Annotated in this window: 53 protein-coding genes (2 of these 53 cut by a window edge); 26 read left to right on the forward strand and 27 right to left on the reverse strand. The window is 52.4% G+C overall.

Annotation, left to right across the window (positions count from 1 at the left end):
- Positions 1-707: the 5' portion of a 3-oxoacyl-[acyl-carrier-protein] synthase III C-terminal domain-containing protein gene (locus NXT09_RS16890; RefSeq protein ID WP_205551981.1), read on the reverse strand. 307 nt of this gene lie to the left of the window's left edge; 707 of the gene's 1,014 nt are visible here — the first part of the coding sequence; its start codon is at positions 705-707; its stop codon lies off the left edge, out of view.
- 201 nt (positions 708-908) lie between these two features.
- Here NXT09_RS16890 and NXT09_RS16895 point away from each other — a divergent pair, with 201 nt between their 5' ends.
- On the forward strand, positions 909-1,250 hold the full coding sequence (locus tag NXT09_RS16895) for a GlpM family protein (protein WP_095701160.1): 342 nt from the start codon (positions 909-911) through the stop codon (positions 1,248-1,250).
- Between the two features lie 126 nt (positions 1,251-1,376).
- On the opposite strand, the gene NXT09_RS16900 is transcribed toward NXT09_RS16895, so the two are convergent.
- The 3 genes from NXT09_RS16900 to NXT09_RS16910 all read right to left on the reverse strand — a co-directional run bounded on the left by NXT09_RS16900 (position 1,377) and on the right by NXT09_RS16910 (position 3,461).
- On the reverse strand, positions 1,377-1,781 hold the full coding sequence (locus NXT09_RS16900; RefSeq protein ID WP_268580639.1) for a hypothetical protein: 405 nt from the start codon (positions 1,779-1,781) through the stop codon (positions 1,377-1,379).
- Complete coding sequence (locus NXT09_RS16905; RefSeq protein ID WP_268580640.1) at positions 1,778-2,707, reverse strand: zinc dependent phospholipase C family protein; 930 nt, start codon at positions 2,705-2,707, stop codon at positions 1,778-1,780. Before NXT09_RS16905 ends, NXT09_RS16900 begins: the two co-directional genes overlap by 4 nt.
- 364 nt (positions 2,708-3,071) lie before the next feature.
- Positions 3,072-3,461 (reverse strand): rhodanese-like domain-containing protein, encoded by a 390-nt coding sequence (locus NXT09_RS16910; protein WP_268580641.1) that lies wholly within the window; start codon positions 3,459-3,461, stop codon positions 3,072-3,074.
- Between the two features lie 119 nt (positions 3,462-3,580).
- Between NXT09_RS16910 and ftrA the strand changes: the two genes are divergently transcribed.
- The 3 genes from ftrA (at position 3,581) to NXT09_RS16925 (ending at position 6,860) form a co-directional block, all read left to right on the forward strand.
- A complete protein-coding gene (gene ftrA / locus NXT09_RS16915; RefSeq protein ID WP_268580642.1) occupies positions 3,581-4,576 on the forward strand; it encodes a transcriptional regulator FtrA in 996 nt (331 codons plus the stop codon).
- A 4-nt stretch (positions 4,577-4,580) separates the two neighbouring features.
- Positions 4,581-5,783, forward strand: coding sequence for a pectinesterase PemB (gene pemB, locus NXT09_RS16920; RefSeq protein WP_268580643.1), 1,203 nt, complete (start codon positions 4,581-4,583; stop codon positions 5,781-5,783).
- 348 nt (positions 5,784-6,131) lie between these two features.
- Positions 6,132-6,860, forward strand: a complete 729-nt coding sequence (locus NXT09_RS16925) for a helix-turn-helix transcriptional regulator (RefSeq protein WP_205551975.1) — start codon at positions 6,132-6,134, stop codon at positions 6,858-6,860.
- Here the strand turns inward: NXT09_RS16925 and carI are convergent.
- Both carI and argG read right to left on the reverse strand, forming a co-directional pair.
- A complete protein-coding gene (gene carI, locus NXT09_RS16930) occupies positions 6,844-7,494 on the reverse strand; it encodes an acyl-homoserine-lactone synthase CarI (RefSeq protein ID WP_010300609.1) in 651 nt (216 codons plus the stop codon). The two genes, NXT09_RS16925 and carI, sit on opposite strands and share 17 nt — an antisense overlap.
- A 269-nt stretch (positions 7,495-7,763) precedes the next feature.
- Entirely contained in the window at positions 7,764-9,110 is a 1,347-nt protein-coding gene (gene argG / locus NXT09_RS16935; protein WP_268580644.1) for an argininosuccinate synthase, read from the reverse strand.
- Positions 9,111-9,522: 412 nt separating this feature from the next.
- Between argG and NXT09_RS16940 the strand changes: the two genes are divergently transcribed.
- Positions 9,523-10,098 (forward strand): DJ-1/PfpI family protein, encoded by a 576-nt coding sequence (locus NXT09_RS16940; RefSeq protein ID WP_010284196.1) that lies wholly within the window; start codon positions 9,523-9,525, stop codon positions 10,096-10,098.
- Positions 10,099-10,181: 83 nt separating this feature from the next.
- Here NXT09_RS16940 and xylR read toward each other — a convergent pair whose 3' ends face one another.
- From xylR to xylF, 4 genes are all read right to left on the reverse strand, one after another.
- Positions 10,182-11,360 carry a D-xylose utilization transcriptional activator XylR gene (xylR, locus tag NXT09_RS16945; RefSeq protein ID WP_039533072.1) on the reverse strand — a complete coding sequence of 393 codons (1,179 nt, stop codon included), beginning with the start codon at positions 11,358-11,360 and terminating at the stop codon, positions 10,182-10,184.
- A gap of 136 nt (positions 11,361-11,496) precedes the next feature.
- The gene (gene xylH, locus NXT09_RS16950) at positions 11,497-12,627 is read right to left on the reverse strand and encodes a xylose ABC transporter permease XylH (protein WP_240355999.1); all 1,131 of its coding nucleotides are present in this window, start codon (positions 12,625-12,627) and stop codon (positions 11,497-11,499) included.
- Between the two features lie 28 nt (positions 12,628-12,655).
- Positions 12,656-14,197 carry a xylose ABC transporter ATP-binding protein gene (locus NXT09_RS16955; protein ID WP_268580699.1) on the reverse strand — a complete coding sequence of 514 codons (1,542 nt, stop codon included), beginning with the start codon at positions 14,195-14,197 and terminating at the stop codon, positions 12,656-12,658.
- Between the two features lie 134 nt (positions 14,198-14,331).
- Positions 14,332-15,327, reverse strand: coding sequence for a D-xylose ABC transporter substrate-binding protein (gene xylF, locus NXT09_RS16960; protein WP_268580700.1), 996 nt, complete (start codon positions 15,325-15,327; stop codon positions 14,332-14,334).
- 352 nt (positions 15,328-15,679) lie between these two features.
- Here xylF and xylA point away from each other — a divergent pair, with 352 nt between their 5' ends.
- Both xylA and xylB read left to right on the forward strand, forming a co-directional pair.
- Complete coding sequence (gene xylA / locus NXT09_RS16965; RefSeq protein ID WP_268580645.1) at positions 15,680-16,999, forward strand: xylose isomerase; 1,320 nt, start codon at positions 15,680-15,682, stop codon at positions 16,997-16,999.
- Positions 17,000-17,071: 72 nt separating this feature from the next.
- Positions 17,072-18,529, forward strand: coding sequence for a xylulokinase (gene xylB / locus NXT09_RS16970; protein ID WP_268580646.1), 1,458 nt, complete (start codon positions 17,072-17,074; stop codon positions 18,527-18,529).
- 29 nt (positions 18,530-18,558) lie between these two features.
- Here xylB and NXT09_RS16975 read toward each other — a convergent pair whose 3' ends face one another.
- A complete protein-coding gene (locus NXT09_RS16975; RefSeq protein WP_268580647.1) occupies positions 18,559-19,551 on the reverse strand; it encodes an acyltransferase in 993 nt (330 codons plus the stop codon).
- Positions 19,552-19,771: 220 nt separating this feature from the next.
- Complete coding sequence (exaC, locus tag NXT09_RS16980; protein ID WP_268580648.1) at positions 19,772-21,307, reverse strand: acetaldehyde dehydrogenase ExaC; 1,536 nt, start codon at positions 21,305-21,307, stop codon at positions 19,772-19,774.
- Between the two features lie 220 nt (positions 21,308-21,527).
- Here exaC and fdhD point away from each other — a divergent pair, with 220 nt between their 5' ends.
- The 3 genes from fdhD (at position 21,528) to NXT09_RS16995 (ending at position 25,413) form a co-directional block, all read left to right on the forward strand.
- Complete coding sequence (gene fdhD / locus NXT09_RS16985; RefSeq protein WP_268580649.1) at positions 21,528-22,361, forward strand: formate dehydrogenase accessory sulfurtransferase FdhD; 834 nt, start codon at positions 21,528-21,530, stop codon at positions 22,359-22,361.
- A 235-nt stretch (positions 22,362-22,596) separates the two neighbouring features.
- Positions 22,597-23,223, forward strand: coding sequence for a superoxide dismutase [Mn] (gene sodA, locus NXT09_RS16990; RefSeq protein WP_095993198.1), 627 nt, complete (start codon positions 22,597-22,599; stop codon positions 23,221-23,223).
- 297 nt (positions 23,224-23,520) lie between these two features.
- Complete coding sequence (locus tag NXT09_RS16995; protein ID WP_205551959.1) at positions 23,521-25,413, forward strand: methyl-accepting chemotaxis protein; 1,893 nt, start codon at positions 23,521-23,523, stop codon at positions 25,411-25,413.
- 97 nt (positions 25,414-25,510) lie between these two features.
- Here NXT09_RS16995 and NXT09_RS17000 read toward each other — a convergent pair whose 3' ends face one another.
- The 8 genes from NXT09_RS17000 to NXT09_RS17035 form a co-directional block, all read right to left on the reverse strand.
- Complete coding sequence (locus NXT09_RS17000; RefSeq protein WP_039279892.1) at positions 25,511-25,873, reverse strand: YibL family ribosome-associated protein; 363 nt, start codon at positions 25,871-25,873, stop codon at positions 25,511-25,513.
- Positions 25,874-26,090: 217 nt separating this feature from the next.
- On the reverse strand, positions 26,091-26,657 hold the full coding sequence (locus NXT09_RS17005) for an MltR family transcriptional regulator (protein WP_141210017.1): 567 nt from the start codon (positions 26,655-26,657) through the stop codon (positions 26,091-26,093).
- 117 nt (positions 26,658-26,774) lie between these two features.
- Complete coding sequence (locus NXT09_RS17010; protein WP_268580650.1) at positions 26,775-27,923, reverse strand: mannitol-1-phosphate 5-dehydrogenase; 1,149 nt, start codon at positions 27,921-27,923, stop codon at positions 26,775-26,777.
- Positions 27,924-27,984: 61 nt separating this feature from the next.
- Positions 27,985-29,892, reverse strand: a complete 1,908-nt coding sequence (locus NXT09_RS17015; RefSeq protein ID WP_268580651.1) for a PTS mannitol transporter subunit IICBA — start codon at positions 29,890-29,892, stop codon at positions 27,985-27,987.
- A gap of 436 nt (positions 29,893-30,328) precedes the next feature.
- Positions 30,329-31,045: a DUF3053 domain-containing protein gene (locus tag NXT09_RS17020; RefSeq protein WP_370690964.1), complete on the reverse strand. Its 717-nt coding sequence runs from the start codon at positions 31,043-31,045 to the stop codon at positions 30,329-30,331.
- Positions 31,046-31,330: 285 nt separating this feature from the next.
- The gene (gene glyS, locus NXT09_RS17025) at positions 31,331-33,400 is read right to left on the reverse strand and encodes a glycine--tRNA ligase subunit beta (protein ID WP_268580652.1); all 2,070 of its coding nucleotides are present in this window, start codon (positions 33,398-33,400) and stop codon (positions 31,331-31,333) included.
- Between the two features lie 9 nt (positions 33,401-33,409).
- Complete coding sequence (gene glyQ, locus NXT09_RS17030; protein WP_010296573.1) at positions 33,410-34,324, reverse strand: glycine--tRNA ligase subunit alpha; 915 nt, start codon at positions 34,322-34,324, stop codon at positions 33,410-33,412.
- Positions 34,325-34,451: 127 nt separating this feature from the next.
- Positions 34,452-35,258: a sulfite exporter TauE/SafE family protein gene (locus NXT09_RS17035; protein WP_268580653.1), complete on the reverse strand. Its 807-nt coding sequence runs from the start codon at positions 35,256-35,258 to the stop codon at positions 34,452-34,454.
- Positions 35,259-35,554: 296 nt separating this feature from the next.
- On the opposite strand from NXT09_RS17035, the gene NXT09_RS17040 reads away from it, so the two are divergent.
- Together NXT09_RS17040 and NXT09_RS17045 are read left to right on the forward strand one after the other, a co-directional pair.
- Positions 35,555-36,118, forward strand: coding sequence for a DNA-3-methyladenine glycosylase I (locus NXT09_RS17040; RefSeq protein ID WP_075278515.1), 564 nt, complete (start codon positions 35,555-35,557; stop codon positions 36,116-36,118).
- Entirely contained in the window at positions 36,115-36,588 is a 474-nt protein-coding gene (locus tag NXT09_RS17045) for an N-acetyltransferase (protein ID WP_268580654.1), read from the forward strand. The genes NXT09_RS17040 and NXT09_RS17045 overlap by 4 nt, the downstream gene beginning before the upstream one ends.
- A gap of 20 nt (positions 36,589-36,608) precedes the next feature.
- Here the strand turns inward: NXT09_RS17045 and NXT09_RS17050 are convergent, their stop codons facing one another.
- Entirely contained in the window at positions 36,609-38,570 is a 1,962-nt protein-coding gene (locus NXT09_RS17050) for a methyl-accepting chemotaxis protein (RefSeq protein WP_268580655.1), read from the reverse strand.
- Between the two features lie 340 nt (positions 38,571-38,910).
- Between NXT09_RS17050 and ghrB the strand changes: the two genes are divergently transcribed.
- A complete protein-coding gene (ghrB, locus tag NXT09_RS17055; RefSeq protein ID WP_268580702.1) occupies positions 38,911-39,873 on the forward strand; it encodes a glyoxylate/hydroxypyruvate reductase GhrB in 963 nt (320 codons plus the stop codon).
- A gap of 117 nt (positions 39,874-39,990) precedes the next feature.
- Here the strand turns inward: ghrB and NXT09_RS17060 are convergent, their stop codons facing one another.
- Positions 39,991-41,193, reverse strand: a complete 1,203-nt coding sequence (locus NXT09_RS17060) for a serine hydrolase domain-containing protein (RefSeq protein ID WP_205551940.1) — start codon at positions 41,191-41,193, stop codon at positions 39,991-39,993.
- Positions 41,194-41,512: 319 nt separating this feature from the next.
- On the opposite strand from NXT09_RS17060, the gene NXT09_RS17065 reads away from it, so the two are divergent.
- From NXT09_RS17065 to NXT09_RS17090, 6 genes are all read left to right on the forward strand, one after another.
- Positions 41,513-43,150, forward strand: coding sequence for a TIGR04028 family ABC transporter substrate-binding protein (locus NXT09_RS17065; RefSeq protein WP_268580656.1), 1,638 nt, complete (start codon positions 41,513-41,515; stop codon positions 43,148-43,150).
- 27 nt (positions 43,151-43,177) lie between these two features.
- Positions 43,178-44,122 carry an ABC transporter permease gene (locus tag NXT09_RS17070; RefSeq protein WP_268580657.1) on the forward strand — a complete coding sequence of 315 codons (945 nt, stop codon included), beginning with the start codon at positions 43,178-43,180 and terminating at the stop codon, positions 44,120-44,122.
- Positions 44,119-44,979 (forward strand): ABC transporter permease, encoded by an 861-nt coding sequence (locus tag NXT09_RS17075; RefSeq protein WP_014913680.1) that lies wholly within the window; start codon positions 44,119-44,121, stop codon positions 44,977-44,979. The genes NXT09_RS17070 and NXT09_RS17075 overlap by 4 nt, the downstream gene beginning before the upstream one ends.
- A complete protein-coding gene (locus NXT09_RS17080) occupies positions 44,976-46,664 on the forward strand; it encodes a dipeptide ABC transporter ATP-binding protein (protein WP_268580658.1) in 1,689 nt (562 codons plus the stop codon). Before NXT09_RS17075 ends, NXT09_RS17080 begins: the two co-directional genes overlap by 4 nt.
- An 80-nt stretch (positions 46,665-46,744) precedes the next feature.
- Positions 46,745-47,779, forward strand: coding sequence for a putative FMN-dependent luciferase-like monooxygenase (locus NXT09_RS17085; RefSeq protein ID WP_249683791.1), 1,035 nt, complete (start codon positions 46,745-46,747; stop codon positions 47,777-47,779).
- Entirely contained in the window at positions 47,776-48,909 is a 1,134-nt protein-coding gene (locus tag NXT09_RS17090) for an alkylhydroperoxidase domain protein (RefSeq protein WP_268580659.1), read from the forward strand. Before NXT09_RS17085 ends, NXT09_RS17090 begins: the two co-directional genes overlap by 4 nt.
- A 55-nt stretch (positions 48,910-48,964) precedes the next feature.
- On the opposite strand, the gene NXT09_RS17095 is transcribed toward NXT09_RS17090, so the two are convergent.
- Positions 48,965-49,474, reverse strand: a complete 510-nt coding sequence (locus NXT09_RS17095) for a phenolic acid decarboxylase (RefSeq protein ID WP_268580660.1) — start codon at positions 49,472-49,474, stop codon at positions 48,965-48,967.
- Positions 49,475-49,576: 102 nt separating this feature from the next.
- Here NXT09_RS17095 and NXT09_RS17100 point away from each other — a divergent pair, with 102 nt between their 5' ends.
- The 4 genes from NXT09_RS17100 to NXT09_RS17115 all read left to right on the forward strand — a co-directional run bounded on the left by NXT09_RS17100 (position 49,577) and on the right by NXT09_RS17115 (position 52,274).
- Positions 49,577-50,449 carry a LysR family transcriptional regulator gene (locus NXT09_RS17100; protein WP_268580661.1) on the forward strand — a complete coding sequence of 291 codons (873 nt, stop codon included), beginning with the start codon at positions 49,577-49,579 and terminating at the stop codon, positions 50,447-50,449.
- Between the two features lie 162 nt (positions 50,450-50,611).
- A complete protein-coding gene (locus NXT09_RS17105; RefSeq protein WP_268580662.1) occupies positions 50,612-50,938 on the forward strand; it encodes a helix-turn-helix domain-containing protein in 327 nt (108 codons plus the stop codon).
- Entirely contained in the window at positions 50,923-51,237 is a 315-nt protein-coding gene (locus NXT09_RS17110; protein ID WP_268580663.1) for a HipA N-terminal domain-containing protein, read from the forward strand. The genes NXT09_RS17105 and NXT09_RS17110 overlap by 16 nt, the downstream gene beginning before the upstream one ends.
- Positions 51,234-52,274 carry a type II toxin-antitoxin system HipA family toxin gene (locus NXT09_RS17115; RefSeq protein WP_268580664.1) on the forward strand — a complete coding sequence of 347 codons (1,041 nt, stop codon included), beginning with the start codon at positions 51,234-51,236 and terminating at the stop codon, positions 52,272-52,274. The genes NXT09_RS17110 and NXT09_RS17115 overlap by 4 nt, the downstream gene beginning before the upstream one ends.
- Positions 52,275-52,333: 59 nt before the next feature.
- On the opposite strand, the gene NXT09_RS17120 is transcribed toward NXT09_RS17115, so the two are convergent.
- Positions 52,334-52,957: a LysE family translocator gene (locus NXT09_RS17120; RefSeq protein ID WP_240584102.1), complete on the reverse strand. Its 624-nt coding sequence runs from the start codon at positions 52,955-52,957 to the stop codon at positions 52,334-52,336.
- Between the two features lie 266 nt (positions 52,958-53,223).
- Here NXT09_RS17120 and dsbG point away from each other — a divergent pair, with 266 nt between their 5' ends.
- Positions 53,224-53,979: a thiol:disulfide interchange protein DsbG gene (gene dsbG / locus NXT09_RS17125; protein WP_240584103.1), complete on the forward strand. Its 756-nt coding sequence runs from the start codon at positions 53,224-53,226 to the stop codon at positions 53,977-53,979.
- Between the two features lie 33 nt (positions 53,980-54,012).
- Here dsbG and NXT09_RS17130 read toward each other — a convergent pair whose 3' ends face one another.
- A complete protein-coding gene (locus NXT09_RS17130) occupies positions 54,013-54,918 on the reverse strand; it encodes a siderophore-interacting protein (protein ID WP_268580665.1) in 906 nt (301 codons plus the stop codon).
- Between the two features lie 254 nt (positions 54,919-55,172).
- Between NXT09_RS17130 and NXT09_RS17135 the strand changes: the two genes are divergently transcribed.
- Positions 55,173-55,424 (forward strand): type II toxin-antitoxin system Phd/YefM family antitoxin, encoded by a 252-nt coding sequence (locus tag NXT09_RS17135; protein WP_205551919.1) that lies wholly within the window; start codon positions 55,173-55,175, stop codon positions 55,422-55,424.
- The gene (locus NXT09_RS17140) at positions 55,421-55,708 is read left to right on the forward strand and encodes a type II toxin-antitoxin system RelE family toxin (RefSeq protein WP_268580666.1); all 288 of its coding nucleotides are present in this window, start codon (positions 55,421-55,423) and stop codon (positions 55,706-55,708) included. The genes NXT09_RS17135 and NXT09_RS17140 overlap by 4 nt, the downstream gene beginning before the upstream one ends.
- Positions 55,709-55,810: 102 nt before the next feature.
- Here the strand turns inward: NXT09_RS17140 and gorA are convergent, their stop codons facing one another.
- Both gorA and NXT09_RS17150 read right to left on the reverse strand, forming a co-directional pair.
- The gene (gene gorA / locus NXT09_RS17145; protein ID WP_268580667.1) at positions 55,811-57,163 is read right to left on the reverse strand and encodes a glutathione-disulfide reductase; all 1,353 of its coding nucleotides are present in this window, start codon (positions 57,161-57,163) and stop codon (positions 55,811-55,813) included.
- Positions 57,164-57,291: 128 nt separating this feature from the next.
- Positions 57,292-57,671: the final stretch of a 23S rRNA (adenine(2030)-N(6))-methyltransferase RlmJ gene (locus NXT09_RS17150; protein WP_039316638.1), read on the reverse strand. 463 nt of this gene lie beyond the right edge of the window; only the last 380 of its 843 coding nucleotides appear in the window; its start codon lies off the right edge, out of view — the gene reads right to left on this strand; it ends in the stop codon at positions 57,292-57,294.

Consider the following 57,671-nt stretch of genomic DNA (forward strand, 5'->3'; position numbering starts at 1 on the left):
GCCTGCCTGAATAGCCGTTTTCCCTGCATATGGAACAGAAAATCATGCAGCTCCATCCCCGCACGCGGGTTACGCAAGGTGCCACCAGCGCGGATCTGGCACAGTTCGTTACCCTTCGGGTAGGTTTCCAGCAGACACGCCGCAATACCGCTGCGCCCATCGCCACGTTCGACAATGGCACACGCAGCACCATCGCCAAAAATCAGCGACGATTCTTCGTCATCCCAATCGATACCGCGCGAAGCCAGTTCGGTAGAGACGATGGCAATACGTCGATAAGCTCCAGTATTTAACAGCCCGGCCGCCACCTGAAGCGCGGAAATAAAGCTGACGCAGCTGCTGTTAATATCGAAACAGGCCGTCCCTTTTGGCAGGGACGACGCTTTTAATAAGTGGCTGGCGCTATAAGGCAGCGCCTGAATCGGAATCGCGGAAGCAAACAGTAGCAGATCGATGGACGCTGGCGGAATAACGCCCCGCGCCAGCGCGTCATTTAACGCCGCAACACCGAGTTCCGCCTGGCTAGCATGATTATCCGCATGGTGGCGATAAATAATGCCTGAACGGCTTTCGACATATCCAGCGGGTTTATTGAGCCGCACATCTAATTCAGCCGACGTCACCCGCTGCGTGGGAAGCGCGCTGCCGGTAGAAATAATCTTGAGTGGAATCAATCCCTGAGTAAATGCATGACTTTGCGTCTTCAACTTCAATCCTTTCTAGATTTATTATCGTTTTACCCGTACTGAGCAGGCTATCACGTACGGTATTTATTCATTCTGTCGCTAAGAATAACGAAATCACCACAAATTGAAATCTTAAGCTGTGCGGTAGCACTATTCCATCCCGACACTTTTTCGCTATTCTCTGTGCATTCGCGATGCTTAATTAAGCCAGAATTTATACTTATGTCATTGTTTATCAAATCGGTTATTGGCGCGCTGATCGTATTGCTCATCAGCGTACTGGCGAAAAGCCGAAACTATTATATTGCCGGGCTGGTGCCGCTATTTCCCACGTTTGCGCTGATCGCACATTATATCGTTGGCACCGAACGTGGACTGGAAGCGCTGCGCGCCACCATCCTGTTTGGCATCTGGTCCGTTATTCCTTATCTGGTTTATCTCATCTCACTTTATTACTTTACCGCGTGGATGAAATTGCCACAGGCGCTGTTTGCAGCGGTCGTGTGTTGGAGTGTATCAGCGGCTCTGCTGGTCAAAATCTGGACGTGGTATCAGGGGAATTAGGTGTAAAACAGCAAACGGAAAAAAATTTCTGATGTGTCCAATCACTCTCGCAATAGAGAAAGAACCCGGCGTATCCGGGTTCAATATGTTGGCATTTCTATTGTATCAGACTCATAGCGATCAAGATTAACGGCATACTTGCGCCATATCGATAGTGTAGTTACAGCCGGGATTGGCCTTCTCCTGCCAGTGATGTTTATCCATTTTTGCGGTACATCCCGCATCTTCTAATAAGGCCTGACGACCATCTGCGCTGCATACCAATATTAGCGAATGCCCTTCTACAGACTTTGCCTTCATTTTATAGTCCTTAAAAGGGGCAAGAAGCGCTGGATCATGAGCTGTTGCAGCGACCAGAAGCGGGTTGTCAGTCGCGGAATCAGGATTGCCATAACGAGTTTCTGCTTCAACGGATGCGCTTAATTTTGTTAGGGCAGACGACAGCGGGTACATCGTCTCTTGTTGATTCGCTGAACTAAAAGAGCAGCATCCTGCCAAAAATAAAACACTTGCGAGGGTGATATATCTCATGCAACCTCCTCCCAATAAACTAATTCATTCGTGTTCACATCTCGCCCCGTATCAAGGTTCCAATGGCCAAAGAATGACAATGCGTCTACATCAGACTTTTCAACTGATTCAGCAACTAACCGCCATGCCTCAACGACATGAGTTATCGCGAGATCAAAAACATCATCGTAGTTTTTCCTCCCTCTTGGCGTTGCGATATTTGTCAGAAACTGCTGATCCAATTCCGCGACAGCGGGGTAGGTTAAACCAAGATTTACCGCAATATGACGCGCCAGCGGCATCAACTTGTTGCCTTCTTCAGCAATCTTGTCGACCATAAACAAGAACCGTGAATTCCATTTATTAATATCGGGCTTATTGCTAGAAAACGCCTGAGCGTAAGTTTGCTGCAAAGCAGATTCCCATAGCTTTTTTATCGTTTCATTAAGCTGTCCATCCTGCGAACATCCTCTAATCCCAGAATTAAGATGTTCAGAAAGCCCTACTTCGCCCAAATTTAATCTTTGAAAAATATAGGCATCCTGATTCATCTCACAGATACGATGTTCACGTTTATTCTGAGCATAAGGACCAACAATTTTTTCCACAACAGGATGAATCGTCATGTCAGTCACCACGTGAGCGACATAGCCCAGCAACCACGCTAGCGCCTTTTCTTTCTCAGCACCCTGTAACCCCATCACACCTTTAGCAAGAGACTGAACCACATCCCCTGTCTTTTCATAGTGCATCATATCGGCCCATTCTGCGGCACCAGAATCCGCAATAGCCAGATAAGGGTAATCAGGGCTAACCGAACCTAATTCACAGAAACGAAGATATCTCTTTAATACGAGGATACCGCTTTGAGGTACCTTTCCTTTCTCCAACCGCTTTGTTTCAACTGCAAAATTAACAACTGCGAGATGTGCATATGCTCCAGCCATGAAGTTCACCTTTAGCGTGGTATAACACGATTATTAATAGTCACTTACTAAAACATGAAGGAAATAAGAGCTGTACCGTTGAACAAAGTCGGCCTGAAAAATGAATCATGAAGGCTCAATAAAAAACCGTGGTAATTATTTGATAGATAATATTATTTCAATACGTAGATCGCGTAACCATACTACCAGTAGAAATGAGTGCCTCTATTCTGTTTGGCAAAATCTGTGAACAATGCCAGATATAAAGATGACACCAGCATCAACGCTACAGCATCAAACATGTCTGGTAACTTATCTGGACGTGGTATCAGGGGAATTAGGTGTTGGCAGAAGGGATGGCCCCCTCTGCTATAGGCAGGTGAGATTAGGCGAAGGCGAAGCCTTCATCTTCCCATCCCGTGATTCCCCCTATCATAATTTTTACCGGGCGACCGAGTTGCGCCAGCTTTAATGCCGCCTGATCTGCGCCATTGCAGTGTGGTCCCGCGCAATAGACGACAAACCGCGTGTCATCAGGCCACTCGGCCATACGCTCAGGTGTGATTTCACGGTGCGGAAGGTGAATCGCTCCCGGTATATGGCGCGCGCTAAAGTGCTTCGCCGATCCCACCACATGCAATAACACAAAGTCCTGCTGAGTGTCAGAGAGCGATCCCGCCACATCCGCACAGTCTGTTTCAACGGACAGGCGACGTGAAAAATGGGATAGGGCGATATCAGAAGCAGCAAAGGGATATTCAGTCACGTAACTCATCGATTTTTCTCACTGATTGGAATGAGGCTCGACTATAAAACGGATACATAAAGGCTGGCAGATGGCATTATTGCCATATATCGTCAATATCATGACAAGTTATTGAGGTGAGGAAATCGATGTTCAATCCGCTTGTTGTCGTACTCGCTTATGATGGCTTGTGTACATTCGAATTTGGTATCGCTGTTGAAGTCTTCGGCCTTCCTCGCCCCGAAATGGGGGAACATTGGTATCAGTTTGCCGTTGCGGGTTTAGACCGTGGCGCGATGCGGGCAACGGGTGGTATCCATGTAGTTGCCGATGGTGGCCTTGAGCTGTTAACACAGGCAGGGACGATTATCATTCCCGGCTGGAAAGGCAATGATGTGCCCGTCCCCACACATCTGGTCGATGCATTACGCCAGGCACATCAGCAGGGTGCCAGGCTGCTCTCTATCTGTTCTGGCGTTTTTGTCCTCGCGGCGACAGGTCTGCTTTCCGGGCGACGCGCCACGACGCATTGGCGCTACAGCGACACGTTAAAAATGCAATATCCTGATATCAACATCGAGCCAGACGTGCTTTATATCGATGAGGGAACGATTCTTACGTCCGCCGGGAGTGCGGCGGGTATCGATCTGGGGCTGCATCTCATCCGTCGGGATTACGGCAGCAAAGCGGCCAATCAAGTAGCTCGCCGATTGGTGGTCGCACCGCATCGTGATGGCGGGCAAGCGCAGTATATTGAAAAAGCGGTACCTGTAGACTACGAACGCTCGCGACTCGGGCCGCTTATCGATCATGTTCGAGCCAACCTCGCGGAAGAGTATTCCGTTACGAAGCTGGCAGCAATTTCCTGTATGAGCCCACGCACGTTCCTTCGCCGTTTTTCTGCCGCTACGGGTACGACGCCAGCGCGCTGGCTACTGGCCGAACGGCTGAATACCGCACGCGATTTACTGGAAAATACGCGCTTATCGATCGAGAAAATCGCCGAAACGGTAGGATTCGGTACCGCAGCCTCGTTACGCCACCATTTTCGCCAGCAGCTCGATCTCACGCCTTCAACCTATCGGTTGCGCTTCGGGCAGAGAGCCGATGATATCCCTGAGAATCTTGCCGCTAAGAGAGGATAAGATCATGACAAAAACGACGTACCCCGGCACGGTTTATCGCCCCATTCTCTCCGCGCAGGAAGCCGAACGCTTCACGCTCCCACACTATTTCACGCTACGTGGACACGATGATCAGACAGAGGCTGACATCTGGCAGCCCGCACCGATTGAGGTCGATCCAGCGACGCCCTGGGTTGTCGGGCCACAGGTGGGGGTGGATGGCGCAACGCACGCCCATGTTCAACAGGCGGTGAACGCCGCGCTGCGGGCGCAACAGGATCGGGCGCGGATTGAGATTAAACTGCTGCCAGGCACCTATACCGGCACTGTCTACATCCCTGCCGATGCCCCACCGCTCACGCTATGTGGGGTGGGAGAACAACCGGATGACGTAGTGATTCAACTCGCGCTGGATTCGATGTTTTCACCCGCGATCTATCGGGAAACGGTAAATTCGCACGGTGAATATCAGCCCGGCGATCCTGCCTGGTATCTGTACGATCTCTGTGCATCAAAACAAAACGCGACGATTGATACCATTTGTTCCGCCGTGGTCTGGTCACAGAGCGACAATTTCCAGATGAAGAACCTGACAGTGGTGAATACCTTGCTGGATTCAGTGGATAGTCGTGCACATCAGGCCGTTGCGCTGCGCACCGACGGCGACAAGGTACAGCTTGAAAAGGTCCGCCTCATCGGTCGTCAGGATACGTTTTTCGTCAACACCAGCAACCTTCAGAATGAGTACGTCACGGACCGCTACAGCCGAGCCTACATTAAAGACAGCTACATTGAGGGCGATGTCGATTACGTTTTTGGGCGCGCAACTGCGGTATTCGAACGCGTCCACTTTCATACAGTTTCCAGCCGTGGGGCGAAAGATATTCACGTCTTCGCGCCTGACAGCATGCCGTGGGTGCAATACGGTTTTCTGGCAGTGGCGTGTCGTTTCACGGGAGACGAAGGCTTCAGCGGAGGAAAAAAGGCCAAACTGGGGCGCGCCTGGGATCAGGGAGCAAGGCAGACGGGATATCAGCCGGGCCAGACGGCAAACGGCCAGTTAGTGATTCGTGACAGCACGATTGACGCCAGCTATGACAGAAAACAGCCGTGGGGCTCGGCGGCAACCACCGCACGGCCCTTTGCGGGTAACGCGAATTCCGGCCGCAATCTCGACGATGTGCATTTCAATCGGCTGTGGGAATTCCACAATATCGACGAGACGTGAGGTACAGCGAAAGGGATAACAATATAAAAGGTGAGTGTTATTCGCGAAAGAGTCGCACTGATGGAATTAATTAACCTGAACCGCTGGCGGCCTGTAAACAATACAGGCCATAGAAAAGTAAAAGAATCTTATTATATTACTGATAAATCTCGCTTAATTCGCATTCCCTGATGTTAGCCAGTCATCACGCTTATCCAGAGCGTTATTTATTTTTTTTACTTCACGCCCTTAGCATTGTCGTTCGATTGTATGTTTTTTCACTCCCCCATAACAATTAGACTTAGGTACAGGTGTAGGTATATACTTTTCCGTTACACGGATGTTGATTCTTCAGACTGAGGTCATGAGATGTCGCCATTATTCTCCAGTAGCGAAATAATAAGCAGAGTAATCAAATGCCATTTTAATGAAAACCTGGATCACTACGATGGCATCAAATTCTCATTTATGGTTCTGAATAAGAAAAACCCCTCTGAAATGATCATTATTTCCAGTTATCCCGATGAATGGGTTAATCTCTACAAAGAAAATAAATACCAGCACATTGATCCTGTTGTTCTTGCTTCATTTAATAAAATATCGCCTTTCTCTTGGGAGAAAAGTCTGGTTATTAATACACGACTACAGCTTGCCAAGATATTTGATCTCTCTAAAAAATATAATATTATCAATGGATATACTTTTGTCCTTCACGATCATGGCGATAATTTAGCGATGCTATCTATTATCGTGGACAGCTCCTATCCCGATGATGTTGAAACATTCATTGAAGAGAAGAAAGACACCTTTCAGATGCTATTAATTGATGCATATGAAAAAATCATCTCCCTTTGCAGAGAGATGATTGAAAATAAAAAACAATTAAATAATAAAGAAATATTCTCTCAACGAGAAAATGAAATCCTTTACTGGGCCAGTATGGGTAAAACCTATCTGGAAGTCGCTATTATTCTCGGTATCAAAACCAGTACGGTAAAATTTCATATCGGCAACGTTGTGAAAAAACTGGGCGTCCTGAATGCCAAGCATGCTATCAGGCTCGGCGTTGAGTTACAGCTCATCAAGCCTGTGCAATAGCGGCAGGTACCCGTAGAGGCCACTGCTTCAATTCATTGCTCATAAATGTCCCGCTGCGGTTAATACGACGAGCCAACGCTTCCTGATTCTCATCATCAACCGGAAGAAAAACCAAATAAACTCTTTCTTCCTTTTCTGACAAACCTTGTTCGACCACGCGAATTCCCCAGCCAGATCGTTTTAATATCGTCAGCATAGGGTGGCTCACTATCGTATATATTCCATCATAGCCTTTGTCCCTTGAGTAATTAATCATCGAAAGAAACAACATCGAACTAATTGGGTATTCATTGCCGAGAATATCTTTCGCTCGTGATTTATCGACAAAGAACCGACTAGATTCCAGGTAATTCCCTTCAGGGATGTTTATCTCCTTGAAGTAAGGAAAAAACGTCCCGGTAATCATGTTAGGGTATTTTGTTTCAATAAATCTCAAACTACAGATAACGGTGTTATCTTTGATGCCAAAAAGATAAGTCGTGTTATTATTATCATACTGATCAAATTCCATTCCATCAGTACATTGCACGGCCCAATTCAGTCGATCTTTAAACGTCTCTTTTCTGAGGGTAAATAGCTCTTCTGATTTCGTTTCTGACAACAAGGTGTGATTTACATCAAATATCTCTAACATTTTTCCTCCATTGAAAAGTTAATACATAACCTCAAAAAACGATACGCCATCCCACAGATCCTTCGCCTTCAGATTATTATCTTGGCTGATTATTTATAGGTATTCTGTCCCTTTCCACGGCGGTTGTACAGATGCAACCTGCATTGTCAGCAAGAGTTCATACACAAAAAGACAACGCGAGAAGAACCAATATAAACATATGATAAACGGATAAAAAAAATCCGGAAGCGCGAGACGATTCCGGATTTTTATATTATTCAATCTGGGCGTTATTTCTCTGTTTTATCCTGCAGTTGCCCTACCTGCGGCAGACCCGTGCTGGCGGAGGAAGAGAGCAAGCCCGTTTCAACATAATTAAACAGTTTTTCACGCGTGTCGGTGATATCCAGATTGCGCATGGTCAGCTGGCCGATACGGTCATCTGGCGAGAAGACCGAGTCGCCTTTCTCCATGGTCAGACGTTCTGGCTTATAGGTCAGATTATCAGACACGGTATTCATGATGGAGTAATCATTGCCACGACGCAGCTCCAGCGTCACTTCACCGGTGATGGCGCTGGCGATCCAACGCTGAGAAGAATCACGCAGCATCAGTGCCTGAGAATCGAACCAGCGTCCCTGATACAGAAAACGACCCAGCTGACGGCCATTGGCGTGGTATTGCTCGATGGTGTCTTCGTTGTGGATACCGGTAACCAGACGCTCATAGGCAATGTGCAGCAGTGCCATTCCCGGCGCTTCATAGATGCCGCGGCTTTTCGCTTCGATGATACGGTTTTCGATCTGATCGCTCATGCCCAGACCGTGACGACCGCCGATGCGGTTTGCTTCCAGCATCAGTTCCACGTCATCGGCAAAGGTCTTGCCGTTCAGCGCAACTGGGTGACCGCGTTCAAAACGGATGGTCACTTCTTCTGCTGCCACTTTGACGTTCTCGTCCCAGAACTTCACGCCCATAATCGGGTTAACGATTTTGACGCTGGAATTCAGGAATTCCAGATCCTTCGCTTCATGCGTCGCACCCAGAATGTTGGAATCGGTGGAATAGGCTTTCTCGGCCGACATTTTATAGCCGAACCCTGCCTGTGACATAAACTCGGACATCTCCTGACGGCCACCCAGCTCATCAATGAAATCGGTATCCAGCCACGGCTTGTAAATCTTCAGTTCAGCATTGGTCAGCAGGCCGTAACGATAGAAACGCTCAATATCGTTGCCTTTATAGGTGCTGCCGTCACCCCAGATGTTTACGCCGTCTTCTTTCATTGCAGCAACCAGCATCGTACCGGTAACCGCACGGCCCAGCGGCGTGGTGTTGAAATAGGTCACGCCCGCCGTCGTGTTGTGGAATGCGCCACACTGAATCGCAGCGATACCTTCAGCAACCAGTTGCTTACGGCAATCGATCAGGCGAGCATTTTCTGCGCCGTATTCCATAGCCCGACGTGGGATTTCCTCGTAGTCATCCTCGTCTGGCTGCCCTAGGTTCGCGGTATACGCATAAGGAACCGCGCCTTTTTGACGCATCCAAAGCAGTGCAGCGCTGGTATCCAGACCACCCGAGAACGCAATACCAATACGCTGACCAACCGGAAGATGCTTGAGAATCGTTGTCATATATATAATCCCTGCTCGAAAGATCTCTGGATATAAGCTGAGTCGCCCACACCATTATGTTACGCCATACATTCATGAGCGCTCGGGCCCTGTGCACATCCTGCATCAAACGGGCCGGTCGATGACCAACATCGACACACTCACAAATGCATATTTATGCAAAATAAGTGAGTGATAATTTAAACATCTTTTTGGCGGGACAGGAAGAGAAGAGTCATACTTTCATGCAAAAAAATTCGTGGCCAATTCACGACCAAGTTAGCAAGTATAGCGCTATCTTCTCTTCAGGCTAAGCAGCAAAAATCGTTTACGCGACCCACCCGACATTAATAAAACATCGTTTCATTTTGGCGATATTTCTTTGCTATTCTCTTGCGGTTAACACCTTCCCTTGCATATTGCTGGAGATGCTATGTCTAAGAAAGTCGCCGTTCTGCTGGCTCCTGGGTTTGAAGAAGCAGAAGCGATTATGGTGATTGATGTACTGCACCGTATGAAGATAGAAGTCACCATGCTGTCATGCTATGACAGACTGGAGCTGCACAGTTATCACAATATTCGCATGTTTGCCGATGCTCTGCTGGAAAGAAATCAGGACACGCTGTTTGATGCCGTAGTCATTCCTGGCGGCCCACAGGGAACGGTAAATCTGGCCGCAAACCCGATGGTCGTCGAGTTTATTCGTCGCCACGACGACGCGGGAAAACTGATTTGCCCACTGTGCTCCGCAGCCGCCCGCGTGCTGGGGGGTAACAAACTGCTGAAAGGCCGCCGTTACGTTTGCTCCGGGAATTTATGGCAGGACGTGACCGATGGCGTTTATGTTGACGAGAAAGTCGTGGAAGACGGCAATCTGATCAGCGGCAAAGGGCTGGGAGTCACATTCGATTTTGCCTTTACCCTCGCCAGCCGTCTGACCGGTGACAAAGAAAACGCCAACTTCCAGGTTGAGCACATCGATTACGATTACTGGCGCGTGCCAGCGTAACCGTTCAACAGCCTAATGATAAGGCGCGCACCCTCGCGCCTTCCTGTGTGACCTTCCAGCATGACCTTCTTTTATAGATAACCTTAATAACCTTCCCCATAACGCTCGCGATACTCTTTCGGCGTGATGTCATACCCTTTCTTAAAGACGGCATAGAAATAGGGCAGCGAAGGGTAGCCGCACATCAACGAGATCTCACCAATCGAGAGCGAGGTCGATATCAACAGGTTACGCGCCCGATCCAGCTTCTCCTCATGAATCATGCCGTGAATAGTCTGGCCGACTTCGTCTTTGAAGCGTTTTTCCAGATTCGAGCGGGAAATTCCTACCGCATCCAACACCTGCTCAACCTTAATCCCTTTACAGGCGTGATAGCGGATAAAGTGCATCGCCTGAATCACAGCAGGATCGTGCACAGAGCGATAATCCGTTGAGCGACGTTCAACCACTCGAACCGGCGGCACCAAAATACGCTGTAGCGGCACATCAGCCTGATTCAACAGCAGTTGATGCAGCAGTTTCGCCGCGCGATACCCCATTTGGCGCGTGCCCTGCGCTACCGACGAGAGCGCAACGCGAGAAAGGTAGCGGATCAGATCTTCGTTATCGATCCCGATGACGCACAGCTTTTCCGGTACGGCAATATTCAGGTGTTCGCAGACCTGCAACAGATGGCGCGCGCGGGAATCCGTCACCGCAATAATCCCCGTCTGCGGCGGTAACCCCTGCACCCAGTCCGCCAGCCGATTTTGCGCGTATTGCCAGTTATCCGGCGAGGTTTCCATTCCCTGATACACCACACCCTGATACTTTTCTGCCGCAACCAGCTGCCGGAAAGCATGCTCCCGTTCCTGCGCCCAGCCTTTCCCACCCGATGCAGGCAGGCCATAAAAAGCAAAGCGATTTAGCCCTTTCTCTTTGAGGTGCATAAACGCGCTTTCCACCAGTGCATAATTATCTGTCGCGATATAATGCACGGGCGGATAATCCTCGGGCTGATGGTAAGAACCGCCCACACCCACCAGCGGAACATTCACATCCTGTAGTAGCCGCTTGATCTCGCCATCGTCAAAATCGGCAATCACGCCGTCGCCCAGCCATTCTTTGATGTTATCAATGCGGCACCGGAAATCCTCTTCAATGAAGATGTCCCAGTCACACTGAGAAGCCTGTAAATACTCGCCAACCCCTTCAACCACCTGACGGTCATACACTTTGTTAGCGTTGAACAGCAGCGTGATGCGATAGCGTTTTTCAAACATGGCAGTCGGCGCTCATTAATCGCAAGTTCCTTGAATAAAGTCTTCTTCCTTGAATAGCACAGCGCCCCAAGAGGCCAAAATAATTTGCTGATTATTGCGAGCCGCCACGTATTTCCTTCGCAGACTCGACGTCGCGTCATACACGCCGCTTTGTTGCGGTATCCATCCACACCGCCAACAGCAGGATTCCGCCTTTAACGACGTATTGCCAGAACGTCGGCACATCCAGCATGCTCATCCCGTTATCCAACGACGCCATGATAAATGCCCCCATCACCGCGCCCGCGACGCTACCAATGCCGCCCGCCAGACTGGTGCCGCCAATCACGCAGGCGGCAATCGCATCCAGCTCGGCAATGTTCCCGGCGGATGGCGATCCCGCCCCCAATCGTGAACTGAGAATCAACCCAGCAACCGCGACCATCAGGCCGTTAATCGCGAACACCGCCATTTTGGTGCGCTCGACATTCACGCCCGATAGGCGGGCAGCATCGATATTCCCGCCCACGGCATAGATACGGCGGCCAAATGCGGTTCGCGTCGCCAGAAAAATACCGCCCAGCATCAACAGCGTCAGCACCAGAACCGGCGTTGGCACACCACGATAGTCATTCAGCAGATAAATCGCGCCCAACACCACCAGTGCCGTAAATGTCTGACGGCCAATATCGCCTGCGGGTGGATTTACCGGTAACCCTAATCGGGCGCGGCTGCTGCGCCGACGCCACTGCCAGGCAATAAACACCATTAGTCCGATGGCACCGAACATAAAACCCATGCTGGAAGGCAGATAGCTCTGCCCAATCTGCGACATTGCCTCGCTGGTCGGGGAAACCGTGGTCCCGTTGGTGATGCCGATCAGAATGCCGCGAAAAGCCAGCATCCCCGCCAGCGTCACGATAAACGAAGGGACTTTCCGGTAGGCCACCCACCAGCCATTCCACGCGCCAAGCAATAATCCCAGCGCGAGCGTCACAACGATCGTCAACGGCAAGGGCCAGCCAAACCAGACATCAAAAATCGCCGCCGCACCGCCCAATAACCCCATCATCGAACCGACCGACAGATCGATTTCAGCGGAGATAATGACGAACACCATACCGACCGCCAGAATGCCGGTAATCGCCGTTTGCCTCAGCAGGTTAGAAAGATTACGCGCGCTGAGATACGCCCCGTCGGTCATATAGGTGAAAAAGAGCATGATGGCGATGATGGCCGCAATCATCACGTAGACCTGAAGATTGATGCTTTTCAACCGTTGCAGCATCGAGGCAGAGCCAGCGACATGTTGTTGTTCAGACTGCGATGTTTTCAGCACGATGTTCACTCCTCAATGCAGCTTCCATAACCTGTTCCTGAGTTAAATCACGATTGATCAAATCCGCTTTGATCTGCCCCTGATGCATCACCAATACCCGATCGCTCAACCCTAGTACTTCGGGCAATTCAGAAGAAATGACAATGACGGCAATGTGCTGTTTTACCAGCGCATTAATGAGCTTATAAATTTCGTATTTAGCACCGATGTCGATACCGCGCGTGGGTTCATCGAGAATCAGAATGCGGGGATTCAACAGCAGACATTTCGCCAGCACCGCTTTTTGCTGGTTGCCACCGCTTAACCGGGCAATCGCCAGCTCCGGGCTGGAGGTTTTCACTTTCAGGTTCGCTAGCGACTGCCGGATGATGTCCTGCTCACGGGCATCATCCAGCATGGAAAACGATCCTGTGAATTGGTCGAGTGCCGCCAGCGTCATGTTCTGCGCTACGCTCATCACCGGGACGATGCCGTCCTTCTTACGATCCTCCGGCACCATCGCAATGCCTTGTGCCATTGCCTGTTGGCAATTACTGATGGTCACTGGCTTACCGTCAATAAAGATGTCGCCCTGCCAATGGCCGTGATAGGCACCAAACAGGCACTGCACCGTCTCCGTACGCCCTGACCCAACCAGCCCAGCAATGCCGAGAATTTCCCCCCGGTGCAGAGCGAACGAGACATCATCCACCCGGCGAATATGGCGATTCACTGGGTGCCAGGCGGTCAGGTGTTCTACGCGTAGCACTTCTTCTCCAATGACATGCGGTTCATTGGGATAAAGTTCCGTCAGTTCACGCCCTACCATCATGGCGATGATCTGGTCCTCGCTCAGCTCGGCAGCCGCACGCGTACCAATCGGCTTCCCGTCACGAATCACGCAAATCACATCGGAAATGGCTTTAACTTCGTTGAGCTTGTGCGAGATATAGATGCAGGCGATACCGTGATCGCGCAGATCCTGAATGATCTCCAGCAGGATTGCGGTTTCCCGCTCGGTCAATGAGGCCGTTGGCTCATCCAGCACCAGCAGACGCACCTGCTTGTTCAGCGCTTTAGCAATTTCAACCAGTTGCTGCTGACCTAATCCAAGCTCACCCACTTTGGTATTCGGGTCGACGGCCAGCTTGACCTGCTCCAGCATGCGCTGGCAGCGGAGGTACATATTGTCGTAATCCATCACACCAAAACGCGTCCACTCGTTGCCCAAAAAGAGGTTCTCCAGCACCGTCATCTCTTTCACCAGCGCCAGCTCCTGATGAATGATCGCGATACCCTTTTGCTCCGTATCGCGAATATGGTTAGCGCGTAGCTCGTCACCAGAGAACACGATCTGCCCGTCATAGCTGCCATACGGGTAAATGCCACACAGCACCTTCATTAAGGTGGATTTCCCTGAGCCATTCTCGCCACACAGCGACAACACCTGACCCGCGTCCAGCATCAGGCTAACGTTGTCCACGGCTTTCACCGCGCCAAACGCCTTGGTGATGTTTTTCATTTCCAACAGATGCGGCATCATGGCCTCCGTGATTCAGGTGTCTCAGGCCTCGCCTGCGACAGTGGCGAGCCACAACGTTATGTCGTGGCTCGGTAACCTTCTTTCCTACATCCTGAAACTCGAATTACTTGGAGTATTGGCAGTGGAGTGCGTTAATACACGTCCGCTTTTTTGTGGAAGCCATCGGCAATGACGGTGGAATCGATATTGGATTTATCGACGGGAATCGGGGTCAGTAAGAAGGAAGGAATGTCTTTCAACCCATTGTTTAATTTGGCGTTGGATTCCGGAGCCTTATCAGAACCGAGTGCCACGGCGATATCTGCGGCGTCTTTCGCCAGCTTGCTGAGCGGTTTATAGACCGTCATGGTTTGCGTGCCTGCCACAATGCGTTTGATTGCAGCCAGATCGGCATCCTGACCGGAAATCGCCACTTTCCCTGCCAATCCCTGCGCGGCAAGCGCCTGAATCGCTCCGCCTGCCGTGGCATCGTTCGATGCCACAACAGCATCAATCTTATTGCTGTTCGCCGTTAGCGCATTTTCCATAATTTTCAGCGCATTCTCTGGTAGCCAGGCATCAACCCACTGATCGCCGACCACTTTTATTTTCCCACTCTCGATCAACGGCGTGAGCACTTTCATTTGCCCCTGGCGAAACAGCTTCGCATTATTATCGACCGGAGAGCCGCCCATTAAGAAATAGTTCCCGCCAGGCACTTTATCGACGAGATATTTCGCCTGCAGTTCTCCAACCTTCTCATTATCAAATGAAATATAAAAATCCACGTCCGCATTATTAATCATGCGATCGTAAGCCAGCACCTTTATTCCCTCACGTTTTGCTTCCGCAATAACATTACCAAGTACCTGACCGTTATAAGGAATAATCACTAATACATCGACACCGCGATTGATCATGTTTTCTATTTGAGAAATTTGCGTCGCTTCATTGCCGTTTGCTGATTGAACAAAAACATCAGCGCCCTGCTTTTTGGCTTGCTCAACAAAAAGATCGCGATCTTTCTGCCAGCGTTCGAGACGCAAGTCATCAATCGCCATACCTATTTTAACGTCCTTCGCGAATCCGGGCTGACAAGCAAGAATGAATACGGCACAAGCTGAGAGTAAAAAATGGTTAACTTTCATCATAGAGTACCTTTTTTATTTAAGATGCAGGGCCTAAGACTCCAATCGCCAGCAAAGTATTGTCGCTAAACATCCCTCCATCAATTACAGATTTTTATCCTCCAATTATGTTTTTTGGTTTAATTTCCGTTTTTTGATACGGGTCATATTTTATTGTCGAGCCACATTTTTATTTTGTTACCTATTGCGAAGCGCATTCAGAGTAAAACGCCGTTATTTTTGCGACACAGCGCACATTTAATAATTCTCTGAATTTCAGTGTGAAATAACGTAATTGAGGAAACATTCATCCACTCCGAAAATTAATCACATTCCCGTCTCTTCCGTCTGGGTGGTTTCTAAGGAGTTAACGATGCAAGCCTATTTTGAACAGATCGAAAAAGTCCGTTATGAAGGTAGCCAAAGCAACAATTCCTTCGCCTTTCGTCACTACAACCCCGATCAGGAAATACTCGGTAAACGTATGGCGGACCACTTGCGTTTTGCCGTCGCGTATTGGCACACGTTCTGCTGGAACGGCGCGGATATGTTCGGCGTCGGCTCTTTTGCCCGGCCGTGGCAGCAGTCAGGCGACGCGCTGGAGCTGGCGAAGCGCAAGGCAGATATCGCATTCGAATTTTTTCAAAAGCTCAGCGTGCCTTACTACTGCTTTCATGACGTCGATGTTGCGCCGGAAGGGAACTCACTGAAAGAGTATCTGCATAACTTTGCGGTCATTACTGATGTACTGGCGGAAAAACAACAGGATAGCGGTGTGAAGCTGCTGTGGGGCACTGCCAACTGCTTCACCCATCCCCGCTACGGCGCAGGCGCGGCCACCAATCCTGACCCAGACGTCTTTGCCTGGGCCGCCACGCAGGTGTTCACGGCCATGAACGCGACCAAAAAGCTGGGGGGAGAAAACTATGTGCTGTGGGGCGGGCGTGAGGGATATGAAACCCTGCTCAATACCGACCTGCGTCAGGAACGTGAACAGATTGGCCGCTTCATGCAGATGGTCGTCGAGCATAAACACAAAATCGGCTTTCAGGGCACGCTGCTCATCGAACCTAAGCCGCAGGAACCGACCAAACACCAGTACGATTATGATGTCGCTACCGTTTATGGCTTCCTGAAGCAATTTGGGCTGGAAAAAGAGATTAAAGTCAACGTAGAAGCCAACCACGCTACGCTGGCAGGCCATTCCTTCCACCATGAAATCACCACCGCTGTCGCGCTGGGCATTTTCGGATCTGTCGATGCAAACCGCGGCGATCCGCAGCTCGGCTGGGACACCGATCAGTTCCCTAACAGCGTGGAAGAGAACGCGCTGATCATGTACGAAATTCTCAAAGCAGGTGGCTTCACAACGGGTGGCCTCAACTTTGATGCCAAAGTTCGCCGCCAGAGTACCGATCGCTATGACCTTTTCCATGCGCATATCGGTGCGATGGATACGATGGCACTGGCGCTCAAGGCTGCCGCCAGAATGATTGAAGATGATAAGCTCAATCAGCTGGTTGCTAAACGCTATGCGGGCTGGAACGGGGAACTGGGTCAGCAAATCCTGCAAGGTAAGGCCTCGCTGGAATCGCTTGCCCGGTATGCGGAAAGTCATCAACTGGCACCGCAGCACCAGAGTGGCCAGCAGGAATTGCTGGAAAATCTGGTTAACCGCCACCTATTTGGCTAAAACGGTACGCTCACTACGCCACACCTACTGCGACAGACTAAACCCTGTCGCAGAGGCTTATCAGGAGCCACTATGTATATCGGTATTGATCTGGGTACTTCTGGAGTGAAAGCCATCCTGCTGGATGAAGCAGGCAAGGTGGTTGCCAGCCATAGCACCGCGCTGAGCATTTCCCGCCCGCACCCGCTTTGGTCAGAGCAAACACCTGAAGACTGGTGGCAGGCAACCGACCAGGCATTACACGGGTTGGCGGCAGCACATAGCCTTCGTGCCGTGAAAGCGCTGGGGTTGACCGGGCAAATGCACGGGGCGACCTTGCTGGATGCTCGCCAGAACGTACTGCGATCCGCGATTCTTTGGAATGACGGACGCAGCGCGGCTCAATGCCAAACGCTGGAGCAACAGGTACCAACATCGCGTCAGATTACCGGCAACCTGATGATGCCGGGCTTTACCGCGCCCAAGCTGAAATGGGTGCAAGAAAACGAAAGCGAGATCTTCCGCCAAATCGATAAAGTTCTGCTGCCGAAAGACTATCTCCGCTGGCGTCTGACGGGAGAATTCGCCAGCGATATGTCCGATGCGGCTGGAACACTTTGGCTAGACGTTGCCAAACGAGACTGGAGCGATACCCTGCTGGAAGCCTGCGCGCTGAGCCGCAAGCATATGCCCACGCTGTATGAAGGCAGCCAGATTACCGGCTATCTGCGAGCTGACATCGCCAGCCGCTGGGGTATGGAACCCGTCCCCGTCATTGCTGGTGGTGGGGATAACGCTGCAGGCGCGATTGGCGTAGGGCTGTATCAAACCGGTCAGGCGATGCTGTCTCTCGGCACATCCGGCGTTTACTTCGCCGTCAGCGACGGCTTTCTCAGCAATCCACAGCATGCCGTCCACAGTTTCTGCCACGCGTTGCCAAATACCTGGCACCTGATGTCCGTAATGCTAAGCGCTGCCTCCTGCCTCGACTGGGTCGCCCGCCTGACGCACGCGGAGAGCGTTCCCGCGCTGTTGCAGGAAATCGCCTCGACACCAGCCGATGACACGATAACACCCGTGTGGTTCTTGCCTTATCTTTCCGGCGAACGCACGCCGCACAACAATCCCGATGCCAAAGGCGCATTCTGGGGGCTCACCCATCAGCACGGACGCCCGGAACTGGCAAAAGCGGTATTGGAAGGTGTGGGTTTTGCGCTTGCTGACGGCATGGATGCGCTGCATATGACGGGGCTAAAACCCGATAGCATTACGCTGATTGGCGGCGGTGCACGCAGCGCCTACTGGCGGCAAATGCTGGCGGATATCAGCGGTCAAACGCTGGAATACCGCACGGGAGGGGATGTCGGCCCTGCGCTGGGTGCCGCACGTCTGGCGCAAATCGCCATGCATCCACACACGCCTCTGGCAGACCTTCTGCCGCCGCTACCGCTGGAACAGGTGCATCAACCGGATCCCCAGCGTCACACCGACTATGCCGAGCGGAGGCGTACATTTAAAGCACTCTACCAGCAGCTTAGTCCGCTGATGTAGCACAGTTTTCCGATGCGCCGGACGAATCGTCAACTCACCCAGCGGCGCACATCGATTTTCTGTAGCGCCATCGAGAGTAGCAGGCTGGCTCCCAGCGCGATGGCGAAAACAGAGAAGATGTTGAGAACCGGATGAGTTGGCAGCATCACATCATGCGTACGCAGATAGTGAATGATCAACGCGTGGAAGCCGTAAATCGCCAGCGAGTGGCGCGAAATAGTGGCAAAGCCCGGTAAAATCCGCTGGCTACCGTAATGCTTAAACACCACCAGAAGGCTGACCGCAGCCAGAAACACCAGCGGGCCGCAGTAGATGTAAAACGTCTGGGTGAACGTATCGTTCAGTAATGTGTGGTGCTTCGTTCCCATCGCAATCAACGCGACACACGCAACGAAGAAGGGGATAGCGGCTAGCACGACTTTCTTTGGTACTTCCAGCATGCCCAGCGCACGCCCCAGCGCGGCGTACAGCACGTAGTAAAACGTATCGCCGTAAATATAGAGATTCACGGGCAGTAATTTAAACCCTTCAAACTCCACTCGCCCCGTATTGGGGTTGGCGACAACGGCCAGCAAGATAATCAAGACGGCTAAATATTTACCCGATACTGGCTTGATGGTAATAAGTGGAGAGAGTAGATAAATCACGATAATGGCGTAGAAAAACCACAAGTGATAAAAGATCGGTTTTTGCAGCGCATGATGCAATGAATTCAGGCCATTAATTGGCGTGAGCGTCGCAATATAGATCAACGCGACCGTACTGTAGAAAAGCAGACATAAGCCGATACGCAGGAAATGTTTCTTTCCCGCCCTGCGCTCACCAAAGAATAAATAGCCCGAAATCATGAAAAACAGCGGAACGCAGACGCGCGAGGCAGAGTTCAGGATATTTGCTACATCCCAGTGCCCGTCGCCCGGCGTGCCACCCGCCGTAATATAGTACGTTGTGCTATGAATCAGAACGACCATCATGCAGGCCAGCGCCCGCAGGTTATCAATCCAGCCGATCTTATCCGTCATGCACAACCTCTTGAAAGAAAAGCGCTATTCAAAACAGCGTAGCCGTTGTTAAGCGTTGACACAATCTATTATCAACGGCCTGCTACTATCAACTACCAGCGCTCAACAATCGGGCAAATCTGAGCGATCAGGACGGATTCATACGGGAAACCCGCATGAATTTAAACGATGCGCGCTCACCCCGGTGGCAAGCGCGCGCAGGATCTTACAGAGTAGGGTGCTAGAACAGCCCCATCGGCTTATCAGAGTAGCTCACCAACAAGCACTTGGTTTGCTGATAGTGTCCCAGCATCATTTTATGGTTTTCACGCCCGATACCAGACTGCTTGTAGCCCCCGAATGCCGCATGCGCCGGATAGGCGTGATAACAGTTAGTCCAAACGCGTCCAGCCTGAATACCGCGCCCCATCCGGTAGGCGATATTGCCGTTGCGGCTCCACACGCCAGCCCCCAGACCGTATTCCGTATCGTTGGCAATCTCCAGTGCGTCATCCATCGTTTTGAAGGTCGTGACCGCCAGCACTGGTCCGAAAATTTCCTCCTGGAAGACGCGCATACTATTTTTACCGAACAATATCGTCGGCTCCAGATAGTATCCTTCTGCCAGCCCGCTCGGCATCGCCTTGCGCTGGCCGCCCGTGAGCACGCGTGCGCCCTCTTTCTTACCGATATCAATGTAGTTAAGGATGGTATCAAGCTGGCCTGCGGACACCTGCGCGCCCATCATGGTTTTGCTATCCAGCGGGTTACCGATGCGGATAGCCTCAACGCGCTTGATTGCCCGTTCCATAAAGCGATCGTAGATAGATTCCTGCACCAGCGCGCGGCTTGGACAGGTGCAGACCTCGCCCTGATTGAAGGCAAACAGCGTGAAGCCTTCGAGCACTTTGTCAAAGAAGCTATCTTCCTTATCCATCACATCGGCAAAGAAGATGTTCGGCGATTTGCCACCCAGCTCCAGCGTTACTGGCGTCACGTTCTGCGCCGCATAGCTCATGATCTGCTGGCCCACCTCGGTCGACCCGGTGAATGCCACTTTCGCAACGCGTTTCGACGTCGCCAGATATTCACCAATTTCACTGCCCGACCCATTAACGACATTGAGGACGCCTGGTGGCAGCAGATCCTGAATCAGTTCCATCAAAATCAGCACTGACATCGGTGTCAGTTTGGCGGGTTTCAGCACAATACAATTACCGGCGGCCAGCGCTGGCGCCATCTTCCAACAGGCCATTAGCAGCGGGAAATTCCAGGGAATAATTTGCCCGACAACGCCAAGAGGCTCATGAAAATGATAAGCCACGGTATCGCCATCAATTTCGCTAATGCCCCCTTCTTGCGCGCGGATACAGGCTGCGAAATAGCGGAAGTGGTCAATCGCCAGCGGCACATCCGCCCCGCTGGTTTCACGTATCGGTTTACCGTTATCCCAGGTTTCCACCTGCGCCAGCAGCTCAAGATTTTGCTCCATCCGGTCCGCGATTCGGTTAAGCACCAACGCGCGTTCCTGCACCGACAGGCCACCCCATTCCGCTTTTGCCTTGTGAGCGGCATCCAGCGCGTGGTCAATATCTCGCGTTGACGAACTGGCTACTTCACACAGCGGTTGGCCAGTTACTGGCGTCAAATTGACAAAATACTGACCAACATCAGGTGGTACCCAGGCTCCGCCGATAAAATTGTCATAGCGTTTTTTCAGATTGAGAGAGCCGTATTCGCCAGACGCGGATCGGCCTTCGAGATTATCGTGCGCCATTTCAGTCTCCTTTTCATTTCCGGGTGAGCGGCCATGCCGCAGTGAAAAAAGAGGCAAACAGTAAGCAGTTAAATTAAGCCTATACGGGGTATGGGGTTAGCGACAGGATTCGGCCAGAGAAGAAGGCAACTCTTCGAGTTGACGCACAGTTTCTTGCGAGAAAAAGTCGCATCCCTTCAGGCGCGGTGAAATAATACTTTTAATTTCCAGGGTTACTAACATGCAGGTATTTCAGGTGGAAGGGGTTCATTTACCAGCGGATGCCGCCCTTGAAGGCGCAACGCAACATTCAGTCTATCATCCCGATTCGCTGCAGCAGCCACAGTCTGACTGGCTGGCGGAAGAGGTGCCCGTTGCGTTGGTTTATAACGGCATATCACATGTCGTTATGATGGCCTCACCGAAGGAACTGGAACAGTTCGCTCTCGGGTTTTCCTTGTCTGAAGGAATTATTCAATCACCGGCTGATATCTACGGCATTGATGTACAGACCGCCTGTAACGGCATCGAAGTGCAGATTGAGCTTTCGAGCCGACGCTTCGCTGGGCTAAAAGAACGCCGCCGGGCGATGGATGGTCGCACGGGCTGCGGCGTATGTGGCGTCGAGCAGCTTGCGGAAATCGGCAAGCCCATCTCACCCCTTCCCTTCACGCAGACCTTTTCCCTCAACAGGCTCGAAAGTGCGCTGGTACGACTACGAGAAGTGCAGAAGATCGGTCAGGTGACGGGCTGTACTCATGCCGCAAGCTGGGTCGCGCCAGACGGCACGCTGTCCGGGGGAAGTGAAGACGTCGGCCGCCATGTCGCGCTGGATAAACTGCTGGGTACCCGAGCGAAACAGGGGTGGCAGCAAGGTGCGGCGCTGGTTTCCAGCCGGGCCAGCTATGAGATGGTCCAAAAATCCGCCATGTGCGGCGTGGAAATCCTGTTTGCGGTCTCTGCGGCAACCTCACTGGCCGTAGAGGTCGCACAGCGCTGCAACCTGACGCTGGTCGGTTTTTGTCGCCCGGGACATGCGACGATCTACACGCATCCGCAGCGTTTGAGCGCGTAAGAGATACCACCAGAGTCGCGGCATTTTGCAGGCGACGGGCATAGATTAATTTGTTTTTACATAGTGCAATAACGACATAAGCGTTTGTTATCATGAAGTAAAGCAATCTGATTCATGCCATCCATTCGAGAATAATCATTTTCAATATCATTTAATTAACTATAATGAAGGTATTGCTTACGCGGTACTAACAACACAGTGCCGTAACATTTTTTTTACCATGGAGATGCTAAACATGAGTTATTCACTGCCATCGCTGCCTTATGCTTATGACGCACTGGAACCGCATTTCGACAAAGAAACGATGGAAATTCACCATTCCAAACACCATCAGGCTTACGTCAATAATGCTAACGCCGCGCTGGAATCTCTGCCTGAACTGGCTGCATTGTCTGCTGAAGAGCTGATCGCTCAACTGGATAAAGTTCCTGCGGAGAAAAGAACAGCACTGCGTAATAACGCAGGTGGCCACGTTAACCACAGCCTGTTCTGGAAAGGCCTGAAAGTAGGCACGACGCTGACTGGCGATCTGAAAGCCGCCATCGAACGTGATTTCGGCAGCGTTGATGCATTTAAAGAGAAATTTGAGCAAGCAGCAGCAACTCGCTTCGGTTCTGGCTGGGCGTGGCTGGTACTGAAAGACGACGGCAAACTGGCCGTCGTGTCTACTGCAAACCAAGACAGCCCGCTGATGGGTGAAGCTGTTTCTGGCGCGTCTGGCTACCCAATCGTCGGTCTGGATGTGTGGGAGCACGCTTACTACCTGAAATATCAGAACCTTCGTCCGGCTTATGCTAAAGCATTCTGGAACGTGTTGAACTGGGACGAAGCCGCTGCACGTTTCGCTAGCGCAAAAAAATAAAACCGCTGAGTGCCTGATACCATCAGGCCTCTTCTGCGTTTGAATATAAACTGGAATAACAGCCTGTTATTCCAGTTTTTTATTATCCCCACCCTACTTCGTAGCCGCATGTACGCTGGTCGCCCTTACTCACTGACGCATAAAGTTTCAGACTAAAGTGCCGATATCTACTGCGGGTTTTTATCATGTTTTTGCAGGGATAAGCTTGGTAAGCGGTAATCCGAGATGCTAGCACCGCTAATCAAGTGTGCATCAGGATAGTGAATTCGGCTCAATACGATATAGTGGTGGGATGTGATGGCTATGAATTTTGATAATCTAAAAGTCGGTAAAAAATTAGGATTGGGCTTTTTCCTGATTCTGCTGATGACCATGGTGATTGCCGGTGCGGGCATTATGCATATTGGCTCGCTGAAAGACAGTATTGATAAAGTTAATTTAAGCAACGATATCAATGATGAAATTAACCAGGCTAAATATTACCGCGCATTATATGGCACTACCTATAATCCTGATGATATAAAAAAGAACGTTGAACACATTGCCAATGTTAGTAAACTCGCTGAAAAAGCAAAAGAATTTCACTGGCCAGAAAGTGATGCCAAGAAAATAGCCAGCATCCCAGCATTAATTACCAGCTATCAGGAAAAACAAAGTAATTATATTAATGCAGTGGGCAAAAAAGATGCCGTCAGAAAAAGCTGGAATATCTCAACAACAGAAAAACCCCTAGAACAGCTCAACGATCAATTAAAGACGGACAATAACAGCGCTAACCTTCAATTATTACTTTCTGATCTGAACCAAAAACTGATTGCCGTCCGCTACCACGTTCGTGGGTTATTACTGTCTACCAATAAAGAATCTGAAGAAAAGCTGACGGATGCCATCAACGCAGCACAAACGTCATTGACCTTCCTGTATCAGAGCCTGTCTGCCGAACAGCGTGAAACGCTGGCACCGGTTATGACAATCATGAATACCTATGAAGAGCAGGTTCTGGCCTATATGCCGGCCTATGAGGAGGAAATGGCGCAGGCGGGGCAAATGCAGGTTGTCGCCGGACAGTTAAACGACGTAGTTAAATCCCTGCTCAGCGATCAGCTGGCGGCATCGCAGGAAGACATTCGCAATGCCACGCTGCAAATGAGCATCGCCGCGCTGATCACGCTACTGCTTGGTCTGCTGATTTCCTGGTTCATTTCACGTCAGATCACCACTCCGCTTGGCAACACATTGAATATGGCTGAGAAAATCGCGACAGGCGATCTCACCATGTCCATCAACACGACGCGTAAAGATGAGCTGGGTCAGTTGATGAGTGCGATGTCGAAAATGAATGACAACCTGCACAATATGATCGATGACATTCGCGTCGGCGTCAGCCAGATTTCTAACGCATCCAGCGAGATCGTCGCGGGCAACACCGACCTGTCATCGCGTACGGAGCAGCAGGCCGCTGCCGTTGAGCAAACCGCCGCCAGCATGGAGCAGCTCACTGCGACAGTTAAGCAAAACGCGGATAACGCACACCACGCGAACAAGCTGGCAATCAGCGCATCTCAAACCGCAAAACAAGGCGGTGAGCAGGTGAATAACGTGGTGCAAACCATGACGGCGATTGAGAGCAGTTCTAAGCGTATCGCGGAAATCACGTCCGTCATCAATAGCATCGCCTTCCAGACCAACATTCTGGCATTGAACGCCGCGGTGGAAGCAGCCCGCGCCGGTGAGCAAGGCCGCGGCTTTGCAGTAGTCGCCAGCGAAGTTCGTAGCCTTGCCCAACGCAGTTCTCAGGCCGCGAAGGAGATCGAAGGCCTGATCTCTGAATCGGTTACTCAGGTATCACGCGGAGCGACGCTGGTTGGCAATGCCGGTAAAACAATGAATGATATCGTCACCTCGATCACGCAGGTGCATGACATCATGGGTGAAATTGCTACCGCATCGGATGAGCAAAGCCGGGGAATTAGCCAGGTTAGCCAGGCGATTGTGGAGATGGACAGCACCACGCAGCAGAACGCCGCACTGGTTGAGCAATCCTCTGCCGCTGCCGACTCGCTGGAAGAGCAGGCAAGACTGCTGAAGCAGGCGGTTTCCGTCTTCCGTCTGGCAAACGCACAGCATGATGACACCCCAGCGGGTATCGCGTTTGCCGACCAAACGCATCGTCTGCACGCGCCGCGCTAATATCAACAGCAACGTACCAAAAACAACAAAGCCCCTGTTAAACAGGGGCTTCATCAACGAATCTATCACCAGCAGCGGTCTGCGCAGAGAAGAAACCTTAGAATGGTTTCGGCGCGAAGCCTGTCATCTCTTTTAAACCCATCTCGCGCCCCAGTGCCGTCATCGGGTGCACCACCACCAAACCGCGAACGCTTTTCTTCAACGTCCCCATATCGGCTTGCTCTTTTTTGGTGATCGCACGTTTGAAAGGCAGGTTCGCCAGTTTCTGTGCTTCTTTGCTGAGCTTCTGTTCTCTCACGTTACGCAGGCGCTCGATTTCAGCCGTTAGCTTCTCGCAGGCCTCCAGATTGAGGGCGATTGCTTCAGCATCACCTTGTTCCAGCAGCGTGGTCTGCTTACGCGTCAGCTTATCCAGTTGGTCGCTAAGGCGCTTGATCTCTGCTTTTTCCTGCTCTTTCATAAAAGATAACCTATATAACGGGAGAATAATGCGGGGCACAGCATACACTATACGCTAAATAATTCGAGTTGCGTGAAGGCAGGAACCGCACGACCCCTCGGAGCTTACTCGGGTAAGTGACTGAGTTGAGTAAGACCAGCCGCCACATATATGCCGCTTGAAGAATGCAAGTATAAACACCTGACATGACGCAGTGACGTAATATAGCGGAATGGGATTAAAACGCCTTTTTCAGACTGATTTGCGCAATCAATGTGGTCAGGGATAGCACCAGCGTGGAACGCACCATCTGCTGATAACGCTGCCGCTGCATACTCACCAGAAGCGGATCGGCGGCGTCTGCCCCCGGCGGCAAAGCGGGTTCTGTAGGCAACGCCGCAACGCAGTGCAGTTCGCCGATCGGCCCCAGAATTTCATCATCGGTAAAACGGTAATGCCGATCGTCATGTGCCAGCTCTTCGCCCAGCGCCATTAACAGTTCCGCATCTTCGTACTCTTTACGGCTGATCATTCCCAGCCCATAAATCAGTTTCAGGCGCACGGAAAGGTCGCCCAGTGGACCCGTTCCCGTCATCAGGGGTTCAACGGCATATTTCACCGCATAATCATCTTTACGGAACACCTGCAACATCAGGATACTGACCGCTTCAGCCAGCAATTCGACGGCGCAGAGCATAAAGTCGCGCACGGTCTTCCCTGAGTTCAGCGCTTCCAGAACCCGGTTTTCAAACGCCTGTGTTTCTTCCATCGTCACTTCTCGACCCTTTAACCCCGCCCACAGCATCCCCTATCTCGGCAGCATGCTTACCGGCAGGTGTGGCGACATCCTATCCCCGACGTCGCCCGTATACCTTACTCCGTGTCGAAAAGACCACACCTGCCTGATGACGAGACACGCCGATTACTGCATGGCGTTATACACATTCACTGCTTGCGCGACAACCTCGCTGTCAGCATCCAGACCAGAAATCTGCACCAGCGCCGCCTGCGGCCCCTGAGTACGGATTAACTCAGCCAGTTCCAGCGCCTGCGGATCCTGTTCACTGCGATAGTGCATCGCGGCAGCAATGCCGGTAATCAGGTCGTCATGCGGCAAATGGTATTCCAGCGTGCCGAGCAGCGGCTTAATCAAACGGTCGCCTGCACTCAGCTTGCGCAGCGGCTGACGGCCAACGCGTTCAACATCATCGTGCAGATGCGGGTTTTCAAAGCGGCTGAGAATCTTGTTGATATAGGCAGCGTGCTTCTCCGCATCAAAACCGTAGCGCTTGATGAGTACCGCGCCGCTCTCTTCCATTGCGCCTTTGACCACGGCTCTGACTTTCGGGTCGAGAATCGCATCGCGAATCGTTTGATGACGCGCCTGCTGGCCGAGGTAGGCCGTAATCGCATGACCCGTGTTCAGCGTGAAGAGCTTACGCTCGACAAACGCCATCAGGTTGTCGGTCAGTTCCATACCGGGAATTGCTGGCGGTTCACCGCAGAACTGGGTTTTATCGACAATCCATTCGCTGAAGGTTTCTACCATCACCGCCAGCACATCGTCGCTACCGGCTTCGGAAGGAGGAACGATGCGATCCACGGCGGAATCCACGAATCCCACATGCTCAACCACCCATTCCTGATGGCCTTCCGGCAGCAGTTTCAACACATGCTGTTTTAACTGGCTGGTGCCACGCACCATATTTTCACAGGCAATAATGTTCAACGGCCGGGTATTACCGTCGTTATGACGCTTAACCAGCCCCTGAGCGATAGTTCCGGCGATTTTTTCCAGAATCTGCGGCCCCACAGCGGTCGTCACCAAATCGGCCACGGCAATCAGCGCGACGGCATCCTGGCTGCCGCTGTGAACGGCGCTAACGTTGCTAACGGTATCAACCTGCGTGTTATCGCCGACAATCCGCACCGTATAGCTTGTACGGCTGTTCAGGGCATCCAACAGCGGCTGATTGACGTCAGCGAATGTCAGTTCGACGTTGGCATCGGCCAACAATTTCCCAATAAACCCACGGCCAATATTACCCGCGCCAAAATGTAATGCTTTCATGAGACATAACCTTAAAAAAACATAAAAAGAGGCCGCCCGCAGGCGGCCCTAGCCACATCAATTAGGCACTCTTTTTACCGGAGAGTAAGTCGAGTACTTCCTGAACATCCTGGGTCTGTGCCAGACGTTCAATGACGGCATCATCATCCAGCGCGTTGGTAAGACTGGTGATGACCTGAATATGTTCGTTGTTGCGAGCGGCAATACCGATAACCAGACGCGCAACTTCATCTTCTTCATCGCCAAAGCGAACGCCTTCAGGATATTGGCAGAAAACAACACCCGTTTTCAGCACGCGGTCTTTCGCTTCAATCGTGCCGTGCGGCACAGCAATCGACTCGCCCAGATAGGTGGAAGTCAGCTTTTCACGTTCCAGCATCGCTTCAACATACGCAGGCTCGACATAGCCGCCTTTCACCAGTTGCTCACCAGCGAAACGAATTGCCTGCTCTTTGTCTGTCGCATGCTGATTCAGGAACACATTGCCTGCACCCAGTTGGAACAGGTTAGTCTGTGCGTCGGCTACAGCAGGTGCTGGCGTCGCGACGGGTTCAGACTTCACGGCACCCTGTGCTGCGTTAAGACGTGCTACCAGATCGCTATACAGACCGCTATCAAGGAAGTTGGTCAGCGAAATGTGCTGTGCCTGCGGCGCATGACGCATTGCACGCTCGGTCAGGTCGCGGTGCGTAATCACCAGATCGACATCGTCCGGCAGACTATTGATCGCGCTATTAGTCACCGAAATGTTGGTCAGCCCGGCATCCTGAACTTTCTTGCGCAGCACACCAGCACCCATCGCGCTAGAGCCCATACCGGCGTCACACGCTACGATGATTTTACGCACGGTGCTCATATCACCGCTGATACCAACGTTAGTCGCCGTGCCTTTAGAAGACGCTTTCATTTCCTGCATGCGGCGCGTTGCGTCGCTCAGGTCTTCTTCTTTTTGCTTGGTGCTTTTCAGCAGAATCGCCGACACGATGAAGGACACCGCGAAAGCCGCTGCAATAGCTGCGAGGTTAGCGAAGTAAGCGCCTTTTGGCGTCATCGCCAGCACCGCCAGAATGGAGCCCGGAGACGCAGGAGAAACCAAACCGCCGCCCAGCACGCTCAGCGTAAACACGCCAGTCATCCCGCCCAGAATCACCGCAATAATCAGACGTGGATTCATCAGCACATAAGGGAAGTAGATTTCGTGAATCCCGCCCAGGAAGTGGATAATCGCCGCACCTGGCGCTGACTCTTTCGCGTTACCACGACCGAAGAACATGTACGCCATCAGCACGCCCATACCTGGGCCTGGGTTCGCTTCGATCAGGAAGAAAATAGATTTGCCGGTTTCCGTCGCCTGCTGAATGCCCAACGGTGAGAAGATACCGTGGTTAATGGCGTTGTTCAGGAACAGAATTTTCGCCGGTTCAACGAAGATAGACGTAAACGGCAGCAGGTTGTTCTGAACCATCAGGTTCACACCGGAAGCCAGCACCTGAGAGAAGACTTCAACCAGCGGACCAATTGCCAAAAACGACAGGATTGCCAACAACATACCGATAATACCGGCAGAGAAGTTGTTGACCAGCATTTCAAAGCCGCTCTTGATTTTACCGTCGACCATGCGGTCAAAACGTTTGATCGCCCAGCCGCCCAACGGGCCCACAATCATGGCGCCGAGGAACATCGGGATATCGGTCCCGACGATCACACCCATCGTCGTAATGGCACCGACCACACCGCCACGCTCACCGAATACCAGACGTCCGCCGGTATAGCCAATCAGCAATGGCAGCAAATAGGTAATCATCGGACCGACGAGTTTCGCCAATGTTTCATTGGGGAACCAGCCAGTAGGGATAAACAGCGCGGTAATAATACCCCAGGCGATAAATGCGCCAATGTTGGGCATCACCATATTACTGAGGAAGCGACCAAAGTTTTGCACCTTGATCTTAATATCTGGTGAAAGCATAAAAACACACCCCTATTGAAACGCGCTGACAATAAGAGCGCGTGGTAATTATCGTGAGACGGCGTGGCAATAAAAACACCGATTACCACAAGAAGACTTCCGTCATTATTACTGTATGCAGCGCGGACTCTAACACGCTGTTTTCATACCGCAACTCCATGGCGGTAACGTGACAAAAATCACACAACCACCCTACATCAACGATACAAATAGGTGATTTACTTCACAAAAAACCGTTAAAAATGAAAAACTAAACAGATTTTTAGACAAACACCGCGCCTTATATGTGACTTGAATCACATTTCACAACCCTGTATTTGTTTTATTTATGTGATGTTAATCACAATTTATTTTCACCCTCTCACCAGCCACACGCATATTATCCAGAATACCTCTCTGCCCTATCGCATCGCTAAAGCGTCGGATCGCGACGCGGCTAGGGATAATTCACGCCGGTTATTCCTCTGAGCGCATTCATTAAATTCTGCTGCTGTAGAGGTAGCGCTGCCACCATGCTGTTATATTGCGCCACCTGTTGCGGCGTACGGAATTGCACAGACGAGCCATTAAACACAGCCTGATCGCCCTGAGCCTGAAGGAAATCGCCGATCTGGATCAGGCTCTGTGCGAAGGCAATCGCATTCGGAGTGGCGGGTAACAGCGCATTGGTAGGCTGTATTACCGTGCGTGCATACAACCGCTCATAGGGTATTTGCACTTCTTCGGGCTGTTTTAGCAGCCGATGGGCGTTGTCCGCCTGCACTTTCGCCGCCTGCACATGCTGGCTCAACAGGTTCATTGCACCGATGGATTGGCGAAGATCATCACGCTGCGTCAGATAGTCTTTAGGAACACGAATTCGGGAAATTTGCCCCAGCATCGGCGTCAAACTGCCGGACACGGCCTGATTAAACTGCTGAGAAAAGGTGGTTAAAATCGCGTAATCGTTGGTGAAATTGCCAAAATTCTTCTTCTGTTCTTCCGTCAGTGTCGGCAATTTCCCATCCTGCTGCGACTGCACGCTTTGCAAGAACGCAACGAATGCCTTCCGCTGATCGGCTTCGCTGTCATCACAGGCAGCCAACTGCAATGCCGCCAGAATAACCAGAACTGGCAGCAGCCAGCGTGAACGGTACGTCATCAGCCTTCTCATTCCCTACTCCTGTTATGCTTACTGCCCCGCCAGCTGTGCTTTATTCAGACAAAAACACGCTGACGACGGATTTTCCATGACAAGATTTTCTACGACATAAGCATAGTCGAATCAGGCTGGCTGTGCAGAAAAAGGCCAGGTCTGACAACAGGATTTTATCAACGGAGTAGTCAGTCGATACGGATCGAAACCGCGGGGTGGGAGGAATGTTTTGTGACGCGGGAAAAAATAACCCCCGAACGGGCGAACCGACTCGGGGGTTGAGATTACGTAACGCTATCGCCGTTATTGCAGGACGGAAATATCTGCAACCTGCAAGAACAGTTCGCGCAGTTGGCTCAGCAGCGTCAGGCGATTCACTCGAACCTGCTCATCTTCCGCCATGACCATCACCTGATCGAAGAACGCATCGACAGGCTCACGCAGTGAGGCCAGCTCAACCAGCGCTTCCTGATAGCGACCTTCAGCGAACAGCGGCGTCAGTTTGTCGCGCAGTACGACAAGGTGCGTGGCCAGCGTAATTTCCGCCGCGTCTTTCAATACGGCAGCGTTGACGCTCTCGTTCAGCGTATCGGTAGACTTCGCCAAAATGTTGGAAACGCGCTTGTTAGCCGCTGCCAGCGCCGCTGCGGCATCCAGCGAACGGAAGTGGCTGACGGCTTTCACGCGGGCATCGAAATCAGCCGGACGGGTAGGACGACGCGCCAATACCGCCTGAATGGTATCCACGCTGTGGCCTTCTTCCTGATACCAGGCACGGAAACGACCGAGCATAAACTCAATCACGTCATCCACAACCTTGGCATTAGACAGCTTATCGCCATACAAACGCACCGCTTCTTCGGTCAGCGTCTGCAAATCCAGCGGTAGACGTTTTTCGACGATGATACGCAGCACACCGAGGGCGGCACGACGCAGCGCAAACGGGTCTTTGTCGCCTTTCGGGTGTTGGCCGATGCCAAAAATCCCTGCCAGCGAATCCATTTTGTCAGCAATCGCCAGCGCACAGGCCACCGCAGAAGACGGCAGCTCGTCACCCGCAAAGCGCGGCTGATACTGCTCATTCAACGCAACGGCAACATCTTCCGCTTCGCCATCATGACGCGCATAGTGCATCCCCATCACGCCCTGCGTGTCGGTAAATTCGAACACCATGTTGGTCATCAGGTCACACTTGGACAGCAGACCCGCACGCGTCGCGTGACTCACATCAGCACCAATCTGACCAGCAACCCAGCCAGCCAGCGCCTGAATACGGTCAGTTTTGTCGCGCAATGAACCTAGCTGCTGCTGGAACAAGACGGTTTCCAGACGCGGCAGGTGATCTTCCAAACGCTTCTTACGGTCGGTATTGAAGAAGAATTCGGCGTCAGCCAGACGCGGGCGCACCACTTTTTCGTTACCGGAAATAATCTGCTGTGGATCTTTGGATTCGATATTGGCAACAAAGATGAAGTTTGGCAGCAGATTGCCGCTGTTGTCGTAAACCGGGAAATACTTCTGGTCACCTTTCATGGTGTAAACCAGCGCTTCGGACGGCACAGCGAGGAATTTTTCTTCAAATTTCGCGGTCAGCACCACTGGCCATTCCACCAGCGAGGTGACTTCTTCCAGCAGGCTGTCGCTCAGATCGGCGTTGCCGCCAATCTTGCGTGCGGCTTCTTCTGCATCGGCTTTAATTTTCGCTTTACGCGCATCGTAGTCGGCGACGACTTTACCGCGCTCCAGCAGAATCTGCGGATACTGTTCGGCGTTATCGATCGTAAATTCAGCTTCACCCATAAAGCGGTGACCGCGAATAGTACGAGCGGAATCGATACCCAATACCTGACCGGGGATAAGCTCTTCACCCAGCAGCATGGTTACCGTGTGCACCGGACGCACAAACTGCGTTTCTTTGTCGCTCCAGCGCATCAATTTTGGAATCGGCAGCTTCGATAATGCGGTGCTTACCATGCCAGCCAGCAGCGCCTGTGCCTGTTCGCCTTTCGCGTGGGCGCGATACAGCAGCCACTCGCCTTTGTCGGTCGTCAAACGTTCAGCTTGCTCAACGGTGATACCACAGCCACGCGCCCAGCCTTCTGCCGCTTTGGTCGGTTTGCCTTCAGCATCAAACGCTTGTGAAATCGCCGGACCACGTTTTTCTACTTCACGATCGGGCTGGGAAGCGCTTAAGCGTGCCACTTTCAGCGCCAGACGGCGCGGCGCGGCAAACCAGCTTACGTCACCGTGTGCCAGATTGGCGGCATCCAGCTCCGCCGTGAAATTCGCGGCAAAAGATTCTGCCAGATTACGGAGAGCCTTCGGCGGCAGCTCTTCCGTGCCAATTTCCACCAGAAAAGTCTTGTCAGTCATCGCTGCCTCTTAGCTCTCTTTCTTATTACACATCGGGAAACCCAGCGCCTCACGCGAGGCATAGTAGGCTTCCGCAACCGCTTTGGTCAGGGTACGAATACGCAGAATGTAGCGCTGGCGTTCGGTAACCGAGATCGCTTTACGCGCATCCAGCAGGTTAAAGCTGTGCGCCGCTTTCAGAATGCGTTCGTAAGCCGGTAAAGGCAGCGGTTTTTCCAGCGCCAGCAGGTGCTGCGCTTCTTTCTCATATTGCTCGAAGCAGCTGAACAGGAAATCGACATCAGCGTGTTCAAAGTTGTAGGTCGATTGCTCGACTTCGTTTTGATGGAACACGTCGCCGTAGGTGGTTTTTCCTAACGGGCCATCGCTCCAGACCAGATCGTAAACGCTATCAACGCCCTGAATGTACATCGCCAGACGTTCCAGACCGTAGGTGATCTCACCCGTCACTGGTTTACATTCCAAACCGCCAACCTGCTGGAAGTAGGTAAACTGCGTGACTTCCATACCGTTCAGCCAGACTTCCCAGCCCAGGCCCCATGCGCCCAGCGTCGGGTTTTCCCAGTTGTCTTCCACGAAGCGGATGTCGTGAATGGTCGGATCCATGCCCAACTCTTTCAGAGAACCGAGATACAGCTCCTGAATGTTTTCCGGTGATGGCTTAATGACGACCTGAAACTGGTAATAGTGCTGTAAGCGGTTCGGGTTTTCACCGTAGCGTCCATCGGTCGGACGACGAGAAGGCTGCACATAGGCGGCAGCCATCGGCTCCGGCCCCAGTGCCCGCAGGCAGGTCATAGGGTGTGAAGTGCCTGCGCCGACTTCCATGTCCAATGGTTGAACAATGGTGCAGCCCTGGCGAGCCCAATAATCCTGTAACGTCAGGATCAGGCCCTGGAAGGTCTTGGTATCAAACTTTTGCATGTTGGATTCGCGCGCGATACAAGTGGATTTATAAGGAATGCGCCAGTATACCCTCTGACCGCAAGATATACAGCCAGAATGCGGCAACAAGTGCAAATCCCCCGTCATCATCTTTCAAATTTCAGGATCAGCCTGAAAAAACGGTCTGCAACATCTTCAGGCTCAGCAGCAACAGCAGCGCGGCAAAGGCCTTCTTCAGCGTCGCCACAGGCAAACGGTGCGCCAGACGAGCCCCAACGGGCGCGGTGAAGAAGCTGACGGCAGAAATCAGGATAACGGCGGGCAGAGACACATAGCCGACGCTGTAGTCAGGTAATCCCGTCGTCGACCAGCCGTTGATCATGTAGCCCAGCGCGCCGGCAAGGGCAATGGGTAACCCCACCGCCGCCGATGTGCCAATCGCCTGCTGAATACGGACGTTACACCACGTCAGAAACGGCACAGTGAGCGACCCGCCGCCGATAGCCACCAGCGCCGAAATGCTGCCAATAACCAATCCCGCCAGCGAAACGCCTGCCGTACCGGGCAACTGGCGCTGCGGCTTTGGCTTGATATTCAGCACCATTTGCAGCGCAACATAGGCCATAAAGCAGGAGAAAAAGATCGCCAGCGCCCGCGTCGGTAACAGCGTCGCCAGCCAGGTGGCCGCGAATGTCCCGATCAGGATGGCAGGCGTAATCCGCATCACCACAGGCCACAGCACCGCCTGATGTTGATGATGGGTACGGAGGCTGGAAATTGCCGTGACGACGATGGCAGCCATTGACGTTCCCAACGCCAGATGCACCAGATGCGTATTCTCCACGCCCTGCGCGGCAAACAGCGCTGTCAGTACTGGCACCATAATACCGCCACCGCCAATGCCCAATAACCCCGCCATAAAACCGACTACCGCGCCTAATGCCAGATAGGCCGCTACCCACTCTACTGCCATTCCCTGTACCCCTGTCTTTGTCTATGCTTTTCTTATGATCGATTAAACAGCCGTGAGCGAATAAATAGATAACCCTGAGCTGTTGGCGAAACATTATTCATGATTCCGCGACGACTTTCTGCCCCATCCGCAAACGACCTTTCATATCTGCGAGCACGCCCGCAAACGACCTTTCATATCTGCGAGCACGCCCGCAAAACACTGGTTGCATATACAGCAACATAAGTGCCATGATCGAATCCTACTTGCGACAGACCGCCTTACAATGAACGGCTCACCCTAATCAGGAGAAAGGTATGCAACGCTGCGGCTGGGTTACACAAGACACCTTATATCAGGATTACCACGATAACGAGTGGGGGAAACCCTGCACCGATAGCCAGAAGCTGTTTGAGTTACTGTGTCTGGAGGGCCAGCAGGCGGGTCTTTCCTGGATTACCGTCCTGAAAAAACGCGAACACTATCGCCGTTGCTTCCACCAGTTCAACCCTGAGCAAGTGGCACAGATGACGCAGGATGACGTGGATCGGCTGGTGCAGGACAGCAGCATTATTCGCCATCGTGGAAAAATCGAGGCGATTATCACCAATGCAAAAGCGTGGGTGGCGATGGAAAGTCAGGGAGAGAGCTTCTCGCACTTCATTTGGTCTTTCGTCGAACACCAGCCGCGTCTCAATCAACCCGCTTCGCTCGCAGAAGTGCCAGCCAAAACGGACGTTTCAGATGCCATGTCCAAGGCCCTGAAGAAACGCGGCTTCAAATTTATCGGCTCAACCATCTGTTATGCCTTCATGCAGGCGGGTGGATTGGTCAATGACCATGTGACTGAGTGCTTTTGTCATCAGGAAAGCACTTCATGATTCGACCTTACCGCGACCCCGATCTTGCACCGCTGATGCAGCTTTGGCTAAAGAGCACCACGCTGGCGCATCCGTTTATTCGTGAAGATTATTGGCGAGAAAGTGCCAGCGCGGTACGTGAGATCTATATTCCCCAGTCGCAAACCTGGGTTTATGAGGAGCAAGGGAGCCTCATCGGCTTTATCAGCGTGCTGGAGGCACGGTTCATCGGCGCGCTGTTTGTGGAACAAGCCTATTATGGAAAGCAGATTGGTACAGCGCTGATCCAGCATGTTCAGGCACAGTTTCCTTTACTCAGTCTGGAAGTGTATCAGCAGAATACGCGCGCCTGTCGGTTCTACCATAAGCAGGGATTTGTCATCGTGGAGGAAAACGTCAATCAGGATACACAGGCCACCGCACTGATCATGCAGTGGGCGAACGAGGGAGCAGCCAATGCCACTCCCTCCGGTTCAATCGATCATCTCTGAGTCATCAACTCAACGGGATATCAGAACGTTGTCCAGTTATCGTTCCCGTTATCCCGCGACGCGAGCGTCGGCAGGCGAGGCGCTGCCTTGTTGCCTGAATTCCGGTTGCCGGTGTTCGACCCTTGCAGTCTTGGCAGACCGGCAACATCTGAATCAGAGATGCGGAAAACCGACATCAGTTTTGCCAGCTTCGAGGCCTGTTCCTGCAACGAATTCGCCGCGGCAGAGGACTCGCTCACCATAGAGGCATTCTGCTGGATAGTGGTATCCATTTCGGCCACCGCGCTGCCGATTTGTGCAATACCACGGCTCTGCTCATCCGATGCGGAGGAAATTTCTCCCATGATGTCATTCACGCGGCTCACGGAAGCCACAATGTCATCCATCGTCGTTCCCGCCTGAGAAACCAGCTCCGTTCCGGTATCCACGCGCGAAACCGATTCTGAAATCAGGCTTTCGATCTCTTTTGCCGCCTGTGAACTGCGCTGAGCAAGGCTACGAACTTCACTGGCGACTACCGCAAAGCCTCGCCCTTGTTCACCGGCTCGAGCTGCTTCCACCGCCGCGTTCAACGCCAGAATATTGGTTTGGAAAGCAATGCTATTAATCACCGTCGTGATATCAGAGATCTTCTTCGAGCTCCCTGAAATATCACTCATGGTATTAATCACGCGGTTAATAATATCCCCGCCGCGGTTGGCGTTGGTTGAGGCTTCTCCGGCAATCTGGCTAGCATGTCGGGCATTATCGGCGTTGTTCTTCACGGTAGCCGTTAATTCTTCCATGCTGGCTGCCGTCTCTACAATCGCCGCTGATTGCTGCTCGGTACGTGATGACAAATCATTATTGCCCGATGCGATGTCAGAAGAAGCACTCTCAACGCTGTACACGCTCTGACGAATATCAGTCATTAAATGACGTAATTTCTCCGTCATCACCATCATGGCCGTCGTTAATTGCCCCAGCTCATCATGACGTTCCACCGTGACATTCGCTGACAGATCGCCACTCGCAATCCGTTCCGCCAGTTTCAGGTTGGTGATAATAGGTCGGGTAATTTGTCGAGTGACGGACCATGCGATCAATAAACCGAATACGATGGCAATCGCCCCTAGAATCAGCGTTTGCAGCACGGAGCTATTGATAATGTCATCATTCTTCGCGCCGAGCTTTTGCAGAATACTGCCGATATCGCTCGTCATTCTGTCTCCGGTTGCCCGGAATTTAACATCTGTGGTTTTTAACTGCCCCAACTGCGCGTAATACTGCTCTGCCGTTTGATGATAATTTTCAAATGCTTGCCAAAATGAATCCACTACGCGACGGCGATCGCCGCTGACCGACGATGCCAACGCATCGTAGGATGCCTTAGATTCGGCATAGACCTGCTTCTGCGCGTTAAACGCCGCTTCACTATTCTCTCTTTGTAAGGTGTAGGTGCTGTTGACCAGTTTCAGGAACAGCAGTGAGAGGGCTTCTTTCTGCATAGACAACGCATTTTCATCCGCGCCGACCGAGAGATGGGTCATAAATGCGGTTAACGCATCGGAGGCATTCATCTGGCTGATTTTCTTTGCCGTCTCGACCACCGCATTTGCGGCCGTTTTCATGGTATTCAGATCGGTATCATAATCTGCAAAATCCTGATCAAGTTTATTAAAATCAGAGAGATATTCTGCTTCCCACGTGAGTGCTTTCGCTTTTTCTTTTTGCTGGCTTGCCTGACTAATGTAGGTATTGAGATTCTTGATATTGTCATCTGCAAAAGTGAATGAATATTTTACCCTCGCCATTTTTGACTGATCGAGATAGTGATTCATTTCATTCAAAATTGTCGTTTTAACATACAGATCGTGGATGATAAAAAATCGTACAGCGCCAACGCCAGACGCGATCATGACCAACAACAGGACAATCCCGAAACCGCCATACAGCTTATGAGAAACCTTGAGGTTACTCATAATCCTGGTAAAAAAATGCATTTCCGCCCCCATTAAAAAACCATGTCTAAAACATCCCCGTAGATAGGGTTATCGGTTTTTCACGGTAATGCTTTACTCGAAAATGAGTGATAACAATCACAAAGGAAATATATTAATCAAATAGCAATAAAGAGACCTCGCGCCGCTCGCGGAGCACCCCACATGCGGCGGTGGCGCCTCTGTCTGCGATCGCTCATCATCCCAATCGTGCAAATCCCCCATTAATCACGGTTAACCTTGGGCAGATGCGGGGGCGGTATCGCTTGCAGTCTCTCGCCAGCTACGCGATTATTCGATGAGCTATTTCTACGTTAACTTCCTTAATCTGCTGGAGTTTGTGATGAAACCTAGCGTTATCCTGTATAAAAAAATTGCTGACGACCTGCGCGATCGTCTAGACCAACACTTCACCGTCACTGAACTTGACGCCTTTCCCTCCCTCGACCACCCCGCTCTGGCAACGGCCGAAGGCATCATTGGTTCCGGTGGTAAAGTCGATAAAGACTTCCTGCAACACGCACCGCGTTTACGCGCGGCTTCCACCATTTCAGTCGGTTATGACACCTTTAATGTCGACGCGTTGAATGAAAAAGGGGTGATTCTCATGCACACCCCAACCGTGCTGACGGAAACGGTGGCGGATACGGTGCTGGCACTGATGCTCGCCAGCGCGCGCCGGGTCGTGGAAGTGGCCGAGCGTGTCAAAGCAGGCGAATGGAAAGAAGGAGTCGGCAGCGACTGGTTTGGCACCGACGTTCACCATAAAACCATCGGTATTCTGGGGATGGGCCGCATTGGTCTGGCCGTCGCACAACGTGCCCACTTTGGCTTCAGCATGCCGGTTCTGTACAACGCACGCCGCCATCACGCCGAAGCGGAGCAGCGTTTTAATGCCCGCCACTGCGATCTCGATACGCTATTGGCTGAGTCTGATTTCCTCTGTATCACGCTGCCGCTCACGGCGGAAACTCACCATCTCATTGGCCGCGAACAGCTGGCAAAAATGAAACCCAGCGCTATTTTGATTAATATCGGTCGTGGCGCTGTTGTGGATGAAGAAGCACTGACGGAAGCCTTGGTGAAAGGGACAATTCAGGCCGCAGGTCTGGATGTTTTTGTCAAAGAGCCGCTGCCCGTCGATTCTCCACTGCTGGATTTACCTAACGTGGTGGCTCTACCGCATATCGGTTCTGCCACGCACGAAACCCGTTACGGGATGGCCGCCTGCGCCGTTGACAACCTGATTGCCGCCCTGAGCGGTCAGGTAAAAGAAAACTGCGTGAATCCGCAGGTTTTGAAATAGCCTTAAGTCGTATATGACATAAGCGTTTGCTTGCAAAACGCCCTTCACGCTCCAGTCACGATGTTTGCTGCGTTTCTGGAGACGTGCGGGTCGGAACTTATGTAGAAAACCGATGTTTTAAATCTTACACACGCCCTGATAATGCATTGCCTGACTAATACGCGAGATAAGAGTATGGCCGAGGTTATTATCCCAATTGAAGCTGTTTTGCAGAACAACCACGGCAATACGATTCTGGCGATCTAACCCGATATAACTTGAATAACCGCCAATATATCCCACCTGATAGGTAATATGCTGCGTGCCGACCTCATCGGTAATCCAGGCAATATTGGCAGCCTGTTTGGTGCGGTTGTAATAGGTCTTCATTGAATCGTTTATAGCTTCGTCAAGCGCGTAATAACCTGTCGGATAAATATGTGCACGGGCAAATTTCAACAGGTCATTGGCACTGGTGTACAAACTGGCAGCGCCTACCATATTGGAAGAAAAGTGCCAGTCAGGTATCGGCTTACCGCGCATAATAAATTTGGGCTGATCGCCAGCGTGACCAATCGCTCGGTAGGGAAAACGCGTTAATTTTTGTGGGGTAAAACTGGTGTTTTCCAGTCTAAGAGGTTCGATGATAGTTTCATTAACCAACCGATCAATGGACTCTCCAGTTTTTAGCTGTAGGACATACCCCAGAATGGCATAGCCAAGATTCGAATAAGTCGGCTCTGGATTCGCCGGTACCGTAAAGTCAGCCAAATAATCCAATACCCGATCGTCATCCAATAGCGTATAGAAGTTATTCCCGGTAAATAGATACTCGGCAAAAAGCCCCAGCATCTGCATATCCATCATCTGGCGAGGTAAGCCCGAAGTGTGGGTAACCAACTGTAGTAACGTGATCTTTTTTGCGCTATCGCTTAAGAGAATCTGGGCAGGCAGGAGTTCTTCAAGCGTATCTTCCCAGCGTAATATTCCTCGCTTTACCAGAATGCCCGTGGTTTCCGCCATAAACCCTTTACTCACCGACCCCACGGCAAACAGGGTATCGCCCGTAATGGGATAACGGTGATCGCTATCCGTAAAGCCATATCCCCAACTACGCATCGTTCCATCCGCAGTTAGCACCCCAACAACCAAGCCCGGTATCGCTTTTTGTTTAAGGAAAGGAACGGCCAGACGATCGACCTCGGCAGTTAAATCCTGATAGCAGGCAAGCCGCAGAACATCGGCATCCGATTCATCAATAGACATATTTGATAATGCACCACACCCTGAAAGCATCAATAATGCTGCCATGCACAGCGTAAATCGAAAGCGTAAACGCATAATAAAAATATCTTAAATTGACTATACGGGCGTTGAATTTTTTCGATCTTAAAAGGTTCATTCAAAAAGCACTATTAATATATTTCCCCCACTTAATTCTGCCCCAATTTATTAACGCTATTCCCTTTCTTTCTACCTAAAACTGGATAACCAATACCGGTATTGTTCTTTGCTGTTTCCTACCTCCTATGGAAGTATCGGCTGTAACGAGCGGTTAACGTCTTCTGCTGTATTCCCCGTTTCAGGACGTAATCGATACGCGTATTCACCTGATAAAAAACAAATTTAATAAAAACCATTACCTGTAGGGAAAACCATCGTGGCGACTTTTTTGCATCCTCATCAGAAACTCACTATTTTTGCCTCACTGCTCCTTCTGGGTGGCACGTTAAGCGCACAGGCAGCGAACGACGCGCCGAAAATCGGCGGCACACTGATTTATCTGGAGCAGCAGGCGCACACCAATCTCTATACGCCCGCAGGCGGGTTTTACCCGAACGGCGGCATTCTCAACCAGATCACCGATAAACTGACGTATCAGAACCCCGAAACGCTGGAGGTCGAGCCGTGGATTGCAGAATCCTGGACCATTAACGCGGATAACACCGAATACACGTTCAAGATTCGTCCCGGTGTCAGTTTCTCTGATGGCACGCCGCTGGATGCCAACGCGGTAGCGAAAAACTTCGATACCTACGGTTTGGGAAATACAGCGCTCAACCAGCCGGTTTCCGAGGTCATCAATAACTACCTGCGCAGTGAAGTTATCGATCCGCTCACGGTGAAGTTTTACTTTAAGAAGCCGTCTCCAGGCTTCCTGCAAGGTACTGCGACCATCGGTTCCGGTCTGGTATCTCTCAGTACGCTGGAGCGCAATTTCAATCAGTTAGGCAATGCTAAAAACATTATTGGCTCCGGCCCGTTCGTGGTGAGCAGCGAGAAACTGGGACGTGAGCTGAAACTGACCGCCCGTAAGGATTACAACTGGGCACCGGTTAAATCGAAGCATCAGGGGCGTGCCTATCTGGACGGCATTACCTATCTGGTCACCCCAGAAGACAGCGTGCGTATTGGCGCGTTGGTATCCGGTCAGGCGGATTTCATTCGTCAGATCCAGGCCTACGATGAAAAGCGGGTGCAAGGTCAGGGCTTCAATCTTTATGCCCCGCCTACGCGCGGCGTCAATAACAGCGTGGTTTTCCGCCCGGATAACCCGCTGGTCGCCGATATCCGCGTGCGCCAAGCGTTGCTGCACGCCACCAACACCAAAGAGATCATCGATACGCTGTTCTCTGACAACTACACGCAGGCCACGTCACCGCTGGCTAAAACCGCCGCAGGCTATGTCGATCTCTCCAGCAAGCTCACGTTCGATCCCGCGCAGGCCAACAAGCTGTTAGATGACGCAGGCTGGAAAACCGGCTCGCAGGGATTACGGCAAAAGGACGGCAAAACGCTGGAGCTGACCGCCTATGAATCCCTGCCGCAGCCGCAGAACAAAGAAACCTTACAGCTGGTTTCTCAACAGTGGGCAAAAGTCGGCGTGAAGCTGAATGTGCTGGCAGGCGATGCGGGTAGCAAGACCGTCGATAGCCTCGATCCGCTGAAAACCGGCGTGGCTCCCGCGATGGTAGGCCGTGCCGACCCGGATGTGCTGAAAAGCCAGTATTACCCGACGGTACGTAACGTCCTGCTGCAAAAAGGCGGTTCCAGCGACAAGGTGAACACCTTTGTAGATTCACATCTGAATACGCTACTGGATGGCATCGCGGCGGAAACTGACCGCAGCAAGCGGCTGGCGCTGGTTGGAGAGGTGCAGAGTTACCTGATCGATCAGGCCTACGTCATTCCTATTTTTGAAGAACCGCAGGTGTTTGCGGGTGCCCCCACCACAAAAGGCATCGCGTTTGAAGCCGTTGGTCGCCCCAGCTTCTACAACACCTGGCTAGATAAGTAACACAGAAGAAAGAAGGAGGAGGTCATCATGAACCGATATCTGGCATTGCGCATCGGTCAGGCACTGCTCGTCCTGTGGGCGGCATTTACTCTGTCTTTTATCCTGCTTCAGGCGATGCCAGGTGATGCGGTACTGATCAAGTTCCAAAATCCAGAGCTCGGCCTGAGCGCCGAGCAGATCGCGCAGCTGCGGTTGTCCTACGGTGCCGATACGCCGGTGCTCACGCAATATTTTCATGCGATAGCCCAGATCCTGCGTGGCGATCTCGGCCTCTCTCTTCAGGCGGGCGTGCCAGTCACCGAGCTGATTGCTGCAAATCTGCCGCCTACGCTGCTGCTCGCGGTGCTGGGTTTTATTGCTGCCAGTCTGCTGGCGTTTGCCCTCGCGTTCTTATCAACGCTGACACCGTTCCAGTGGCTGCGAACCGCGCTGCAATCGCTGCCGTCACTGTTTATTTCCGTGCCGACCTTCTGGCTGGGCATCGTGCTGATTCAGATTTTCTCTTTCCGTCTGGGGCTGATTCCGGTGATTAACCCCGGCGAATGGGAAGGACTGATTCTGCCGGTTCTCACGCTGGCGCTGCCGATTTCCGCCCCGCTTGCTCAGGTGCTGATGCGCAGCATCGATCAGGTACAAACCCAGCCGTTTATTGCCGTCGCCCGCGCTAAAGGGGCCAGCCGCAGCGGCGTGCTCTGGCGACATATCGCCCGTAACGCGATGCTGCCCACGCTGACCATCGCTGGTTTACTGCTGGGTGAACTGATTGCGGGGGCGCTGATTACCGAAACCGTATTTGGCCGTAACGGGCTCGGCCAGTTGACGCAGGAAGCCGTGAACTATCAGGACAGCAGCGTATTACAGGCCATCGTGCTGATTTCCGCCGCCGCCTTTGTTGTCGTCAATCTGGCCGTCGACCTGCTCTATCCCCTTCTCGATCCGCGCCTAAAAAGCACGCCAGGAGCCACGCTATGACTACCGTACAGCTGGAAAAAATCACGTTTCCTCTTCTGCGCAAGCGACCACTTCTGCGGCGCTACGCCTTTCAACCGGGGCTGGTGCTGGCCTGGCTGGTCATGCTGACCGTCGCACTTTGGGCACTGTTCCCCGGCTGGTTTACTGGCTATAGCCCGACGGAAGGCATCGCAGGCGCACAGCGGCTGGCACCTGACGCCGACTACTGGCTCGGCACCGACCAACTGGGGCGCGATCTCTATGCGCGCATCGTTTATGGCGCGGTGCATTCACTTTCCGGTGCCGTTATCGCCGTCGGGCTGGGTCTGGTGCTCGGCAGCCTGTTCGGCCTGTTGGCAGGTGCAGTCGGCGGCTGGCTGGATAGCGTCGTGATGCGCAGCATCGATGTGTTGCTAGCCATTCCCGGCCTGCTGCTGGCGCTGAGCGTCATCATCCTGTTGGGTTTCGGCACGGTTAACGCCGCGATTGCCGTGGGCGTCACCTCCGTCGCCAGTTTTACCCGACTGGTGCGCTCAGAAGTGTTGCGCGTGCGCCACAGCGACTACGTCGAAGCGGCCTATGGCAGCGGCGGCACCTTTTTCAGCGTGCTGTGGCGACACATCCTGCCGAACTCACTGACCACCGTTTTCGCCTTTGCCGCCCTGCAATTCGGCAGCGCGATTCTGGCTATCTCCACGCTGAGCTTCCTCGGCTACGGCGCACCACCGCCCACGCCGGAATGGGGGCTGCTGATCGCCGAGGGCCGCAACTACATCGCAACGGCCTGGTGGCTAACCACCTTCCCCGGCCTGATTGTTGTACTCGTTGTGCTCTCCGCTAATCGTATCAGCCAGTCGATCAGGAGAACGGAACGATGAGCCTGTCAGCCAGCTTACAAACCAGCGCGGCGGTGCCCGTACTGGCTCTGGAGAATGTCACGATTGCCTACCGCAGCGATGATCGCGAGCAGACCGTGGTCGAAGGCGTCTCTTTCCATATTCAGCCCGGTGAAGTGGTGGCGCTGGTGGGGGAATCGGGTTCAGGGAAGACGACCACTGCGCAGGCCGTCATCGGCTTACTCGCCGAGAACGGACGGTTAACGCGCGGTGCTATTCGGCTAAACGGCGTGGATATCAGTGGCTGGTCGCAGAAGCGATTGGATAGCGTGCGCGGTGCACAGATCAGTCTGATCCCACAGGATCCCACCAGTTCCCTGAATCCAGTGCAAACCATCGGCGAGCAGGTGGACGAGATTCTGCGTATTCATCAGCGGGAAGATCGCCAGACGACCCGCCAGAAAACGCTGGCGCTGCTGGAGCGCGTGGGGCTAAACCAGCCGGAGCTGCGGGCGAAGCAGTATCCGCATGAGCTGTCCGGCGGCATGAAACAGCGTGTCCTGATCGCGATTGCGATTGCGCTAAAACCCGCGCTGATTATTGCCGATGAACCCACCAGCGCGCTGGACGTCACGGTGCAGAAACGTATTCTCGATCTGCTTGATGAACTACGGCGCGAAAATGGAACGGCGGTGCTGTTCGTCACGCACGATCTGGGGGTGGCAGCCGAGCGTGCCGATCGGCTGCTGGTGTTCCAGAACGGTTACATTCAGGAACAGGGCCCAACGCTTGAGGTGCTCAGCGCGCCCTCAAGCCATTATGCCCGCACGCTGCTGGCAAACGTTCCGTCGCTTAACCCCACTCCGCGTCCACAGCGTGCCAATACATCAGATCCTGACATTATCGTCTCGGTTGAAAATCTGGTGCAGACCTTTCCTCTGTCGGGCCGTAAAGGGGAACATTTTCGGGCCGTGGATGACGTCTCTTTCAGCGTGGCACGCGGCACAACGCACGCCATTGTTGGCGAGTCCGGTTCCGGTAAAACCACCACGGCGCGTAGCCTGCTCGGGTTCCATCATCCTAGCGCGGGGCGCATTCTGATCGACGGCACCGACATCACGCATCTGAAAGGTGAAGCGCTGCGTCAGTTCCGGCAAAAAATCCAGTTGGTCTATCAAAACCCTTTTAGCTCGCTCGATCCGTCACAGCGCTTATACGACATCGTCGAGGAACCGCTGCGCAATTTTAATCGCCATACCGCCGCGCAGCGGGAGCAAAAAATTCATGAGATGTTCGAGCGAGTTGCCCTGCCGGTCGCGCTGCTGTCACGAAAGCCGCGTGAACTGTCCGGTGGCCAGCGCCAGCGTGTCGCCATTGCCCGCGCGCTGGTGCTGGAACCGCAGGTGCTAGTGCTGGACGAAGCCGTTTCGGCACTGGACGTCACCGTGCAGGCGCAGATTCTGCGTTTGCTGGCCGAGCTACAGGAATCACTCGGGCTGACATACCTGTTCATTTCGCACGATTTAGCTGTGGTACGTCAAATCGCCGACACCGTCTCCGTGTTGTACCACGGCAAGCAGCTTGAATCCGGCCCAGTGGAGCAGATCTTCGCCCAACCCGAACATCGCTATACCCGTGAACTCATCGAGGCCATCCCCGGGCAGCAACACCCGGCTTTTGCCCGCTCGTTCCACGCTCACATTCACTCTGAAACACATTCACTCTGAAACACATTCACTCTGAAACACATTCACTCTGAAACACATTCACTTTGAAACAAAAGTCGCACTAAACCAAGGACTGTAGAATGACAACGAAACGGCTGGGATTTTTCACGCGATTGCTGGATGACGTATCCGCCCAGCAGCGCTATCGGCTGGCGACGGAACAGATCGTCAAAGCTGAACAACTCGGATTCGACAGCGCCTGGGTCGCGCAGCACCACTTTCACGCCGATGAAGGCGGGCTGCCTTCACCACTGGTGTTTCTGGCACTGGTCGCCGCCCGCACTCAGCGTATCCAACTCGGCACCGGCGTGATTACGCTGCCGATGGAAGAGCCGCTGCGCGTGGCGGAAGACACCGCCGTGCTCGATTTACTCAGCAACGGCAGGCTGGAAGTCGGCGTAGGCTCCGGCGGCACGCCGTCCTCATTTGCCGCGTTCGGTCACGATAGCGCGCAGCGCGGGCAAATCCTCGGGCGCTATCTGGAAAAACTGCGCGCCGCATGGCGGGGAGAGGCATTGAGCGAAGACGGTAATCAACTCTACCCTGCCGCACCGCATCTGGATAAGCGCGTCTGGCAGGCTACGTTTTCTATCGAAGGCGCGGAGCGAGCCGGTAAAGCAGGCGATGGCCTGATGCTCTCTCGCACCCAGCCACGCCCGGAACACTTCCCCGATGCCACGCTCGCCGATCTGCAAAATCCGATGATCGATGCCTATCTGGCCGCGCTGCCCGCTGGCGTCGCACCGCGTATCCTCAGCTCACGCAGCGTTTTCGTGGCTGACGATCGTCAAGTAGCGCTGAGTCTGGCAGAGAAGGGGCTTAATCGTTCCGCCGCCCGCTCCGGCACGTTCCGCCCGATCCCTCACGACTCGGTAGAGGCGCTGATCGCCTCCTTCGATAGCCACGTTGGTACCGCGCAGGATGTCATCACGTCATTGCGGGCAGACAGTTCGCTGGAGCGTGCAACCGATGTGACATTCCAGGTGCATTCCATCGATCCACCGCATGAGTTGATTCTGCGTTCGCTCGAACTGATAGCCACTCAGGTCGCCCCCGCTTTGGGCTGGAAGCCCGCCGTCAAACAGAAAAGCCCGATCGGGCAGGAGATTGCATGACGCACGCTAACACGTTACACACCCATGACGTCCTGGATGCGCTGGCCGAAATCAGCCCTGATTCCACCCTCGCCGCCGCCAGAAAAACCCGTGATGCGGCAACCCGCCACACCCAAGGCAGCTACGACGCGCTGTTTAACGCCAACGCCGCAGACGATGCGACATTGCCGCTATCGCTGCGCTTCTGGTTTGCGACCAAAATCAGCGGCTGGCAGCAGGACGAGCAGCTACAGCATTTTTATGCCGAGCGACTGACGGACTTCCCTGAGCCCGTACTGACACCCACGCTACAGTTGGCATTGGACCATGCCGAACGTCTGACGAAAACGCCCGTGCAAGCTTCGGCGTCACACGTCAACGCGCTGGAGCAGGCGGGCTGGTCGGTAGACGACATCGTGACGCTGTCGCAGCTCATTGCATTTGTGAATTTTCAAAGCCGATTGCTGCGCGGCTATCGCCTGATTGCCGGCCATCGCGTCGGCCAACCGCATTCGCAGGCCGCTGTCGCAGGTCAGTGGCATACCCAACCACAGACGCACAGCGGCAAGTCCGCACCGCAGGCATTTACTCAAGCAGAACTGGGCTGGGAACCGTGGATCGCGCCCAAACCGCTGGCTGCTTTCAATGCGGATGAGCAGGCAATTCTGGCGCGCTTCGGCCATACCGATTCCGACTATTTCCGTTTGCTAGGCCGCAACCTTCCAGTGCTGGAACAGCGCACGCTGACGGATAAAGGGATTTTCTATACTGCTGGCGGCCTGCCGCGCAAAGAGCGCGAACTGATTGCCGCCGTCACCAGTAAGGTCAACGGCTGCATCTATTGCGCCTCGGTGCACGCGCGTAAAGCCAGCCAGCTCTCCAAGCAGGACAGCGACGTACAACGGCTGCTGGACGTCGTCCCCGGCGGGGATTTAAGCATCGGCCAAAGCCCGCGCTGGCAGGCAATTATCGATTTCTCGGCACGCCTTTCCGCCACGCCCGCACAGGTCAACGCCAACGACCTGAAACAGCTGCAAGAACAGGGATTGGATACGCTAGAGATTGTCGATGTGGTGCAGTCAGCCGCCTTCTTCTCATGGGCCAACCGACTGATGCTCACGCTAGGCGAACCGTTCTGGCCGGAGCATTAAGCAACCTAGTGCGATAGCCAGTCAGGCGACACAACCCCGTGTCGCCTGTTGCGATTTATTTCTTCAAGCAGGCAGGGAAATCCGCAGGCAATTCGCTGGCAGGGCAGTTGATGACCTCGTTGTTGTTCTCGCCACAGTCGCGGATAAACGTAATAGTGGCGAATTCATCGATGACTTCGGTAGGGTACGCCGGACCCGATTCGCGATGGGCTTCCATTTCAGCAATGTGTTCGTTCTGGAAACACACGGTTTTCTCTGGATTATTGATGATCCAACGCGGGAAGAAGATCGTGCCGTGAAAGAGCTTATCGGCAATGTTAACAATCAGGCTGACGTCCGTTCCCGTTGGTTCTGTCCATGAAATTTTATAAACCTCGCGGGCAACCTGCACGATATACACCTGCTGGTCCTTCACCCAACGATTACCCACGATACCGCTATGAATACGGTAGTCTATCGTGTTGGCATTTTTGACATACAACTCGTAATTCCAACCATTATCATAGGTATATACCAAGTGTTTACCCACAAAATGGCTCAGATCGTGTTGATTAAATGACGGCATGGTGGTTCTCCCTAAATATGTGAATTCACTCTAGAGCTTTATTAATTCGATGAATAACGCTATTTTTCAGGGAAAATCATTCGATATTTAGATGTATTAAAAATGCTGGCAAAGACGACGCTGGAACAGTGGGAAATCCTTCAGGCGGTTATTGATTTGGGCGGCTATACGCAGGCGGCAAATGCGCTTCATCGCAGCCAGTCTTCGGTCAGCTATCAGCTTTCTCTGCTACAAGAGCGATTGGGCATCGCGCTACTCATCATCCACGGACGCAAAGCTGAGCTCACTCCAGAGGGTGAAAACCTGCTCGCGCAGGTGCGACCCGTAATACGTTCGTTTCATGCGCTGGAAGCCCACGCCCATTCTCTGAAAATGGGTGAACAGACCAGCATCAACCTGGTGGTTGACAGCACCTTCCCCAAAGATCGCCTATTTCACCTGCTCAGAGCCTTTCAAAAACAGCATCCTGCCACCCGTATCCACCTGACCGAAGTGCTACGTAATGAAACGTCGGAACAGTTGAAAGCACGCGAGGCGGATATTTATGTCATCACCTCACGTGAACTTGACGACATTGCCGGGCAATGGCTGATGAACGTTGATTTTGTTGCCGTCGCACACAGCCATCATCCACTTTTCTCACTCCCCACGCCGCTAAGCCATGAAGCACTGTCTCGCTACCCCTGCGTAGAGATTGTGACGCGCACGACGCCACATACACAGCCCTCCTCCGCCGAAAGCTGGACATTCACCACATTTGAAGCAGCCACGCAGGCCGTTTTGCATCAGGTAGGCTACGGCTGGCTACCGGAAGCACGAATTGTAGAACACATTACGCGGGGTGAATTACAAATACTGCCGTTACAGCAAGGGGAAAGGCGCACCACCCTGCTCTATCTGTTAGCCGAAGAGAAAGGGCAGCCGCTCAGCAAAGAGATTCTGACGCTCATTGCGCTACTGTTCGGCAGGCTCTGAGGTATGAGGATTATTAAGTGATTAAGCGATCAAACACCTTTTAGCTCATAAATGAACTAAATTAAGTAAAAACTAACAAGAAGTCTTACATATGGATATTAAGAAAACTTAAGGGCTATACTTAACCGATAATCGGTTATATTTAGAAGGTAGAGTCCATTTATGAACACTCCTGCCACTGCACCAACATTACTAAAGCTCGACGCCATTAGCGAAGCTATCGACGAACTCCGGCACGAACTCGCGCGTAGCGATGCTTCCAGCAAAGAGGTTGTGCTGGAAGACCACATTCATTCGCTGGATGTATTTGGCGTTCAGCTAAATACGCGGCGTAAGGCATTGGGCATCGAACTCGCTACGCTGGAATTACAGACTGGTGTATCGATCTCCACCTTAAAGCGCTTATTCAACGATCCCGCTCAGGTGAAATTTTCCACGGTTTATAGCGTCTGTTCCGCGTTAGGGATAAAACTATGCGCCGTCAAGTAAAGGTCTATCTTTACGGTGTCCACATCGGCCAGTTAAGTCAGGACGATAAAGGCTATTTGTTTGAATATAAAAAGTCCTACATCGGCACGCCATTATCACTGAGCCTACCGATACAGACCGGAACATTTCGCAGCAAGACATTACCGCCTTATTTTGCCTCATTAGCTCCCGAAGGCTGGCTCCGGCGACAGTACAGCCAGCTTCAGCATCTGGATGAGAAGGATTTATTTGGCATCCTCATTCAAAACGGTAAGAACCTGATCGGCGCAGTACAGCTGATCGCGGAGGATAAGTCATGACAAGATGTCGAATTTTGCTGACACCGCTGACACACGAAGAAGAAATTACCACAGGCTATAGCCGTAAAGGGTTGAAGCATCTGGCGGGGAAAATGCACGCTTCCCCAACCTTACGTTTCACCCGCCAGCAATTTATGCACGACCTGCCACAAGCACAGAAAGGCATGAGCATCTCTGGCTATCAGCCCAAAATTCAGATGGTATTAGAAGAACGGGCGTTTACCGTCGTTGATCATCAAGGGCTATACATCCTCAAGCCTTCTCCAATTGAATTTCCCCATTTGGCAGAAAATGAACATGCCACGATGACGCTAATGGCACGTCTGGGATTTGCCGTTCCACCACACGGGTTACTCCGTTTTAAACCGGAACAGGCGGATGACGAACCTGAGTTCGCTTTCGTTATTAAGCGCTTCGACCGCGACGAAAAAACGGGTCACCCTATCCATCAGGAACAGTTGGACGGGGCGATGGGGATCGGTGAAAAATTCGGAAAAACACATACAGATGGCAAACAATACGTCAGTTATGAGCGGTTGGCCTTATTCCTTAGCAAACACGTTAATGACAATATCGTCTTCAAAATAGATCTGTTTCGCCGCATCGCTTACGCCTACATGCTGGGTAACAACGACATGCACCTGCGTAATTTTGGTTTGATACATTCGCGCTCAGGTTCGTTAGTGCTGGCTCCCATTTATGATTTTGTTTCCGTCGCCCCCTATCCCACCTATTTTTCTTCCTGCTTCATGGCACTACCACTACTGATTCAAGAAGAGGGGGATGAAGCACTCGCGCCAGGATTTGAAACCGCATACGGAGAATACCTTGGTATGGATTTCATTCTGTTCGGGCAGCGTATCGGGCTGAGTGAAAACCTGACCAAAAAGCTACTGGCAGACTTCCTCAAAGAAGCTAAATGCGTTGAATCAACCTATCGGGATTCCTTTATGCCTGCGGACGCTATTGAGACAACGCTGCGGTGCTATCGACACCGCCTGAATCTTATGAGCATTCTCAATGCAGAAAGGATTTAGTGCTTCAGAATCAAACGCCTTGCTGCGTCACTGCAGGTATCGGTGCAGTGGCGCAGAACTTACCGCCTGGACAAAACCAGACGTGCGGCGAATGCCAGAAAGATAACGCCTGTCGTTCGGTCCATCCACTTCACTACGGAACCGCGACGCAGAAAGCGTGACAGCGGGCGCGTGGCGGCAATCAGCGTGGACGACCACAGCGTGCCGATAAAGACATGGATAAGAACAAGCAGATAAGTCCACAGCACGACCGAATGGCCGGCAGGGATAAACTGTGGCAGGAATGAAACGTAGAACACGCCGATTTTTGGATTTAATACGTTACCCAGCATTCCACGGAGAAACCAGTTCTGCTGCTTCGGTGCGTTTTGTGATACCGCCATCACCAGCTCGGTTCTGGGTTTCAGGATCATTTGCAAACCCAGCCAGCAGAGATACGCCGCACCACACCATTTCAGGATGTTATAGGCCAGTTCCGACGCCGCAATCAGCGTTCCCAGACCAAACGCCACCATCGCGCCCCAAATCAGGCAGCCCACTTGAATACCAAACGCGGCATGGAAGGCTTTCTTACTGCCTTCAACGGTAGCGGTGCGTAAAATCAACGCCGTGTCCAAACCCGGTGTCAGGGTCAGCAGCGTTGCGGCAAACGTAAAAGCAATCAGCGATTCGGTCAACGTCACGGTAATTCATCACTCCAGCAGGGAAAACCACAAAAAGCATCCTTCTCTGTGAGAAGAATGGTGCAAGACAACCGACAGGCAATCCTAATTAAGCCCCACGTAATATACGACAGAGCCTGACCCTACCCAACACCTCTCTTCAGCCAGATCGCATAGCAACAGCTCACATCAGACCCAAATTCAGAAAGCGTAAATAAACTCCCCCGATCGGTTACCTTCCGCTACGCTATCCGGCAGGCAATGACTCACGATACAGGCGCAACACCATGATAAAACGCTTCTTACTCACACTCGCTTTACTGACACTTTCCGCGTCTTCACTTGCGCAAGATGCCCTGCCAGATGCGGTGAAGAGCATCGAAAAACAAGGTATTACGATCATCAAACCGTTCACTGCACCCGGCGGCGTGCAAGGCTGGCTGGGCAGCTATCAGGGCGTTGGGGTAACCATCTACTTAACGCCGGACGGTAAGCATGCCATTTCAGGCTATATGTATGACGAACACGGCAACAACCTGAGTGAAGCGCTAATTCAGCAGGAAGTGTATGTGCCTGCCGGTCGGGAGATGTGGCAGAAATTACAGCAGGCACCGTTTATCACCGAAGGGGCGAAGGATGCACCGCGTAAAATCATCGTCTTTGCCGACCCATTCTGCCCGTACTGCAAACAGTTCTGGCAGCAGGCACAGCCGTGGGTAAAAGCAGGAAAAGTCCAACTGCAAACGCTACTGGTCGGCGTCATCAAACCGGAAAGCGGGCGTTATGCCGCCGCGATTCTTGCGGCCAGCGATCCGGCCAAAGCCTGGCATGAATATGAACTGTCTAACGGCAAAACGGTGCCCCCGTTCCCCAAGGACTCATCACGCGATATCTGGAATAACATTCAGCATAACCAGCGGCTAATGGATGAACTGGGTGCAAACGTTACGCCTGCCATCTATTACCTGAATGATAAGAATGAGCTACAGCAAGTGGTCGGGCTGCCGGATGCACAGCAGTTGGCGGAGATGATGGGGAAATAGGCACAGGAGGGAATTTCCCTCCTGACGTTTCTCTTAGCGATGCGACCAGTACGCCATAAAGTTGATCGTCTCTTTATCGAGGTGCCGCTCGTCGAGCAGATAGCGGCGCAGCCGTTTGATGGCGGAAGACTCTCCCGCCGCCCACGCGTAAAACGGGCGATGTGCCGTTGCCCGTTCCCACAGTAGTTCGTCTTCTGGCGTTTCCTGTGCGATCTCATTCCGGTTGGTACAAGCACTGGCGGGAATCTTCACGTCCTGTTGAACCGCCGCCAGCAGGCGTTCGCCCCATACTGTGCTGCCCGTTTCCTCACGCGGCAGCCAGTGAATCTGCGCAAAAGGGAAGTCGCCTGATGTCACGCAGTCAGCCACTTTTGGTACTTCAAAAAAAGCCTGCACCGACGGCGAAGAAGGCTGGGCAGCCAGCTGTTCAAGAATTCCCATTGCCGCGGGCAGCGCCGTTTCATCCGCAATTAGCAGCACCTGCTCAACGCCCTCGTGCGGTGCCCATTCATAGCCGCCGCTGTCGCCATCGGCCTCTGCATTGGGCGCGACAATCTGTAGCGCATCACCCGGCTTAGCGTGGCCCGCCCAGCTTGAAGCCGGTCCGGTATCGCCGTGCAGCACAAAATCGATCGTTGCCTGCTGTGACTCGCGTGAGACGGAACGCAGCGTATAAGTGCGCAAAGTTGGACGACGCTCACGCGGCAACGCCAGATAGTCCTGATACCAGGTATCGCTCACGGCCATTGGGGTTAGCTCCCCGCTTTCACTGGCGAGCAGCAGCTTGATGCGCTGATCCGGCGCGTCCAGTTTCATCTGGCGCACTTCCGGGCCGGTGAACACGCAGCGAGCCAATGAAGGTGAGAGTAACGTCTTACTCTCTAAGCGTAAGTTGAACAGCCGATAGGCGGAAGACGTTGTACGGGTAGCTAAAGACATAGTGAGAAAACCGCATGTTTTGTAAGGAAAATCAGTCCACGGGATAAAACCCATTCACCGCAACTTACCATAAACAAAACACTAACGATAATCATTATCACCATTCAGGTGAATGCCGTGATAAAAGCAGCATTTTCTTCACAACGTGGGCAGGAAGCCATTCAGGCCGGGCATAAAAAACCATCAAAAGACTTGTTAACAGGTCTTAGATTGCTTATTTTAAAGACCTATTAACCGGTCATTAGAGGTCTGTCATGCCGAATATTATATTGAGTGATACCAGTGCCAGCGTCAGTGAGCTGAAAAAGAATCCAATGGCGACCGTCAATGCTGGTGATGGCCTGCCTGTGGCTATCTTGAACCGCAACCAGCCTGCGTTTTATTGCATTCCTGCGGCTCTCTACGAAAAAATGCTGGATGCGCTGGACGATCAGGAATTGGTTAAGCTGATCGGTGAACGTAAAAACCAGCCGCTGGTTGACGTGGATTTGGATAGTTTCTTATGAGTTATCGCGTCAAATTCAGGGAAGATGCGCTAAAAGAATGGCTCAAGCTTGATAAAACCATTCAGCAGCAATTTGCCAAAAAACTAAAAAAATGCTGCGAAAATCCCCATATTCCTTCGGTAACGTTACGAGGGATGAAGGACTGCTACAAAATAAAGCTCCGAGCGTCAGGCTTTCGTTTGGTTTATGAGGTTATTGACGACGTATTGATTATCGCCGTGGTGGCGGTAGGCAAACGTGAGCGCAGCGGTGTTTATCATCTGGCGAGTGAGCGGATGAGGTAGCTGCGTTAGGCTGAGCATAAAAAATGCTGGCCAAATAGCTCACTATTCGACCAGCATGTTTTCACCTTCCAGAAAAGCAGTAAAACCCGCTTCCCTACTCCATTACCGCATCGTCACAAACTCTTCTGACGCAGTTGGGTGGATAGCGACAGTGTTGTCGAAGTCTTTCTTGGTTGCGCCCATTTTGACGGCGACCGCGAAGCCTTGCAGCATCTCATCCATACCAAAACCGATGCCGTGGATGCCGACGATTTTTTCTTCTTTACCCACGCAGACCAGCTTCATGCGGCACGGCTGGCGGTGCTGGGTGACGGCGGTGTACATCGCGGTGAAAGCAGATTTATACACTTTCACCTGATCGTCGCCGTACTGCTCACGCGCCTGCGGTTCGGTCAGCCCAACGGTGCCAATCGGCGGGTGGCTGAAGACGACGGTCGGGATGTTGCTGTAGTCCAGATGCTCATCCGGCTTGTTATTAAACAGACGTTCGGACAAACGACGCCCTGCCGCGACAGCAACCGGCGTTAGCTCGACGGCACCGGTGTTATCGCCTACAGCGTAAATGCCAGGAACGTTGGTATTCTGGAATTTATCGACGTTGATGTAGCCCTTGTCGTTCAGCTCTACGCCAGTGACGCTCAGGTTAAGGTTATCCGTCGCGGGTTCACGACCAATCGCCCAAATCAGGCAGTCGACGGTTTGTGACTGGCCGTTTTCCAGCTCCAGCGTCAGGCTGCCATCGGCATTCTTCACAATCGCTTTCGGGATCGACTCGGTATGCAGCGTCGGCCCTTCGGTGTTCATCACTTCCACCAGCGTATCGACAATCAGCGGATCAAAGCTGCGCAGCGGCGCGTGTTTACGCACAAACAGGTGGGTTTCAGAACCCAGCCCGTTCAGCACCCCGGCAATCTCTACCGCGATATAACCTGCACCGACGATAGCGGTACGCTTCGGCAACGCATCCAGCTCAAAGAAGCCGTCGGAATCGATACCGTATTCCGCACCGGGAATAGAAGGGTGAACCGGACGACCACCCGTCGCGATCAGGATATGGTCAGCCGTAATTTTTTCGCCGTTCACTTCCACCGTGTGCGCATCGACAAAGCGGGCAAAACCGTGGATGACATCGACTTTATTCTTGCCCAGCACGTTATCGTATGACTGGTGGATACGATCGATGTAGGCGCTACGGTTCTTAACCAGCATGCCCCAGTTAAACTGGTTTACCGTGGTATCGAACCCGTAATCCGGCCCGTACTGATGGATCGCTTCGGCAATCTGCGCCGCATGCCACATCACTTTCTTCGGCACACAGCCGACGTTGACGCAGGTGCCGCCCAGATATTTTGCTTCGATCAACGCACATTTTTGTCCATACATCGCCGCGCGGTTGATAGACGCGATACCGCCGCTGCCGCCGCCAATAGCAAGGTAGTCATAGTGTTTGGTCATCAGTGTATCCATGCTTAAGTGAATAAAATTTGCCTAGAGTGTAACGCCAGAGCCATACGCCGAATAAAGGTTATGCCTATGGTTGCGATAGGAAAAACCAACCGCGTCGCCCATCGCAACCGTGCGCATTACTCCGGTACGATTTGCTCCACCAGCGTATGTCCGGTGCCTTCTGGTACCAGTACGCTATGCAACCACGGCAGCACGCTCTTCATCTGAGATGCCAGCTTCCACGGCGGGTTAATCACAATCATGCCAGACGCCGTCATGCCGTAGCGATCGCTGTCCGGCAGCACCGCCAGCTCAATTTGCAGAATGTTGCGAATGCCCGTAGCTTCCAGCTCTTTCAGCATGCGTTTGATGTGCTGACGCAGCACCACCGGATACCACAGCGCAAAGACGCCGGTGCCAAAACGTTTATGCCCTTCCTGAATGCCTTTCACCACGGCCTGATAGTCCGTCTTCAACTCATACGGCGGGTCGATCAACATAAAACCGCGACGGGAAA

Source organism: Pectobacterium jejuense, assembly GCF_026800125.1.
GTDB lineage: Bacteria > Pseudomonadota > Gammaproteobacteria > Enterobacterales > Enterobacteriaceae > Pectobacterium > Pectobacterium jejuense.

Bases quoted from the DNA above. Each gene is read 5' to 3' on its own strand.
- NXT09_RS16895 (WP_095701160.1), top strand. From the start codon at position 909: ATGTCATTGTTTATCAAATCGGTTATTGGCGCGCTGATCGTATTGCTC.
- NXT09_RS16900 (WP_268580639.1), bottom strand. From the start codon at position 1,781: ATGAGATATATCACCCTCGCAAGTGTTTTATTTTTGGCAGGATGCTGC.
- NXT09_RS16905 (WP_268580640.1), bottom strand. From the start codon at position 2,707: ATGGCTGGAGCATATGCACATCTCGCAGTTGTTAATTTTGCAGTTGAA.
- NXT09_RS16910 (WP_268580641.1), bottom strand. From the start codon at position 3,461: ATGAGTTACGTGACTGAATATCCCTTTGCTGCTTCTGATATCGCCCTA.
- ftrA (WP_268580642.1), top strand. From the start codon at position 3,581: ATGTTCAATCCGCTTGTTGTCGTACTCGCTTATGATGGCTTGTGTACA.
- pemB (WP_268580643.1), top strand. From the start codon at position 4,581: ATGACAAAAACGACGTACCCCGGCACGGTTTATCGCCCCATTCTCTCC.
- NXT09_RS16925 (WP_205551975.1), top strand. From the start codon at position 6,132: ATGTCGCCATTATTCTCCAGTAGCGAAATAATAAGCAGAGTAATCAAA.
- carI (WP_010300609.1), bottom strand. From the start codon at position 7,494: ATGTTAGAGATATTTGATGTAAATCACACCTTGTTGTCAGAAACGAAA.
- argG (WP_268580644.1), bottom strand. From the start codon at position 9,110: ATGACAACGATTCTCAAGCATCTTCCGGTTGGTCAGCGTATTGGTATT.
- NXT09_RS16940 (WP_010284196.1), top strand. From the start codon at position 9,523: ATGTCTAAGAAAGTCGCCGTTCTGCTGGCTCCTGGGTTTGAAGAAGCA.
- xylR (WP_039533072.1), bottom strand. From the start codon at position 11,360: ATGTTTGAAAAACGCTATCGCATCACGCTGCTGTTCAACGCTAACAAA.
- xylH (WP_240355999.1), bottom strand. From the start codon at position 12,627: ATGCTGCAACGGTTGAAAAGCATCAATCTTCAGGTCTACGTGATGATT.
- NXT09_RS16955 (WP_268580699.1), bottom strand. From the start codon at position 14,197: ATGCCGCATCTGTTGGAAATGAAAAACATCACCAAGGCGTTTGGCGCG.
- xylF (WP_268580700.1), bottom strand. From the start codon at position 15,327: ATGAAAGTTAACCATTTTTTACTCTCAGCTTGTGCCGTATTCATTCTT.
- xylA (WP_268580645.1), top strand. From the start codon at position 15,680: ATGCAAGCCTATTTTGAACAGATCGAAAAAGTCCGTTATGAAGGTAGC.
- xylB (WP_268580646.1), top strand. From the start codon at position 17,072: ATGTATATCGGTATTGATCTGGGTACTTCTGGAGTGAAAGCCATCCTG.
- NXT09_RS16975 (WP_268580647.1), bottom strand. From the start codon at position 19,551: ATGACGGATAAGATCGGCTGGATTGATAACCTGCGGGCGCTGGCCTGC.
- exaC (WP_268580648.1), bottom strand. From the start codon at position 21,307: ATGGCGCACGATAATCTCGAAGGCCGATCCGCGTCTGGCGAATACGGC.
- fdhD (WP_268580649.1), top strand. From the start codon at position 21,528: ATGCAGGTATTTCAGGTGGAAGGGGTTCATTTACCAGCGGATGCCGCC.
- sodA (WP_095993198.1), top strand. From the start codon at position 22,597: ATGAGTTATTCACTGCCATCGCTGCCTTATGCTTATGACGCACTGGAA.
- NXT09_RS16995 (WP_205551959.1), top strand. From the start codon at position 23,521: ATGGCTATGAATTTTGATAATCTAAAAGTCGGTAAAAAATTAGGATTG.
- NXT09_RS17000 (WP_039279892.1), bottom strand. From the start codon at position 25,873: ATGAAAGAGCAGGAAAAAGCAGAGATCAAGCGCCTTAGCGACCAACTG.
- NXT09_RS17005 (WP_141210017.1), bottom strand. From the start codon at position 26,657: ATGCTGTGGGCGGGGTTAAAGGGTCGAGAAGTGACGATGGAAGAAACA.
- NXT09_RS17010 (WP_268580650.1), bottom strand. From the start codon at position 27,923: ATGAAAGCATTACATTTTGGCGCGGGTAATATTGGCCGTGGGTTTATT.
- NXT09_RS17015 (WP_268580651.1), bottom strand. From the start codon at position 29,892: ATGCTTTCACCAGATATTAAGATCAAGGTGCAAAACTTTGGTCGCTTC.
- NXT09_RS17020 (WP_370690964.1), bottom strand. From the start codon at position 31,045: ATGAGAAGGCTGATGACGTACCGTTCACGCTGGCTGCTGCCAGTTCTG.
- glyS (WP_268580652.1), bottom strand. From the start codon at position 33,400: ATGACTGACAAGACTTTTCTGGTGGAAATTGGCACGGAAGAGCTGCCG.
- glyQ (WP_010296573.1), bottom strand. From the start codon at position 34,324: ATGCAAAAGTTTGATACCAAGACCTTCCAGGGCCTGATCCTGACGTTA.
- NXT09_RS17035 (WP_268580653.1), bottom strand. From the start codon at position 35,258: ATGGCAGTAGAGTGGGTAGCGGCCTATCTGGCATTAGGCGCGGTAGTC.
- NXT09_RS17040 (WP_075278515.1), top strand. From the start codon at position 35,555: ATGCAACGCTGCGGCTGGGTTACACAAGACACCTTATATCAGGATTAC.
- NXT09_RS17045 (WP_268580654.1), top strand. From the start codon at position 36,115: ATGATTCGACCTTACCGCGACCCCGATCTTGCACCGCTGATGCAGCTT.
- NXT09_RS17050 (WP_268580655.1), bottom strand. From the start codon at position 38,570: ATGCATTTTTTTACCAGGATTATGAGTAACCTCAAGGTTTCTCATAAG.
- ghrB (WP_268580702.1), top strand. From the start codon at position 38,911: ATGAAACCTAGCGTTATCCTGTATAAAAAAATTGCTGACGACCTGCGC.
- NXT09_RS17060 (WP_205551940.1), bottom strand. From the start codon at position 41,193: ATGCGTTTACGCTTTCGATTTACGCTGTGCATGGCAGCATTATTGATG.
- NXT09_RS17070 (WP_268580657.1), top strand. From the start codon at position 43,178: ATGAACCGATATCTGGCATTGCGCATCGGTCAGGCACTGCTCGTCCTG.
- NXT09_RS17075 (WP_014913680.1), top strand. From the start codon at position 44,119: ATGACTACCGTACAGCTGGAAAAAATCACGTTTCCTCTTCTGCGCAAG.
- NXT09_RS17080 (WP_268580658.1), top strand. From the start codon at position 44,976: ATGAGCCTGTCAGCCAGCTTACAAACCAGCGCGGCGGTGCCCGTACTG.
- NXT09_RS17085 (WP_249683791.1), top strand. From the start codon at position 46,745: ATGACAACGAAACGGCTGGGATTTTTCACGCGATTGCTGGATGACGTA.
- NXT09_RS17090 (WP_268580659.1), top strand. From the start codon at position 47,776: ATGACGCACGCTAACACGTTACACACCCATGACGTCCTGGATGCGCTG.
- NXT09_RS17095 (WP_268580660.1), bottom strand. From the start codon at position 49,474: ATGCCGTCATTTAATCAACACGATCTGAGCCATTTTGTGGGTAAACAC.
- NXT09_RS17100 (WP_268580661.1), top strand. From the start codon at position 49,577: ATGCTGGCAAAGACGACGCTGGAACAGTGGGAAATCCTTCAGGCGGTT.
- NXT09_RS17105 (WP_268580662.1), top strand. From the start codon at position 50,612: ATGAACACTCCTGCCACTGCACCAACATTACTAAAGCTCGACGCCATT.
- NXT09_RS17110 (WP_268580663.1), top strand. From the start codon at position 50,923: ATGCGCCGTCAAGTAAAGGTCTATCTTTACGGTGTCCACATCGGCCAG.
- NXT09_RS17115 (WP_268580664.1), top strand. From the start codon at position 51,234: ATGACAAGATGTCGAATTTTGCTGACACCGCTGACACACGAAGAAGAA.
- dsbG (WP_240584103.1), top strand. From the start codon at position 53,224: ATGATAAAACGCTTCTTACTCACACTCGCTTTACTGACACTTTCCGCG.
- NXT09_RS17130 (WP_268580665.1), bottom strand. From the start codon at position 54,918: ATGTCTTTAGCTACCCGTACAACGTCTTCCGCCTATCGGCTGTTCAAC.
- NXT09_RS17135 (WP_205551919.1), top strand. From the start codon at position 55,173: ATGCCGAATATTATATTGAGTGATACCAGTGCCAGCGTCAGTGAGCTG.
- NXT09_RS17140 (WP_268580666.1), top strand. From the start codon at position 55,421: ATGAGTTATCGCGTCAAATTCAGGGAAGATGCGCTAAAAGAATGGCTC.
- gorA (WP_268580667.1), bottom strand. From the start codon at position 57,163: ATGACCAAACACTATGACTACCTTGCTATTGGCGGCGGCAGCGGCGGT.